The 54,288-nt window shown below is 71.4% G+C and carries 49 protein-coding genes and 6 pseudogenes; 31 read left to right on the top strand and 24 right to left on the bottom strand.

Annotated elements, in window-relative coordinates; translation table 11 throughout:
• Positions 1–169: 169 nt before the first annotated feature.
• Entirely contained in the window at positions 170–436 is a 267-nt protein-coding gene (locus ACZ7L1_RS34830) for a GlsB/YeaQ/YmgE family stress response membrane protein (protein WP_200419602.1), read from the bottom strand.
• 281 nt (positions 437–717) lie between these two features.
• Between ACZ7L1_RS34830 and ACZ7L1_RS34825 the strand changes: the two genes are divergently transcribed.
• A complete protein-coding gene (locus tag ACZ7L1_RS34825; protein WP_471443105.1) occupies positions 718–2,178 on the top strand; it encodes a hydrolase in 1,461 nt (486 codons plus the stop codon).
• A 77-nt stretch (positions 2,179–2,255) separates the two neighbouring features.
• Here ACZ7L1_RS34825 and ACZ7L1_RS34820 read toward each other — a convergent pair whose 3' ends face one another.
• The 4 genes from ACZ7L1_RS34820 to ACZ7L1_RS34805 all read right to left on the bottom strand — a co-directional run bounded on the left by ACZ7L1_RS34820 (position 2,256) and on the right by ACZ7L1_RS34805 (position 7,268).
• Complete coding sequence (locus ACZ7L1_RS34820; protein WP_471443103.1) at positions 2,256–2,789, bottom strand: ATP-binding protein; 534 nt, start codon at positions 2,787–2,789, stop codon at positions 2,256–2,258.
• Between the two features lie 5 nt (positions 2,790–2,794).
• Positions 2,795–4,015 carry an aminoglycoside phosphotransferase family protein gene (locus ACZ7L1_RS34815; protein WP_471443101.1) on the bottom strand — a complete coding sequence of 407 codons (1,221 nt, stop codon included), beginning with the start codon at positions 4,013–4,015 and terminating at the stop codon, positions 2,795–2,797.
• A gap of 279 nt (positions 4,016–4,294) precedes the next feature.
• Positions 4,295–5,680, bottom strand: a complete 1,386-nt coding sequence (locus ACZ7L1_RS34810) for a cryptochrome/photolyase family protein (protein ID WP_471443099.1) — start codon at positions 5,678–5,680, stop codon at positions 4,295–4,297.
• Positions 5,681–5,738: 58 nt separating this feature from the next.
• The gene (locus ACZ7L1_RS34805) at positions 5,739–7,268 is read right to left on the bottom strand and encodes an SDR family oxidoreductase (protein WP_471443097.1); all 1,530 of its coding nucleotides are present in this window, start codon (positions 7,266–7,268) and stop codon (positions 5,739–5,741) included.
• Between the two features lie 157 nt (positions 7,269–7,425).
• Between ACZ7L1_RS34805 and ACZ7L1_RS34800 the strand changes: the two genes are divergently transcribed.
• The 5 genes and pseudogenes from ACZ7L1_RS34800 to ACZ7L1_RS34780 form a co-directional block, all read left to right on the top strand.
• Positions 7,426–7,614, top strand: a complete 189-nt coding sequence (locus ACZ7L1_RS34800; protein WP_471443096.1) for a hypothetical protein — start codon at positions 7,426–7,428, stop codon at positions 7,612–7,614.
• A 418-nt stretch (positions 7,615–8,032) separates the two neighbouring features.
• Positions 8,033–8,116, top strand: coding sequence for a putative leader peptide (locus ACZ7L1_RS34795; protein WP_471443111.1), 84 nt, complete (start codon positions 8,033–8,035; stop codon positions 8,114–8,116).
• Positions 8,117–8,337: 221 nt separating this feature from the next.
• Entirely contained in the window at positions 8,338–8,892 is a 555-nt protein-coding gene (gene ssuE, locus ACZ7L1_RS34790; RefSeq protein ID WP_471443109.1) for an NADPH-dependent FMN reductase, read from the top strand.
• Positions 8,889–9,056: a hypothetical protein gene (locus ACZ7L1_RS34785; RefSeq protein ID WP_471443094.1), complete on the top strand. Its 168-nt coding sequence runs from the start codon at positions 8,889–8,891 to the stop codon at positions 9,054–9,056. The genes ssuE and ACZ7L1_RS34785 overlap by 4 nt, the downstream gene beginning before the upstream one ends.
• A gap of 50 nt (positions 9,057–9,106) precedes the next feature.
• A pseudogene (locus ACZ7L1_RS34780) lies at positions 9,107–9,433 on the top strand (LLM class flavin-dependent oxidoreductase); the annotation flags it as partial.
• Here the strand turns inward: ACZ7L1_RS34780 and ACZ7L1_RS34775 are convergent.
• A complete protein-coding gene (locus ACZ7L1_RS34775) occupies positions 9,410–10,468 on the bottom strand; it encodes an acyl-CoA dehydrogenase family protein (RefSeq protein WP_471443092.1) in 1,059 nt (352 codons plus the stop codon). The pseudogene ACZ7L1_RS34780 and the gene ACZ7L1_RS34775 overlap by 24 nt on opposite strands.
• A 192-nt stretch (positions 10,469–10,660) precedes the next feature.
• On the opposite strand from ACZ7L1_RS34775, the gene ACZ7L1_RS34770 reads away from it, so the two are divergent.
• The 3 genes from ACZ7L1_RS34770 to ACZ7L1_RS34760 all read left to right on the top strand — a co-directional run bounded on the left by ACZ7L1_RS34770 (position 10,661) and on the right by ACZ7L1_RS34760 (position 13,239).
• Entirely contained in the window at positions 10,661–12,025 is a 1,365-nt protein-coding gene (locus tag ACZ7L1_RS34770) for an RICIN domain-containing protein (RefSeq protein WP_471443090.1), read from the top strand.
• 42 nt (positions 12,026–12,067) lie between these two features.
• Positions 12,068–12,979, top strand: a complete 912-nt coding sequence (locus tag ACZ7L1_RS34765) for an oxidoreductase (RefSeq protein ID WP_471443089.1) — start codon at positions 12,068–12,070, stop codon at positions 12,977–12,979.
• An 83-nt stretch (positions 12,980–13,062) separates the two neighbouring features.
• Positions 13,063–13,239 (top strand): hypothetical protein, encoded by a 177-nt coding sequence (locus tag ACZ7L1_RS34760; protein ID WP_471443087.1) that lies wholly within the window; start codon positions 13,063–13,065, stop codon positions 13,237–13,239.
• Between the two features lie 90 nt (positions 13,240–13,329).
• Here the strand turns inward: ACZ7L1_RS34760 and ACZ7L1_RS34755 are convergent, their stop codons facing one another.
• On the bottom strand, positions 13,330–14,007 hold the full coding sequence (locus ACZ7L1_RS34755; RefSeq protein WP_471443085.1) for a phosphatase PAP2 family protein: 678 nt from the start codon (positions 14,005–14,007) through the stop codon (positions 13,330–13,332).
• A 176-nt stretch (positions 14,008–14,183) separates the two neighbouring features.
• Between ACZ7L1_RS34755 and ACZ7L1_RS34750 the strand changes: the two genes are divergently transcribed.
• The 4 genes from ACZ7L1_RS34750 (at position 14,184) to ACZ7L1_RS34735 (ending at position 17,127) form a co-directional block, all read left to right on the top strand.
• Positions 14,184–14,555: a BlaI/MecI/CopY family transcriptional regulator gene (locus ACZ7L1_RS34750; RefSeq protein WP_200419619.1), complete on the top strand. Its 372-nt coding sequence runs from the start codon at positions 14,184–14,186 to the stop codon at positions 14,553–14,555.
• A 41-nt stretch (positions 14,556–14,596) separates the two neighbouring features.
• On the top strand, positions 14,597–15,484 hold the full coding sequence (locus ACZ7L1_RS34745; RefSeq protein ID WP_471443107.1) for a M48 family metalloprotease: 888 nt from the start codon (positions 14,597–14,599) through the stop codon (positions 15,482–15,484).
• 130 nt (positions 15,485–15,614) lie between these two features.
• Positions 15,615–16,007: a VOC family protein gene (locus ACZ7L1_RS34740; RefSeq protein ID WP_263233918.1), complete on the top strand. Its 393-nt coding sequence runs from the start codon at positions 15,615–15,617 to the stop codon at positions 16,005–16,007.
• Positions 16,008–16,056: 49 nt separating this feature from the next.
• Positions 16,057–17,127 (top strand): adenosine deaminase, encoded by a 1,071-nt coding sequence (locus tag ACZ7L1_RS34735; RefSeq protein ID WP_471443083.1) that lies wholly within the window; start codon positions 16,057–16,059, stop codon positions 17,125–17,127.
• On the opposite strand, the gene ACZ7L1_RS34730 is transcribed toward ACZ7L1_RS34735, so the two are convergent.
• Entirely contained in the window at positions 17,109–17,624 is a 516-nt protein-coding gene (locus ACZ7L1_RS34730) for a mycothiol transferase (RefSeq protein WP_471443081.1), read from the bottom strand. The two genes, ACZ7L1_RS34735 and ACZ7L1_RS34730, sit on opposite strands and share 19 nt — an antisense overlap.
• Positions 17,625–17,682: 58 nt before the next feature.
• Positions 17,683–18,582: a LysR family transcriptional regulator gene (locus ACZ7L1_RS34725; RefSeq protein ID WP_471443079.1), complete on the bottom strand. Its 900-nt coding sequence runs from the start codon at positions 18,580–18,582 to the stop codon at positions 17,683–17,685.
• 126 nt (positions 18,583–18,708) lie between these two features.
• On the opposite strand from ACZ7L1_RS34725, the gene mgrA reads away from it, so the two are divergent.
• Positions 18,709–19,698, top strand: coding sequence for an L-glyceraldehyde 3-phosphate reductase (mgrA, locus tag ACZ7L1_RS34720; RefSeq protein ID WP_471443077.1), 990 nt, complete (start codon positions 18,709–18,711; stop codon positions 19,696–19,698).
• Between the two features lie 235 nt (positions 19,699–19,933).
• Positions 19,934–22,465, top strand: coding sequence for an ATP-dependent Clp protease ATP-binding subunit (locus ACZ7L1_RS34715; RefSeq protein WP_471443076.1), 2,532 nt, complete (start codon positions 19,934–19,936; stop codon positions 22,463–22,465).
• Between the two features lie 6 nt (positions 22,466–22,471).
• Here the strand turns inward: ACZ7L1_RS34715 and ACZ7L1_RS34710 are convergent, their stop codons facing one another.
• Positions 22,472–22,858, bottom strand: a complete 387-nt coding sequence (locus ACZ7L1_RS34710; protein WP_471443074.1) for a nuclear transport factor 2 family protein — start codon at positions 22,856–22,858, stop codon at positions 22,472–22,474.
• A 293-nt stretch (positions 22,859–23,151) separates the two neighbouring features.
• Here ACZ7L1_RS34710 and ACZ7L1_RS34705 point away from each other — a divergent pair, with 293 nt between their 5' ends.
• Entirely contained in the window at positions 23,152–23,562 is a 411-nt protein-coding gene (locus ACZ7L1_RS34705) for a hypothetical protein (RefSeq protein ID WP_471443072.1), read from the top strand.
• A 20-nt stretch (positions 23,563–23,582) separates the two neighbouring features.
• Here ACZ7L1_RS34705 and ACZ7L1_RS34700 read toward each other — a convergent pair whose 3' ends face one another.
• A complete protein-coding gene (locus ACZ7L1_RS34700; protein WP_471443070.1) occupies positions 23,583–24,869 on the bottom strand; it encodes a streptophobe family protein in 1,287 nt (428 codons plus the stop codon).
• 424 nt (positions 24,870–25,293) lie between these two features.
• Between ACZ7L1_RS34700 and ACZ7L1_RS34695 the strand changes: the two genes are divergently transcribed.
• Positions 25,294–25,725, top strand: coding sequence for a helix-turn-helix domain-containing protein (locus ACZ7L1_RS34695; RefSeq protein ID WP_471443068.1), 432 nt, complete (start codon positions 25,294–25,296; stop codon positions 25,723–25,725).
• Between the two features lie 81 nt (positions 25,726–25,806).
• On the opposite strand, the gene ACZ7L1_RS34690 is transcribed toward ACZ7L1_RS34695, so the two are convergent.
• From ACZ7L1_RS34690 to ACZ7L1_RS34680, 3 genes and pseudogenes are all read right to left on the bottom strand, one after another.
• A complete protein-coding gene (locus ACZ7L1_RS34690; protein ID WP_471443066.1) occupies positions 25,807–26,409 on the bottom strand; it encodes a ClpP family protease in 603 nt (200 codons plus the stop codon).
• 1 nt (position 26,410) lies between these two features.
• Positions 26,411–27,049: a ClpP family protease gene (locus ACZ7L1_RS34685; RefSeq protein WP_471443064.1), complete on the bottom strand. Its 639-nt coding sequence runs from the start codon at positions 27,047–27,049 to the stop codon at positions 26,411–26,413.
• A 236-nt stretch (positions 27,050–27,285) separates the two neighbouring features.
• Positions 27,286–27,537: pseudogene (locus tag ACZ7L1_RS34680) on the bottom strand (epoxide hydrolase N-terminal domain-containing protein); the annotation flags it as partial.
• A gap of 121 nt (positions 27,538–27,658) precedes the next feature.
• Here ACZ7L1_RS34680 and ACZ7L1_RS34675 point away from each other — a divergent pair.
• Complete coding sequence (locus tag ACZ7L1_RS34675; protein ID WP_471443062.1) at positions 27,659–28,141, top strand: VOC family protein; 483 nt, start codon at positions 27,659–27,661, stop codon at positions 28,139–28,141.
• Positions 28,142–28,233: 92 nt separating this feature from the next.
• Complete coding sequence (locus ACZ7L1_RS34670) at positions 28,234–28,764, top strand: SRPBCC family protein (RefSeq protein ID WP_471443059.1); 531 nt, start codon at positions 28,234–28,236, stop codon at positions 28,762–28,764.
• Positions 28,765–28,768: 4 nt separating this feature from the next.
• On the opposite strand, the gene ACZ7L1_RS34665 is transcribed toward ACZ7L1_RS34670, so the two are convergent.
• From ACZ7L1_RS34665 to ACZ7L1_RS34650, 4 genes are all read right to left on the bottom strand, one after another.
• Complete coding sequence (locus ACZ7L1_RS34665) at positions 28,769–31,585, bottom strand: NHLP bacteriocin export ABC transporter permease/ATPase subunit (RefSeq protein ID WP_471443057.1); 2,817 nt, start codon at positions 31,583–31,585, stop codon at positions 28,769–28,771.
• Positions 31,586–31,587: 2 nt separating this feature from the next.
• The gene (locus ACZ7L1_RS34660) at positions 31,588–33,822 is read right to left on the bottom strand and encodes an NHLP family bacteriocin export ABC transporter peptidase/permease/ATPase subunit (protein ID WP_471443055.1); all 2,235 of its coding nucleotides are present in this window, start codon (positions 33,820–33,822) and stop codon (positions 31,588–31,590) included.
• Complete coding sequence (locus tag ACZ7L1_RS34655; RefSeq protein WP_471443053.1) at positions 33,819–34,625, bottom strand: hypothetical protein; 807 nt, start codon at positions 34,623–34,625, stop codon at positions 33,819–33,821. The genes ACZ7L1_RS34660 and ACZ7L1_RS34655 overlap by 4 nt, the downstream gene beginning before the upstream one ends.
• A 92-nt stretch (positions 34,626–34,717) precedes the next feature.
• The gene (locus ACZ7L1_RS34650) at positions 34,718–34,933 is read right to left on the bottom strand and encodes a type A2 lantipeptide (protein WP_200419637.1); all 216 of its coding nucleotides are present in this window, start codon (positions 34,931–34,933) and stop codon (positions 34,718–34,720) included.
• 662 nt (positions 34,934–35,595) lie between these two features.
• Here ACZ7L1_RS34650 and ACZ7L1_RS34645 point away from each other — a divergent pair.
• The 6 genes from ACZ7L1_RS34645 to ACZ7L1_RS34620 all read left to right on the top strand — a co-directional run bounded on the left by ACZ7L1_RS34645 (position 35,596) and on the right by ACZ7L1_RS34620 (position 45,313).
• Positions 35,596–37,050 carry a S1 family peptidase gene (locus ACZ7L1_RS34645; RefSeq protein ID WP_471443051.1) on the top strand — a complete coding sequence of 485 codons (1,455 nt, stop codon included), beginning with the start codon at positions 35,596–35,598 and terminating at the stop codon, positions 37,048–37,050.
• 267 nt (positions 37,051–37,317) lie between these two features.
• Positions 37,318–39,741 (top strand): SpoIIE family protein phosphatase, encoded by a 2,424-nt coding sequence (locus tag ACZ7L1_RS34640; RefSeq protein ID WP_471443049.1) that lies wholly within the window; start codon positions 37,318–37,320, stop codon positions 39,739–39,741.
• A gap of 21 nt (positions 39,742–39,762) precedes the next feature.
• Complete coding sequence (locus ACZ7L1_RS34635) at positions 39,763–40,284, top strand: metallophosphoesterase family protein (protein ID WP_471443046.1); 522 nt, start codon at positions 39,763–39,765, stop codon at positions 40,282–40,284.
• Positions 40,285–40,309: 25 nt separating this feature from the next.
• The gene (locus ACZ7L1_RS34630) at positions 40,310–41,224 is read left to right on the top strand and encodes an aminoglycoside phosphotransferase family protein (RefSeq protein WP_471443045.1); all 915 of its coding nucleotides are present in this window, start codon (positions 40,310–40,312) and stop codon (positions 41,222–41,224) included.
• Positions 41,225–41,361: 137 nt separating this feature from the next.
• Positions 41,362–43,374, top strand: coding sequence for a GTP-binding protein (locus tag ACZ7L1_RS34625; protein WP_471443043.1), 2,013 nt, complete (start codon positions 41,362–41,364; stop codon positions 43,372–43,374).
• A gap of 70 nt (positions 43,375–43,444) precedes the next feature.
• Positions 43,445–45,313, top strand: coding sequence for a cellulase family glycosylhydrolase (locus ACZ7L1_RS34620; protein ID WP_471443041.1), 1,869 nt, complete (start codon positions 43,445–43,447; stop codon positions 45,311–45,313).
• On the opposite strand, the gene ACZ7L1_RS34615 is transcribed toward ACZ7L1_RS34620, so the two are convergent.
• Positions 45,306–46,559: a YncE family protein gene (locus ACZ7L1_RS34615; RefSeq protein ID WP_471443039.1), complete on the bottom strand. Its 1,254-nt coding sequence runs from the start codon at positions 46,557–46,559 to the stop codon at positions 45,306–45,308. The two genes, ACZ7L1_RS34620 and ACZ7L1_RS34615, sit on opposite strands and share 8 nt — an antisense overlap.
• A gap of 109 nt (positions 46,560–46,668) precedes the next feature.
• On the opposite strand from ACZ7L1_RS34615, the pseudogene ACZ7L1_RS34610 reads away from it, so the two are divergent.
• Positions 46,669–46,923 (top strand): annotated as a pseudogene (locus tag ACZ7L1_RS34610) (hypothetical protein); the annotation flags it as partial.
• A 5-nt stretch (positions 46,924–46,928) separates the two neighbouring features.
• Here ACZ7L1_RS34610 and ACZ7L1_RS34605 read toward each other — a convergent pair.
• The 4 genes and pseudogenes from ACZ7L1_RS34605 to ACZ7L1_RS34590 all read right to left on the bottom strand — a co-directional run.
• Positions 46,929–47,051: pseudogene (locus ACZ7L1_RS34605) on the bottom strand (epoxide hydrolase); the annotation flags it as partial.
• A 246-nt stretch (positions 47,052–47,297) separates the two neighbouring features.
• Positions 47,298–47,591, bottom strand: a complete 294-nt coding sequence (locus ACZ7L1_RS34600; protein WP_471443038.1) for a DUF1330 domain-containing protein — start codon at positions 47,589–47,591, stop codon at positions 47,298–47,300.
• 33 nt (positions 47,592–47,624) lie between these two features.
• Entirely contained in the window at positions 47,625–49,058 is a 1,434-nt protein-coding gene (locus tag ACZ7L1_RS34595) for an MFS transporter (protein WP_471443036.1), read from the bottom strand.
• Entirely contained in the window at positions 49,055–49,417 is a 363-nt protein-coding gene (locus tag ACZ7L1_RS34590) for a MarR family winged helix-turn-helix transcriptional regulator (RefSeq protein ID WP_014173936.1), read from the bottom strand. Before ACZ7L1_RS34590 ends, ACZ7L1_RS34595 begins: the two co-directional genes overlap by 4 nt.
• 229 nt (positions 49,418–49,646) lie before the next feature.
• Between ACZ7L1_RS34590 and ACZ7L1_RS34585 the strand changes: the two are divergent.
• A pseudogene (locus ACZ7L1_RS34585) lies at positions 49,647–49,829 on the top strand (TetR/AcrR family transcriptional regulator); the annotation flags it as partial.
• 53 nt (positions 49,830–49,882) lie between these two features.
• On the opposite strand, the gene ACZ7L1_RS34580 reads toward ACZ7L1_RS34585, so the two are convergent.
• A complete protein-coding gene (locus tag ACZ7L1_RS34580; protein ID WP_471443034.1) occupies positions 49,883–50,248 on the bottom strand; it encodes a nuclear transport factor 2 family protein in 366 nt (121 codons plus the stop codon).
• A 183-nt stretch (positions 50,249–50,431) separates the two neighbouring features.
• Here ACZ7L1_RS34580 and ACZ7L1_RS34575 point away from each other — a divergent pair, with 183 nt between their 5' ends.
• From ACZ7L1_RS34575 to ACZ7L1_RS34560, 4 genes and pseudogenes are all read left to right on the top strand, one after another.
• Positions 50,432–50,725 (top strand): hypothetical protein, encoded by a 294-nt coding sequence (locus ACZ7L1_RS34575; protein ID WP_471443032.1) that lies wholly within the window; start codon positions 50,432–50,434, stop codon positions 50,723–50,725.
• Positions 50,726–50,847: 122 nt separating this feature from the next.
• Positions 50,848–52,305: an aldehyde dehydrogenase family protein gene (locus ACZ7L1_RS34570; RefSeq protein ID WP_471443031.1), complete on the top strand. Its 1,458-nt coding sequence runs from the start codon at positions 50,848–50,850 to the stop codon at positions 52,303–52,305.
• A gap of 181 nt (positions 52,306–52,486) precedes the next feature.
• Positions 52,487–53,701, top strand: a complete 1,215-nt coding sequence (locus ACZ7L1_RS34565) for a cytochrome P450 (protein ID WP_471443029.1) — start codon at positions 52,487–52,489, stop codon at positions 53,699–53,701.
• A 29-nt stretch (positions 53,702–53,730) separates the two neighbouring features.
• A pseudogene (locus ACZ7L1_RS34560) lies at positions 53,731–54,045 on the top strand (MarR family winged helix-turn-helix transcriptional regulator); the annotation flags it as partial.
• Between the last annotated feature and the right edge of the window lie 243 nt (positions 54,046–54,288).

Genomic DNA, 54,288 nt, shown 5'->3' with positions numbered 1-54,288 from the left:
CTGAACTGCTGGACCGGCACCTGCACCACCTGCCACCAACCCCTGCCCAGCAGAGCCACGCCAAGATCAAGAAAGACCTAACGGAGTCCTACTAGATACGGCTCGCCGCCCGGGGTGCGTACCCCGGGAGGCGAGCCGTTCGGCGATGGATCGTTCAGCGGTGGATCGTTCAGCGATGAGCTGTCTTCGCCCGGTCCAGCGCCGCGATGCCGAGTGCCGCCAGAGCGATCTGGATGAGCCACTCGATCCAGTCCACTCCCTTGGTGTCGGCCACGCCGACCGCGGCGGCGATCCCGGCGCCGATGAAGGCTGCCACGATGCCGACGACGATCGTCCACAGGATGCCGATGTGCTGGCGCCCGGGGACGACGAGCCGCCCCAGGACGCCGATGATGAGCCCGATGACGATGGCACTGATGATGCCCGAGATCTCCATCTCCGCCCCTCTTTGTGAAGCGTCTGTCGTACGACATGTGCCCGCTCTGCGTGGCAACACTCCTTCTCGCTTCAATCGCGGGTCAATGGAGAGTCAATCCTCTGCCTGTCAGGAGGGTGTTCTCATGGCCGGGCCCCGTCCTGCCATGTACCGTTCAACAGTCCGTCGCACGCGTGGCGTATGAAGGAACTCTACGCGCGCAGACCCGCAGCGGAATCTCTACGCGCGCAGACTGGCACCCGCACCGCTCCTCTCCCCAACTCCCCATGGAGGTTCGCCGGATGCTCGGACTCACCAGGCCCCGCCCCAGACTCGCCACGGTCCTCACCGTGTGCGGCCTGCTCGCCACGGGGACCGCCGTCCAGGCCACCACGGCCGCGACCGAGGCCCACGCGGCCACCCCGCACCGCGTCCTGTTCGACAACGCGCACGCGGAGACGGCCGGCAACGCCGACTGGATCATCTCCACCAGCCAGCCCGACCCGCTCGGCCAGGACTCCACGCCCTCCGCCGAGACGGACTGGACCGGAGCCCTCTCCTCCTGGGGCGTCGCCCTCCAGAAGACCGGCAATTACAGCCTCAAGACCCTGCCGTCGGGCTCCGGTCTCAGTTACGGCGGCTCCTCCTCGCTGGACCTGAAGAACTTCGACACCCTCGTCCTGCCCGAACCGAACACCCTCTTCACCACCGCCGAGAAGACGGCGATCATGAACTTCGTCAAGAACGGCGGCGGACTGTTCATGATCTCCGACCACACCGGAGCCGACCGCAACAACGACGGCTACGACGCGGTCGAGATCCTCAACGACCTGATGACCAACAACAGCGTCGACTCCACCGACCCGTTCGGCTTCTCCATCGACTCGCTGAACATCACCTCCGGCTACCCGGGCGCGATCAGCGACAGCACCGACCCGGTGCTGCACGGCTCCTTCGGCACCGTCACCAAGAGCCTCATCGCCAACGGCACCACCGCCACCCTCAAGCCCTCCGACAACTCCTCCGTCAAGGGCCTGCTCTACCGCACCGGCTACTCGGGCAACACCGGCGCCTTCTTCCTGACGTCCGCCTTCGGCAGCGGTCGTGTCGCCTTCTGGGGCGACAGCTCACCCATCGACGACGGCACCGGCCAGTCCGGCAACACGCTGTACGACGGCTGGAACGACTCCGGTGCCACCAACGCGGCCCTGGCCCTGAACGCCACCGAATGGCTCTCCGGAGCGAGCGGCAGCAGCGGCGGCGGAACCGGCGGCGGAGGCTCGACCTCCTGCACCGCCGCCCAGCTCCTCGGCAACAACGGCTTCGAGTCCGGCAGCACCACCTGGGCCACCAGCAGCGGCGTCATCACCAACTCCAGCAGCGAGTCGCCTCGTACGGGCTCGTACTACGCCTGGCTGGACGGCTACGGCTCCGCGCACACCGACACCCTCTCCCAGACGGTGACCGTCCCGTCCGCCTGCACCTCCGCCACCCTGAGCTTCTACCTGCACATCGACACGGCGGAGACCACCACCAGTACGGCGTACGACACGCTCAAGGTCCAGCTCCTGAACAGTTCCGGCACGGTCCTGAGCACCCTGGCGACGTACTCCAACCTCAACGCCGCCGGCGGCTACACCCAGCGCAGCTTCAACCTGGCGAGCTATGCCGGACAGACCGTCACCCTGAAGTTCACCGGTACCGAGGGCTCCAGCCTGCAGACGTCGTTCGTCCTCGACGACACGGCGCTCGACGTGAGTTGAACTGCACGGGGGTGGGTCTCTCCCGAGAGCCCACCCCCTTGTGGTGCGGCGGGGCACCGCTGACCGTCCGGAGTTGGTCAGGAGGTGGCGGACCTGCGCTCGAACACCACGTCCCGGGCCGTGCCGAGCGCCGTCGCCAGCGCGCCGAGCAGCACCGCGTCCCCGCCCAGCCCGCTCGGGGCGATCTCCGGGCGCAGCGCGCTGGTGCGCAGCTCCTGCTCCAGCTCCGACCCCAGTTCACGGCCCTTCAGCCGGAGGGCGATCGTGTCGTCGGCCGCGGTCAGCAGCACACGGACGAGCCGGGCCCGCGGGCCCGTCGCCCGCCGGAGGATGCCCGCGGACTCGTCGAGCACGCTGACCGTGTTCGTGTGGACGAGCCGCCGATGTCCGAGCGAGGCGTAGTTCCGCCACACGGCGGTGAGGTTGCGTTCGGTGATCTCGGCGCGGTGGGGATCACCCTCCGGTGCCGGGTGCACCTGTCCCATGAAGTCGCCGTCGATCACCGCGCGTGCGACGTCGGCGGCCCGCAGCCCTGCCGAGACCTCCCAGACCACCGTCGTCTTGCCGACACCGGCGCGTCCACCGATGAGCAGCGCTTTCGCGTGATCCATCGCCCTCACTCCCCGGCTGCCGCGAGGAACGGGCTCGGGTGTCGCACGGTGTGCACCGCCCTGCGGATCTCCGCCACCGGATCACCCTCGTGGTAGGGCCGCTCCGAGGCCTCGATGCCGTCGAGGAACTCCTGATAACGGATGGCGTACACGAGGTGGGCGAGCGGCTCGGCGAGACGGAGGGCGCGGGACGGGGCGCTTCCCGAGGCGTGCGCCGCCCAGGCGGCGGCCCACTCCCGGGCCGCCGCAGGCCGGGCCGCCTCGGGGAGAAAGTCGATGGCGCGCAGGCCGTCCACCACCGGGTTGCCCCAATAGGCGTCCGCGAAGTCCACAACGACCGGACGGCCGCCGTCACTGCGCCAGTTGCCCGGATGGAAGTCGCCGTGCACCACCGTGTCGGGCAGTCCGCAGTCCTCCAGCTGCCGCCAGCGGGCCGCCAAGTCCCGCACGGCCTGCCTCTCCCCACCGTCAAGCTCCGCCCCGACCGGACCGTCGAGCAGCGCCTGCCCCCGGGCCGCGAGTACCGGGGTGCGCCAGTCCCGCAGCGCGGCGGGGCGGCTGAGCGCGAGCGCGGCCTGGGCCGCCACGAACCGTTGCATCGCCGCCGTCGCCGTATCGGCGGACGCCCCCCAGCAGTCCTTGCCGGGCACATGCTCCATCAGCATCCGCCGCTCGCCCCGGCCGACGACCGTCGGCGCCAGCCCCGCGTCCACCCGCGCGAACGCATCGGCGACGGCCGCCTCGTCGGCGGCGAAGCGCGGCGTCGCCTTGAGCCAGACGGGCCCGGACGCGGTGGGCAGCCGGAACAACCCCGCCAGATTCCAGGTCCGCCGCTGCTCGACGCGGCCGGTGACGGGGCGTCCCGCCGCCCGGAGCGTACGGTGGCCCCAGTCGAGCAGTTCCCGCAGGCCGTCCACATGCGCCCACGGCATTCGGAATGCCGCGTCCCTCGCCAACAGGCCCTTCGGAGCGGCGCGTTGACCGAGCAGCCCGGGCGCCGGGCGCTCCCACGCCGCCACGTGGTAGGTCGCGTGGCCGTCCCGTCCGCCTTCACCGCCGTCCACCGTCAGCAGCCGCAGCACCATCACCGGCACCCGGAGCAACTCCTCCAGCCGCCCGACGACCTGCTCGACCTCCGACCACCAGGGAACGTCCACGGGAAACGGTCCCGTGACCCCGAGGACGTCCTCGCCGGACGTCACCCACGCACTGACGGTTCGACCCATGGCGCCAGTGTGCGGCTCGCGAGGGGACCCGGGCGAACGGTTATTCCGCCGGGCCGTGAGGCCGGTCCGCGGCTGCGGACCGGCCGACGTGTTCCCGTTTCGGACGAGGTGGGCTCTTCGCCGCCGCGGCCGCGCAGAGGACACCCAGCACCACGGCGAGTGCGCCGATGATGACGCTGCCGACCACGACTGGGGTGGCCGGGCTGGTGCCGACGATCCACGGCGAGATGATCACCACATGCCCATCGCACACAGGTGCCCATCGCACACATGGGCCGCTCAGGCCGTACAGCCCAGTCCGCGGGCCCGTCTGAAGCGGGCCAGACCGTCGGACAGGTCGACGATCGGATCCGGGTAGGCGCCGCACGCGGCCCGTTCCCGGCCCCGCAGGCGCCATGGCTCATGCACCGCCGGCCCGTGGAGCCCGCCGAGTTCGGGGACCCAGCGGCGCACGTACGCGCCGTCAGGGTCGTGCCGCCTGGCCTGGAGGAGGGGGTTCAGGACCCGGTTGGGCCGGGTGTCGGTGCCCGTTCCGGCCATCCACTGCCAGTTCAGCTGGTTGCTGGCGACGTCGCCGTCGACCAGCAGCCGCAGGAAGTGGCGCGCTCCCACGCGCCAGTCCACGTACAGGGTCTTGGTGAGGAAGCTGGCGGCCAGCAGCCGGGCCCGGCCCGACATCCACCCCTCGTGCCGCAGCTGCCGCATCGCCGCGTCGATCGCCGGATAGCCGGTACGGCCCTCCCGCCACGCCTCGACGTCAGCGCGCGCAGCGCGCTCGGAACGCCAGCGGTCTCCTCGCGTGCGGTAGTCGGCTGTGGCCGCGTCCGGCCGCGCGGCGAGCACCTGACGGTGGAAGTCGCGCCACGCCAGCTGTCGTACGAAGGCATCGGCGCCCGGGCCGCCCGCCTGCCGCACCCGGTGGACGACCTCGACGGGGGAGAGGGTGCCGAAGTGCAGATGTGGTGACAGACGGGAGGTGGCGTTGCCCGCCAGGTCGTCCTGCCGGTCCCCGTAAGCGGCGAGGCCGCCGCGCAGCCATGCCGTGAGCCGCTTCCTGCCCTCCGTCTCGCCACCGGCGGGCAGCCCTTCCGAGACCGCCGCACGACCTTCGTGTACGGGCAGTTCCTCCGATGCGGCGGTGTCCGGCACCCGCACGGCACGCGGCGCGCCCGAGGTGTCGCGCAGCCGCTGCCCGGCCCACCGCCGGAAGTACGGGGTGAAGACGGCGAAGTGGTCGGAGGCGGCCGGGGCCACCGTTCCCGGCGGCACGACCGTGTTGACGGTGTCGTGCACCCACAGTCGGCACCCCTGGGCCGCCAGCTCCCGGCGCAGCCGCGCCTCGCGTCGCTGCGCGTAGGCGCTGACGTCCGCCGCCAGATGAACCTCGGCCGCGTCCGTCTCGGTGACCACCCGGCACACCTCCTCGACCACGTCCCCGGACCGGACGACGAGACGCCCGCCCCGGGCACGCAGCCCCGCGTCGAGGTCGTGCAGGCAGTCGGTGAGGAACGCCAGTCGGTTGGGAACGGCGAATCCGGCGGCTGCCACTCCCCGGTCGCGCACGAAGAGCGGCACCACCTGTCCGGGGCGGGTCAGGGCGGTCCGCAGCGGCGGGTGGTCGTGCAGACGCAGGTCGGAGGTGAACAGGACGACCGAGACGTGCATGACGTGAACTCCGGGGGAGAGGGGGCCGGCCGCGGTCCGCTCCCCGTCGGCGCGGGCATCACGGGGAGGGCCGGGGCTCGGCCCGACCGGTGCGCGGCGCCCTGGCGGCGGCCCGCGCGATGTTGCGCGCCATGCCTCCGAACACGAGGGTGTGGAAGGGGGAGACCGCCCACCAGTAGGCGTGACCGAGCAGCCCGTGCGGATGGAACAGGGCCCGCTGGCGATACCGGGTCCCCCCGTTCTCGTCCTGTTCGGCGTACAGCTCCAGCCAGGCGAGGCCCGGCAGCCGCATCTCGGCCCGCAGGCGCAGCAGATGCCCGGGTTCGATCTCCTCCACCCGCCAGAAGTCCAGCGAGTCCCCGACCCGCAACCGCTGCGCGTCGCGTCGTCCTCGGCGCAGCCCGACGCCTCCGACCAGCCGGTCGAGCCAGCCCCGTGCCGCCCAGGCCAGAGGGAAGGAATACCAACCGTTCTCGCCGCCGATGCCCTCGACGACGCGCCACAGGGCCTCGCGCGAGGCATCGACGACGAGTTCGCGCCGGTCCGTGTAAAGGCTGCCGCCCGCCCAGTCGGGATCGGTCGGCAGCGGGTCGCTCGGCGCCCCGGGAGGCGAGGCGGACGACCAGCGGGTGGTGACCTGGGCGTCGCGCACGCGCCGCAGGGCCAGCCGGACCGCCTCGTCGAAACCGATCGGACCTGACGCGGGGGCGGGAACGTATCGCTCGATGTCGCGGTCGCGGCAGACGACCTCATGGCGCAGCGACTCGGTGAGCGGCCGTGCGATCGACGGGGGAACGGGAGTCACCAGGCCGATCCACAGACTCGAAAGACGCGGGGTGAGGACCGGGACGGAGACGATGCGCCGGCGCGGAAGGCCCGCGACAGCCGAGTATCTGAGCATCATGTCCCGGTACGTCAGCACCTCCGGCCCTCCGATGTCGAAGGCGCGGCTGACGTCGTGCGGCATCGTCGCGCTGCCGACCAGGAACCGCAGCACGTCCCGCACCGCGATCGGCTGGATCCGGGTGCCGACCCAGCGCGGGGTGACCATGACGGGCAGGCGCTCGGTGAGATAGCGCAGCATCTCGAAGGAGGCCGACCCCGAGCCGATGATGACGGCGGCCCGCAGTACCGTGGTCGGAACGCCGGAGCCCAGCAGGATGCGGCCGACCTCGGCGCGCGACCGCAGGTGCGGGGACAGCTCGCGCTCGGGCACGTCCGCCGGGGTGAGACCGCCCAGATAGACGATGCGCCGCACACCCGCGGCACGGGCCTGCTCCCCGAAGACCCGCGCGGCCGTGCGGTCCGTCTCCTCGAAGCCGCGGCCCGTGCCCAGTGCGTGCACCAGGTAGTACGCGATGTCCATGCCGCGCAGCGCGTCGGCGACGGACCGGGCCCGCGTGACGTCTCCGGCCACCACCTCGACCTCGGCCGCCCACGGGTGGCCGCCCACCTTCTCCGGGGAACGGGCCAGGCAGCGCACCTGGTACCCCGCGGCCAGCAGTTCCGGGACGAGCCGGCCGCCGATGTATCCCGTGGCGCCGGTCACCAGGCAGCGCAGCCCCGGCCCGGCACGGCCTCCGTTCATCGGCCTCGCTCCCTCGCGTCGAAGTCGTCTCAGCGATCACTTCCACAGAACGAGTGCTTCCGGACGTGGCGAAGGGATGTTTTCCGCGAGTGATACATATCGGTGTCCCTACCGGGCAGGCGATATGCAGGAAGTTGTCGGTTCGAGTCGATGATCGATGCTGGAGGTGTCGACCCCCATGGGCGCGAAGGTGCTGGAGCGGTTTCCTGCTGGAGCCCCGCGCGGATCGTGGCCGGCGGAGGAGTACGCGGCGGAGCGCCGTGCCGACGGTGAGCCCGCCAAAGTGGTCATGGACCTGAAGTCGGACGCGTTCCTCGTGGTGGTCCCGGCCCGCGACGACGACTGAGAGGGCGGCGGTGTGAGCGTGCCGACGCCCACCGCCCGGCCACCGCCCCCTGGAACCGGCGGCGTGGACCGACTCCGGTCGCCCCGCCCGAGATGCCGTCCCCGGCGGCAACCCGCCACCCGTGCGGGCTCGCACTGAAACCCGCCAAACGTGCGGACCTCCACTGGCGCCCGGCAAGTCAGCCGCCGCGCCGCCGAGTATAGGTGAAGGTCGGCCAACGGGGCGTGTCCCGACGCACGGCCGGCGAGGCCGCGACACATTCCCGTTCCCTTCGGGCGCCTTCGCGCGGGGTGTGGACCGCCGCAGAAGTCGTGCAACGGTTCCCCCGTCACAACGTCGTGAAATTCAATGGTCCGCGATGCGAGAACGGTCGGGATTTCCTTGACTGCCCCATCCGGCGGCTGCCACGATCGACGACATGGACATGCGACTGGACCTCACGCGGCGACGCCACGTCGACCTCGCGCGCGTCTCCAGCGCCTCCTGTTGCCCCACGACGTGATCCCCGTTCCTGCCGGATCCGCCGTCATCTCCTTTTCCCGCACCGCCCCTGTCACGACACGACGGGTGTGCCGGGTGCCTTCCTGACACCGGCTCAATTCAGGGCTTTTTCCGCGGCGGTGGATCCGGTGTTCCCGCGCATTTCCGCGAACCATCCGCAACATGAGTTCCCGCATGTCCGCAGCACCGGGCAGGCACCCCTCCCTCCCGAAAGAGAACCCCATGGCCACCGTCCTGTCCGTCTCCGGCAGTCCCTCCGCCGCCTCCCGCACCAACCGGCTGCTGCGCCATCTGGACCAGCGGCTGACCGCGCAGGGCCACGAGGTGATCCCCCTCGACATCCGTACCGTGCCGGCCGAGGCCCTGCTCGGTGCCGACTTCCGTCACCCCGCCATCGTCGAGGCGACCGAGCTGTTCGCCCGCGCCGACGGAGTCGTCGTCGGCACGCCCGTCTACAAGGCCTCCTACTCCGGTGTCCTCAAGGCGTTGCTCGACCTGCTCCCGCAGTACGCGCTCACCGGCAAGACCGTGCTCCCGCTGGCCACCGGCGGTTCCACCGCCCACGTGCTGGCCATTGACTACGCGCTGCGTCCGGTCCTCAACTCCATGGGGGCGGCCCATATAGTGCAGGGCTGGTTCACCCTCGACAAGGACATCACCGTGCACGAGGACGGCTCCCTGGCGATCGCGCCGGCCGCCACCGAGGCGCTCCTGCAGGTGGTCGACCAGTTCTCGGCGGCCCTCGGCAGCAGCCCTGTCCTGGCAGCGGCGGGGTGACCACCGCCCGTCTGATCGCCGACGACGCCGAGGCCCTCGCCGCCACCCTGGCCGGCGAGTTCCGGACCGGGGCACATCCACACCCGGCCGGAGCCCGGCTCGACGGCTCGTACGGCCTCTGCGGCGAGAAGCGCTGCCTGACCGGTGCCCTGTTCGCCGACTGATCCCGGTACCGGCCGGTGCCGGAACATCCGCACATCGGCCGGACGTGCGGAAGTCCGAAGGGCAGCGGCGGATGCTCGCGCTGCACGGCGGAAGCAGGGACGGCCTGGAGATCCACCCCAACCTGTGGGCCGGGATCGGACTGGTGCGCGGCGGCGCCGGCACGGCGCTGGTGGGCAGCCACCAGGAGGTCACCGAACGGATCAAGGAGTACGCGGCGCTGGGCATCGAGGAGTTCGTGCTGTCCGGGTATCCGCATCTGGAGGAGGCGTACTGGTTCGGGGAGGGGGTCCTGCCGAGGCTGGCGGCGGAAGGGCTGTGGCGGCATCCGTTCAGGGCGCGGGACGCCCTTACGTCACAGGTCCCCTTCGCGAGCTGAACCCAGGGCCGCCAGGTGGTCGAGGTGTGCCCGGCGCGACTCCGCCGTCTGGCCCTGCACCAGCAGGAACATCCCCTCGCGGGCGAGCCGTTGGGCCGTGCTCGTCAGCATCATCGCGCGGCCCCCGCCGGCCACCACCGCCGCCGTGGTGGCCGCGCGCAGCACCTCGTACGCCTGCGTCCTGAGGGCCAGCCGCTCCTGAAGGCGTTCGTGCGGGGCCGCCTGGTCGGCCAGGGCGTAGGCCCGGCCCCTCACCTCGCCGAGGCGGGCCCGCAGGGGCACTGCGGTGTCGTCGTCCAGCAGACCGAGGGCCGCCTCAGCCACACCGAACACCGCCGGTGAGGTGTTCACCGTCTTCGGTCGGTCGGCGGCCGCCCACCGCTCGTACGGGGTCCGCAGCGCCGCCGCATCCTCCGGCAGCCACAGCCCGTCCAGTTCCAGCGAGACCGTGCGCGCCGCGGTGAGCGCCGCCAGCCGCAGCGGCGCCGACGCCCGCAGCCCCGGCTGGTCGGCCGCCTCGGTGAAGGCGAACAGCGCCTCGCCCGCGTCGGTCACCCCGGCGAGTAGCATCACGTCGTTCAGGCCCCACCCGGTGTACCAGGGCACGGTCCCGTCGAACCGCCACCCGCCCCGCTCCCGCCTGACCCGCACCGGGACGCGCGGATACGACCGCAGATGGGCGTACGCCACTCCCGACAGCAGCTCCCCGCGCGCCAGCGGGCCGAGCAGCCGCTCCCGCACGGGCAGTTCGCTCTGCGCCAGCGTCAGCACCGGTGTGTGGTGCTGGGTCTGCACGAACCACGTCGAGCAGCACGCCCCCGCCAGGATCTCGGCGGTCTCCCGGGCCACCGCGGCGGGCGCGCCCGAGCCGCCGTACTCCACCGGGGCGCTCACCCCGAGCAACCCCGACCGCTTGACGGCCTCGATGTGGCTCAGGGGCACGCCCTCCTGGTCGACACGCTCCGCCCGCGGTGCCAGGACGTCGGCGGCGAGTTGTCGGGCACGGGCGACGAGAGGGTGCGTCGTGGTGGTCATGAGGAGGATTGTCCGATGCGCGCGAGCCGGGTTCGCGTAGGACGCCCGCCGGCGCCGCCGAGTCACGCGGCACAGGTCCTCGGATTTCACCGGGTGGACGTCTCCCCTCCTGACGTCGGGCCACCTGTCGTGGTGTCATGCACCTGACTATCTGACCGCCTGACCACCCGACCTCGACCGAAGGGTCACCTCATGCGAACCCCCCACGCGCTGCTCGCGGCGGCCACCGTGCTGGCCGCCGCGACCGTGGTCTCTCCGTCCCACGCGGCCGCCGCGCTTCCCGCCACCGGCGCCTACTACGTCCAGAGCGTCACGACCGGGCTCAACGCGGCCGACCACGGGGGAGCCGTCGAACAGCACAACCCCAAGGGCAACGAGGACCACCAGCAGTGGAACCTCAGAGCGAGCGGGTCCTCGTACGTCCTGGAAGGCGCCGACACCGCGGGAAGCTGCCTCGGCCGGTCGGGCGACCAGGCCCGCACCGTCGCCTGCGCGAGCGCCGACGCGGCCTGGGAGATCACACAGGCCGGAGGCGATCAGTACACACTCAAGGCACCCGGAACCGACCGCTATCTGACCGTGGCCGCCAAGGCCTCCGGTGCCAACTACCCCGCCCAGCTCGCCATCGGCTCCGCGAGCGACCTCGCCTCCTGGTACCTCACCCCGGTCACCTCACCCACCAGCCCGATGCCGTCCGCCGACCAGCGCACCCTCGACCAGGTCACCTTCCTCACCGCGCACAACGCCTACGCCAACGGCGTCGACGGCGGCTTCGCCCCGCCCTTCGTCAACCTCGTACCCAACCAGGCGCGCGGGATCAACCAGCAACTCGCCGACGGCGTCCGCGGCTTCATGCTGGACATCCACCAGACCCCCGACGGCGCGATCCTGTGCCACAACAGCTGCACCCTGGTCAGCAGTCCGGTCGCCCTGTGGGTGGACGTCCAGCGGATCGTGGACTTCCTCAAGGCCCACCCCGATCAGGTCATCACCGTCTTCCTCGAGGACTACGTCGACCCGGGCGTCCTGCGCGGTGAACTGGCGCGGGTGAGCGGCCTGTCCGACGTGCTCTACCGGCCCGACCGGACCGGAGTGAAGCAGAACGGCTGGCCGAAGATGGCCGATCTGATCGCCGCCGACCACCGACTGCTGATCTTCACCGACCACAGCCGCTCCACCGACGAGGCAGCCGGGCTGAGCCGTGACAGCTTCGGCGTGATGTACCAGAAGGACTGGACCGTCGAGAACTACTGGTCCATGGGCTCGGGCATCGGCTCCTCCGACTGGTCCTGCTACAGCCGCTGGTACGACGCGAACACGAACATTCCGCTGACCCGCACCGAATCCGGCTTCCGCCCGCTGTTCGTCATGAACCACTTCCGTGACGCGACGATCACATCCACGGCGCGCACGGACAACACCAAACTCACCGACCGCGCCCAGCGGTTCTGCCAGCCGGCGGCCCGCAAGAAGCCCAACTACCTGGCCGTGGACCGCTACGACCTCGGCGACCCGGCCTCCGCCGTCAGCACCCTGAACACGTACACGTATCCCTGAAGGGCGTGCGCCGGAGCCCGAGGGTATGTGCATGATCCCCCCATGACCTCACAGACCATCACCGCGGATGTCGCGGGCACCTGGAAACTCGGCGACCTGCCCGTCCACCGCATCGGCTTCGGCGCGATGCGCCTGACGGGCAGCGCCGCCTTCCACCTCGGGACACCGAGCGACCGCGAGCAGTCGATCGCCGTGCTGCGCAAGGCGATCGAACTCGGTGTCAACCACATCGACACGGCCGCCTTCTATTTCTCGTCGCTGCGCTCCGCGAACGAGATCATCAACAGCGCGCTGGCGCCGTATGCGGACGACCTGGTCATCGCCACGAAGGTCGGCCCGTTCCGCGACTACTCGGGGGAATGGGGCACATGGGCCCGCCCGGACCAACTGCGCAGCCATGTCGAGGAGAACCTGCGCCAGCTCGGCCGCGACCACCTGGACATGGTCTACCTGCGCAGGTCGCAGCAGCGGTGGGACTCGATCGCCGAGCACTTCGGGGCTCTCGCCGAGCTGCGTGAGGCGGGCCTGATCCGCCATCTGGGCATCTCCGGCGTCGAACCCCGCCACCTGGCGGAGGCGCGGGCGATCGCACCGGTGGTCAGCGTTCAGAACAAGTACGGGCTGCACGAGTTCGATCCGGACACGGACGAACTGCTGCGGATCTGCGGCGAACAGGGCATCGCCTTCGTCCCGTTCTTCGCCATCGCGGGCAAGGGCGCCGAGCGTGGCCCGTCCGGTGACCAGGTGGACGAGGTCGACGCGGTCGCGCGGGCCCACGGCGCCACACCCGCCCAGGTCCGCCTGGCGTGGACGCTCCAGCAGGGTCCGCACGTCCTGGCCATCCCGGGCACGGGCAACCCCGACCACCTGGTGGAGAACGTGGCGGCGGGCGCGCTGCGCCTGACCGCTGAGGAGATGGCCCGTCTCGACGCGCTGCACCGAGCGGGAGAGTGAACGTCGGGGCCGGACCGTTGCCGTTCGTCGAGCGGGAGCGGGGCCCTGGTGACAAGTGGGCGACGGCACCGCATCCTGTGCTCATGTCAGAGCATCAGCACTCTTTCGACGGGAAGAACCGGGACCTGACCATCGCAGACCTCAAGGAGTTCGTCGAGATCGCCGGCAAGTGCGGCGCAGCCGACAAGCGCACGGTGTACGTGGAGACTTCGGGCCGCAAGATCCGGAGGATCTGGATCGACCTGTCGTCCCCCAACTGATCGGCGCACACCCCGCCCCGGCCATGCCGCCGGGGCACCGCGCCGGCGGCAGGAGCGGCCGGCGGTGGAGTGCCGTCGCGGTCCACCGTCTCAGGACGCCGAGGACGGCACCGGCTCCGTGGCGTCGGCGAAGGTCCGCGGAGCCAGCCGGGCGGCGGCGTACGTGCACAGGCTCAGCCAGCACAGGGCGAGCAGCCAGCCACCCAGGACGTCGGAGAACCAGTGCACCCCCAGATACACACGGGTCAGGCCGACCGAGGCACCCCAGGTGAGCACGACGGCCACGAAGCCTGCTCTGCCGCGCGGGACACGGACGAGGATCGCGAGCGCCAGCAGCCCGGCGGTGAGCGCGGCCGTCGTCGTGTGGCCCGAGGGGAACGACCAGCCCGAGGCGTGCGTGACCCAGTCCATGCGCTCCGGGCGCGGACGAGCGGCCAGTGACATCACCCCGTACCGCACGGTCTGGCCCGCGGCCAGACAGACGACACAGGCGGCGGCGAGAACGCCGCGGCGCGCCGTGCGGCCCATCACGACACCTGCCACGGCGGCCAGGAGGTAAGGAGCGAATCCGGTTCCCGTGTACGTCACCGCGCGCGCCACGGCGACCGCGACGGGCGGACGGTGGGCGAGCGACCAGTGCAGCAGCTCCGCGTCGCCGAACAGTGGGGCGCCGCCGCGCCCCGTCACGGTCAGCGTCAGCAGCACGAACGCCACCAGGGCGCCGAGCGCCGCGGAACCGGCGAGGTCGGCCGTGTCCGCCCGCCTCACGACCGCGGCCCGGGTGCGGGGGCCGGGTGCGGCGGCGGGGTACGCGGTACGGCGCCCATGGGAGTGAGCCCCTTTCATAATGGACGTGCGGATCCGGCCCGGCCGGACCCGCGAAGACTACACTCCTGTAGACGGTCTACAGGAATGTAGACGAAAAACGGGGTGAGGAAGGTTCCATGGCCGAAGCGAAGGACGAGCGCCGCCCGGCGGGCGAGCTGGAAGCGAGCGTCATGGCCGCCCTGTGGGCCGCGGACGCCCCCCGGACCCCGGGCCAGGTGCAGCAGAGCCTCGGCGCCGGACTCGCTCGTACGACGGTCACGACGATCCTGTCCCGGCTGCACGAGAAGGGCATCGTCGACCGCCGCCGCCAGGGCCGCGGCTACGCCTACTTCCCCGTCCAGGACGCCCACGGGCTCACCGCCCGGCGCATGCACACCGAACTGGACCGGGACAGCGACCGGCACACCGTGCTGGCCCGCTTCGTCGCCCAGCTCAGCGAAGACGACGAGCGCGTCCTGCGGGACCTGCTGGAATCCGGTGAGCAGTGACCTTCCTGCTGCTGCTCCTGCCGCTCGCACTGCCGTTCGTGATGCCCCCGCTGGCGCGGCGCGCCCTGGAACGGCTCGCGCCCCAGGCCGCGCTGTGGGTGGTGACCTGCTGCACGGTCGTCCTCGCGTGCTGCTCCCTGACCGCGCTGGGCGCCTTTGTGCTCACCGGGCTGCTGCAACTGCCGCTCTTCGCCGCGCTCGGTGATCTGGTTCGCCCGCTGCGCGCCGGATCGGACCTGTTCGTCGTGCCGGCGGCGGCGTTCTCGGTCGGTGGGCTCGCCGTGTGCCTGTGGACCCTGTGCCGTACCGTGCTGCGGCAGGCCCGGGCGTTCCGCGCCGCCACCAGTGAGGCGGACCGCCGCACCACCGCGGGCGACCTGTGCGTGATCGACTCCCCGCGCCCGGACGCGTACGCGCTGCCCGGGCGGCCGCACCGGATCGTCGTCACCACCGGGATGCTGCGCAGCCTGAGCCCCGGCGAGCGCGAGGCGCTCTTCGCCCATGAGCGGGCCCACAACGCGGCCGGGCACCACTACTTCCTCGCGGTCGCCGAACTGGCCGCGCTCTGTCACCCCGGGCTGCGGTCCGTGGCGCCGGTCATCCGACTCGCGGTCGAGCGCGCCGCCGACGAGGCCGCCGCCGTGGTCGTCGGCGACCGGCGGCTGACCGCCCGGGCCATCGGCCGCGCCGCCCTCGCCACTCGTACCGCCCCCGACGAACGGCCTGCCTTCGCGCCCGCCGCGACCGCCGGGCCCGTGCCCCAACGGGTCGCCGCCCTCCTGGCCGCCCCGCGCACCCCGCACCGGGCCGCCCGCTGGTTCGCCGCACTCCTCGTCGCCTGCGCCGCCGTGTCCGCCTGTGCCTCGGCGACCGGCGTCATGGGCTTCCACCACGAGGTCGAGGTCGCCCAGGGCGAAGCGGCGCACTGAAACCGCACCGCCACTGAGTGGCACCTGGGGTGGCGCAGCCCACACCGGCGCGCTCGACGGTATGCCGTACCCTACGTGTTACGTATAACGCCCTGTGCTCCCGCGCCGCACGCCGCACCCGGAAGGCCCCATGAGACGCATCGCCCTGGTCACCCTCGTCGTCGACGACTACGACACCGCGATCCGCTTCTACACCGACGCCCTGGGGTTCCGGCTCGTGGCCGACGAGCCACGGGGCGACGGGTCCCGATGGGTCGTGGTCGAGCCCGGAGCCGACGGCCACGGCACGGGGCTGCTGCTCGCCCGGGCCAAGGACGAGGCACAGCGCGGCCGGGTCGGTGACCAGACCGGCGGGCGCGTGGGCTTCTTCCTGCACACCGACGACTTCGCCCGCGACCACGCCCGGATGACCGCCGCCGGCGTCACCTTCCTGGAGGAGCCGCGGCACGAGCCGTACGGCACGGTCGCCGTCTTCCAGGACCTGTACGGCAACCGCTGGGACCTGCTCCAGCCCGCCGAGTAGTCCCCCTGGCCAATCCGCTGAAGAACAACCCGTCGAGGAACCACCGCACATGACCGCCCCGCGCATCGACACCGACACCCTCCGCCGCCTGCCCAAGGCCGTCCTGCACGACCACCTCGACGGCGGCCTGCGTCCCGCGACCGTCGTCGAGCTCGCGCGGGAGGTCGGCCACACCCTGCCCACCACCGACCCCGGCGAGCTCGCCGCCTGGTACTACGACGCCGCCAACTCCGGCGACCTGGTGCGCTACATAGCCACCTTCGAGCACACCCTCGCCGTGATGCAGAACCGCGAGGGCCTGCTGCGCACGGCCGAGGAGTACGTCCTCGACCTCGCCGGGGACGGCGTCGTCTACGGCGAGGTGCGCTACGCCCCCGAGCTGATGGTCAGGGGCGGGCTGACCCTGAACGAGGTCGTCGAGACCGTCCAGGAGGGGCTCGCGGCCGGCATGGCGAAGGCGGCGGCCGCCGGTACCCCGGTGCGCGTCGGCACGCTGCTGTGCGGCATGCGCATGTTCGACCGGACCCGTGAGATCGCCGACCTGGCCGTCGCCTACCGGGACGCCGGTGTCATCGGCTTCGACATCGCAGGCGCCGAGGACGGCTTCCCGCCCGCCGACCACCTGGCCGCCTTCGAGCACCTGCGCCGCGAGAGCGTCCCCTTCACCATCCACGCGGGCGAGGCGCACGGCCTGCCCAGCATCCACCAGGCCCTGCAGGTCTGCGGCGCCCAGCGCATCGGCCACGGCGTCCGCATCACCGAGGACATCGTGGACGGAAAGCTCGGCCGCCTGGCCGGCTGGGTGCGCGACCGCCGGGTCGCCCTGGAGATGTGCCCGACCTCCAACCTTCAGACCGGCGCCGCCACCTCGATCGCCGAGCACCCCATCACCGCCCTGAAGGACCTCGGTTTCCGGGTCACCCTCAACACCGACAACCGTCTGGTCTCCGGCACGACGATGACCCGGGAGATGTCCCTGCTGGTCGAGGAGGCGGGCTGGACCCTCGAGGACCTGCGCACCGTCACGGTGAACGCGGTCAAGAGCGCGTTCATCCCGTTCGACGAGCGCAGCGCCCTCATCCGGGACGTGGTCCTGCCCGGTTACGAGGCCGCGCTCTGAAGCAGTCCCCGTACGTAGGCGGCCTGTCCGGCGTGCTGCAGATCGTCGGACAGGACGCTCACCAGCCGTACCCCGAGACTGACCGGGGGATCCCAGCGTTCGTCCACGACGCGCTCGAGGTCCTTGGCGGCCAGCCCCCGCAGGGCCTGAAGGGTCTGCTCGTGTACGGCGTCGTAGTACCCGGTCAGCAGGTCACCGGTGTCGACCCGGACCTTGGCGACCTTCGCGGGGCTGTGCCCGTACCCGGTGTCGTGGCGCGGCAGATCGAGGCCGAAACGCTTCTCCCAGCCCTGTGACAGCCACACCTGGTCGAGGCCGAAGGCATCGGCGACATGGTCGTCCTGGACGCGGGTCAGATGCCAGACGAGCCAGGCGACGGAGTTGGTGTCGGCGGCGGGCCGGGCGTTGAGGTCGTCCGGACCCAGGCCGTCGACGGCGGCGTGGACTTCTTCCTGGATGCGGCCGTAACCGTCGATGAGGATGTCCTTGGCATGCATGGCTCCACCATCGCGCATCACCGCCCGTCATGCGTCCGGAGCCGGGCCCGCGTCCCCGTCACGGCGGTGGTGACGCCGGGCCCTCGACGTCGAGCAGGGTGATCAGCGCCCGGGCCGCCGGCCCGGTGGCCCGCTCGGGTGGCAGCAGGGCGACGGTCTCGTACTCCGGCCCGGCCGCGGTCTTGAGGGGGAGCGCGCTCAGCGACGGACGCTTGTGCCGGAAGTGCCGGGGTACGACCGCGATGCCCAGGTTCTCGTCGACCAGGTCGAGGAGGCTGTGCACGTCGTTGACCTCCAGCGCCACCGTGCGCCGCACACCCGCCGCGGAGAACGCCGCGTCGGTGGTGCGGCGCGGCCCCCAGTCCGGGTGGAAGTCCACGAAGACCTCCCCGCGCAGGTCCTCCGGCGTGAGCACCGCTCCGCGCGACGCCAGGCGGTGGTCCGGATGACACAGCACCGTCATCGACTCGCTGGTCAGCGACACGGACCGCAGCTGGTCGGTGTCCGCCTGCGTGCGGTAGGCGAAGGCCAGGTCCAGCCGTCCGGCGGCGACCTCCTCGGCCAGCGCGCCCGAACCCGCCTGCCGCAGCCGGATCTCCACATCCGGGTGACGCCGCCGGAACGCCGCGAGCAGCCCGGCCACATGCACTCCCGGGATGCACTGCTCGGTGCCGAGCGCCAGCGTGCCGCGCAGGACGCCCTGCACCGCGGCCACCGCCTCGTGCGCAGCCCGGACCTGTGCCAGGATCCGCTCCGCCTCGCCGAGCAGGGCGCGCCCGGCCTCCGTCAGGGTCACCCGGCGGGTGGTGCGCACGAACAGCGGGGCCCGCAGTTCCCGCTCCAGCGCCCGGATCGACGCCGACAGGCCCGACTGGGACACCATGAGGCGTTCCGCCGCCCGGGTGAAGTGCTGGTCCTCGGCGACCGCGACGAAGTGCTGGAGGTGGCGCAGTTCCATGATTGAGAAGCGTATCCGCTGAATTCCATCGGATTCTTCTGTTGGACCACTGCCCGCAGGCAGGGCGAGAGTGGTGAGCGGTTCCCCGGAACCGCTCACCCGTGCGCCAACCCCTCTGGAGTCGCGTTGTACACCGCCCATTCCGACCGCTACGAGGCCATGCCCTACCGCCGCACCGGACGCAGCGGCCTGCAGCTGCCCGCGCTGTCGCTCGGCCTGTGGCACAACTTCGGCCCGGACCGCCCGGTGGCCACCCAACGCGCCATCCTGCGCCGCGCCTTCGACCTCGGTGTCACGCACTTCGACCTGGCCAACAACTACGGGCCGCCGCCCGGCGCCGCCGAGTCCGCCCTCGGCGAGGCGCTGAAGGCGGACTTCGCGCCGTACCGCGACGAGCTGGTCATCTCCACCAAGGCCGGGTATCTGATGTGGCCCGGGCCGTACGGCGAGTGGGGCTCGCGCAAGTACCTGCTGTCGTCGCTCGACCAGAGTCTGAAGCGGATGGGCCTGGACTACGTCGACATCTTCTACTCGCACCGCCCGGACCCCGACACTCCGCTGGAGGAGACGATGGGCGCCCTGCACTCGGCGGTCCAGCAGGGCAAGGCGCTCTACGTCGGCGTCTCGAACTACTCCCCGGAGCAGACCCGTGAGGCCGCCCGCATCCTCGGCGAGCTGGGCACTCCGCTGCTGATCCACCAGCCGCGCTACTCGATGCTGGACCGCCGTCCCGAGGACGGGCTGCTGGACACCCTGGACGAACTCCAGGTCGGTTCCATCGCCTACTCGCCGCTGGAGCAGGGCCTGCTCACCGCCCGCTACCTCGACGGCATCCCGGAGGACTCGCGCGCGGCGAGCGACAGCCCGTTCCTCGGCTCCGACGCGGTCACCGAGGAGCTGGTGGGCAGGCTGCGCGCCCTCGACGACATCGCCAAGTCCCGCGGCCAGTCCCTGGCCCAGATGGCCCTGGCCTGGGTGCTGCGCGGCGGCCGGGTCACGTCCGCACTGGTCGGCGCGAGCAGCCCGCAGCAGTTGGAGGACAGTGTCGCGGCGATCGGCAACCTGGACTTCGACGCGGAGGAGCTGGCACGGATCGACGCGATCGTCCAGCGGTGAGGTGACCCTGCGGTGCCCGGCGGCAGACGTCCCGCTGTCGCCGGGCACCGCCCCTCGGTCTCATCGCCCGCCGAGCGTCGGCGCCGAGTACCCCCACAGCCCGTTCCCCAATCGCCCCCGGTGCCGCGGCAGCCCTGCGGTTGAGGGGCCGTTCCACGTGTTCAAGACTGGGCAGGTACGGGCATTCGACTACGGCGGGCGACGCGGCCGTGTCGGCCGCGGACGGGTGGTCATCGTGACGATCTCACCCTTCGGGTCAGGCGACCCGTTCTCCGAACTCTTCAACCGCTTCTTCGGCATGAGTCCGGCGACCTCACCGCCGGCCGTCCAACGCGTCCCCATCGGACGACTCCTCAGCGACTCCGCGCAGGAGATGCTCGCCACCGCCGGCACCCGGGCGGCCGAGGACGGGTCCGATCTCGACACCGTCCACCTGCTGTGGGCCGCGACCCAGGTGCCGGCCGCACGCCAGGTGCTGGAGCAGGCGGGCGCGGATCCCGGCAAGCTCGCCGACGACCTGCGGGACTCCCTGCCCTCCGGGACCGGTACCGGTGAGCCCGCGCTGACCCCGGCGGCCAAACGCGCCCTGCTCGCAGCACACGCCCGCTCCCAGGCGGCCGGCGCCTCCTACATCGGCCCGGAGCACATCCTCGCCGCGCTCCTGGACGATCCGCGCTCCCCGCTGGCCCGGACCCTGAGGGCCGAGGGAGCCACCCCGGGCGCGCTCGGCGGCTCGCCCCGGCAGGGACGGGAGACGGGCGGGCATCCCGACACACCGACGCTCGACGAGTACGGGCGCGACCTGACCGACGAGGCGCGCGCCGGACGCCTAGACCCGGTGGTCGGCCGGGCGGCCGAGATCGAGCAGACCATCGAGGTCCTCTCCCGCCGCACGAAGAACAACCCGGTGCTGATCGGCGACCCGGGCGTCGGCAAGACCGCGATCGTCGAAGGGCTGGCCCAGCGCATCGTCGCCGGGGAGGTCCCCAAGGCGCTGAAGGACCGCCGGGTGGTCGCCCTCGACCTCGCCGGACTCGTCGCCGGGTCCCAGTACCGGGGCCAGTTCGAGGAGCGGCTGAAGAAGGTCATCGACGAGGTCACCGGGGCCGACAAGAGCGTCGTTCTCTTCATCGACGAACTGCACACGGTCGTCGGCGCCGGCGGTACCGGCGAGGGCTCCATGGACGCGGGAAACATTCTCAAGCCCGCCCTCGCCCGCGGCGACCTCAGCGTGGTCGGCGCCACCACCATCGACGAGTACCGCAAGCGCATCGAGAAGGACGCCGCGCTGGAGCGCCGCTTCCAGCCCGTCATGGTGCCCGAACCCACCGTCGAGGAGACGGTCGAGATCCTGCGCGGACTGCGCGACGCCTACGAGGCGCATCACCAGGTGCGCTACACCGACGAGGCGCTGGACGCCGCGGCCGCCCTCTCCGACCGCTACATCAGCGACCGCTTCCTGCCCGACAAGGCCATCGACCTCATGGACCAGGCCGGAGCCCGGGTGGGTCTGCGCAGTGTGGGGGACTCCGCGGAGGCCGCGGACCTCGAGGACCGGCTCACCCGGCTGCGCCGGGAGAAGGACGAGGCCGTCAGCACCGAGGACTTCGAGCGCGCGAGCCAACTCAAGGGTGAGATAACGAATTTGGAGGGCCGACTGGCCTCGGTCGGCGAGGGTGGAGCACCCACGCCCAGCGTCACCCCCGACGACATCGCCGAAGTCCTCTCCGCCCGCACCGGTATTCCGGTCTCCCAGCTCACCGAGACCGAACGCGACCGGCTGATGAAGCTGGAGGAGGTCCTGCACGAGCGGGTCGTCGGCCAGGACGACGCGGTCACCGCCGTGGCCCAGGCCGTGCGCCGCGGCCGGGCCGGCATGGGCGACCCGAACCGGCCCACCGGCAGCTTCCTCTTCCTCGGCCCCACCGGCGTCGGCAAGACGGAACTCGCCAAGGCGCTCGCGGAACTGCTCTTCGGCGACCCGGACCGCATGATCCGCTTCGACATGAGCGAGTTCCAGGAGAAGCACACCGTCTCCCGGCTCATCGGCTCCCCGCCCGGCTACGTCGGCTACGAGGAGGCCGGCCAACTGACCGAGGCGGTGCGCCGCAAGCCGTACAGCGTCGTGCTGTTCGACGAGGTGGAGAAGGCCCACCGCGACGTGTTCAACCTGCTGCTGCAGGTCCTGGACGACGGACGGCTCACCGACGCGCAGGGGCGCACGGTCGACTTCCGTAACACCGTCGTCATCATGACCAGCAACATCGCCTCCAAGCACATCCTCGACCACCACGGCGACATCGACGAGATCAGGGACGACCTGACGGCGGAACTCCACGCGCACTTCCGTCCGGAGTTCCTCAACCGGATCGACGAGGTCATCGTCTTCCACGCCCTGGGCCGCCGGGACCTGGTGCGGATCGTCGACCTGCTCCTGGAGGGCAGCCGACGCCGGCTGCACGCCCAGCAGATCGGCCTGGAGGTCACCGAGACGGCCAAGGAGTGGCTGGCGAACCGCGGCTACCAGCCGGAGTACGGGGCCCGGCCGCTGCGCCGCACCATCCAGACGGAACTCGACAACCGGCTGTCGAACATGCTGCTCGACGGCACGCTCAACGCGGGCGACACGGTCGTGGTCGACGTCGCGGACGGTGAACTGAGCCTGAGCCTCAGGGCGAAGGAGACGCCACCGTCACAGGGAGCGGCGGGCGCCGGCAAGGAGGACACCGAGGAGGAGCCTCCGAGCTGGCCCGGACCCATCTCCTAGGCCCTCCTAGGCCGCGCCTGCGGGCACGCGGTCCAGGAACCCGTGCACGGTGCGGATGCGCCCCTCGTCGTCGAGGGTGATCACGTCGGAGCCGGCGACCGGTGCCGATCCGTCCGCGTCGCTCACCAACTCCCAGGAGAACCGGGCGAGGTCGTGGTGCCCGTCGACCGCGCCCATGAGCCGGAAGGAGAACCCCGGGAACTGCGCGTGCGCTCCCGTGATCACGGCCGCGATCTGCTCGTGGCCGCTGACGTCGGCCAGGGGGTCGGTGTAGGTTCCGTCCGCGGTCCAGGCGGCGGCGATGGCCTTCGCCAGCGCCTGGGCGTCCCGGGTGTTCCACGCCTCGAAGTAGCGGGCGACGGCGGACTCGTAGCGGTTGGTCTCTGCGGACATGGCGATCAGCCTCCGGTGAGGTCATATGCGCTGGTCGGAAGCCGGACCCCGGGGTGTGGTGCCTGCCGGGGTCCGACACCGCAACCATGCCCGGACACGCCTGGGGGCGTCGATTACCTCCCGGGTAAGCGGAGCACGCCGGGCGAAGACGGCTCGTTTCGGCCAGAAAGCAACGGTGAATATGCCAGGAGACTGGCTGAAATCACATGGTGACAGAGTGTCAGGAGTGTCGATACTCGAAGGAGCGGACGAACCGGGTCACGATAGAAAGCGCTACCGCACGGGGGGCGATCGTGCACGACGAGTTCCTGTGCCATGTCACGGCATACGGCATCTGCGGAGGGCAACGGGTCGGCGTCCCCCTCGGCACCTACCGCGCCCCGACCCTGGCCCTCGCCCTGTGGTGGATGCGCGACCGTGCCTCCTGGATCGCCGAACGGCTCGACCCGGACCCCGACAGCCCGCTCTTCCCGCCGAACTCCATCGCCCCCGTCGCCGACACGGTCCCGGACGTGCCGGCCGTCCTGCGCGCCTGGTGCAAGGACGTCGGGCAGCAGGAGAGGGTGGCCGAGGAGCTGGCGGCCGGACGGCTGGTCCGGGTCGCCGTCAGTGACGACACCACCGAGTACGAACTGCTCGCCGAGTCCGTGGACGCGCTGCGGATGCAACGGTTCGTGCCCGCGCTGTCCACCCCGGTGGCCTGACCGAGGGCCGGGGCCCGGTGTCACGGAACCTCGCCCCGTCGGCGCACCCGCTGGGCGAGCAGCCCGCCCGCGAACCCGGTCGCAAGTCCCCACACCATGGCGAGGCCCAGCGCCGTCCCCGGCCCGGGTCTCAGGAACAGCACGCCGGACAGCCCGCCGCCGAGGTCGCCGACCCCGATGAGCGACAGGCCGTAGTGCGCCGAGACCCGGCACAGCAGGCAGACGGCGAGAACCGCCGCCATCAGTGCGACCGCCATGTGCACGGCGTGCCGCCATGGCCGCATCCACGCCGGTGAGCGAGCCGCCAGCACGAACCCGGCGGCGATCAGCAGCACGGCGTCCACGGCCACGAGCCACCACACCCGACCGTCGTACCGTGCGAGCGTACGAAGGTTCAGCGTCGAGAGGGCCGGAGTCCGCAGCACCTCGTCGAGCAGATGCGGCACGGGCAGCCCGAACGGCCCGTCCACCCGGCCGTGCCAGGTGGCGCCCATGCCGAGGGTGAGCACCGGCCACACCAGATTGGGCAGGCCCAGCACGATCAGCGCGAACGTCTCGGCGGGGTGCCCCCGGGTCGCCGCCACCACCAGCGCGACGACGGCGCCCAGGGCGACGCAGGCGAGCAGCAGGGCCACCATGGCGTAGGCGGCCGGCCGCACCGACTCCTGCAAGGGCAGCAGCCGGACCGGCAGCGGCGCACCTCGTGACACCAGTAGGGCGAGGACGAGCACGCCCGCCAGCCAGAGCAGACCGAACAACAGGGTCGGCCACAAGTCCGTGGCGAAGCCGATCCTCGGGGAGATCCCGAACAGGCTGCCGATGTCGCCGATCGTTCCGGTGCCGAGCGGGACCGCGAAGGTCTGGCGGGCCACCAGGGCGAGGCCGACGAGCGCCACCAGCCACAGCACGGCGATCCGCCCGGCCCAGCCCGCCAGTTCACGCCCGCCGACGACGGCCCGCTGCCGCAGCGGGCGCAGGAATCCCGTGGCGAGCACCAGCCCCCCGGCCAGCGTCACCGACAGCGGCATCACCGTCAGCCCCCCGCGTGTGCCGGCCAGCACGCCGGCGTCGCCCGCCAGCCTCACACTGCCGCCGGCCGCGACGACGACCACGGCCGCGACCACGCGGGGGAACCCGCCCTCCGGGATGTCGTTGCCGCCGGCCGCCCACAGCCCGAGCGCGGCGAGCGCGCCCATGACGATCAGCCCGGCCAGCACGGTGACGCCGGCCCGCACCCAGCCGTGCGGTGCGAGTGCCGGGCCGCCGGTGCGGGCGGCGGCCCGACCGGGCGGGCTCGTGACGCTCACACAGCCACGCTAGTGCTGTGGCCGGAAAGGTTCACCGGCTCGCGGCTGAGGCCATGATCTTCGAGGCTCGCGCCAAAGTGGCTCCGTAAAGCCGTCCGGCACGGCACCTCGCCGCGTTGTCGCATCGCCCGAGTACATCCGGTACGCGGGCGACGCTCCGGCTTGCGATGCACCGCACCGGACGCCGCGAGCTTTCCGGCAGACCTTTCCGGCCACAGCACTAGGCAGCCCCACGGCGCCTCGCACGGCCGCGCCACTTCCTCCGCGAGTGCATCGATTTCCTCGCGGGCGCATTGACGGCCACATCGGTCGATGGCCGGGCCGCGGCACCCGTCAACTGCCGCCACCAGCCCGGCCGCACGGCTTCACCGAGGGCAGAAAGCCGCTCCCTTCCCGTGGCGCCCCGGATCCCTAGGCTGAAGGGGTGAACACTCATGCGCCGAACGAAGCCCGCGTCATCCCCCTGCGCCCGCAGACCGCGCCGCCCGGCTCCGGTGGGGCGACCCGCACCACCCAGCGACCGACGGGGGCCCCGCAGCCACCCGCGCCCAAGGAGCCCTTGTGGCGCGACCTCGTCGGTGATGTGCTGCGGCGCGAGCGGCTCGCCCAGGAGCGCACGTTGAAGGACGTCGCGGAGGCGGCCCGGATCTCGATGCCGTACCTGTCAGAACTGGAACGCGGCCGCAAGGAGGCCTCCTCCGAGGTTCTCGCGGCCGCCGCCCAGGCCTTGGGACTCGGCCTCGCCGACCTGCTCTCGCTCGCCCAGGACGAGCTGGCCCGGTACGCCCGGAGCCGGGTGGGCCGAGGCCGCAGGTCGCCGACGGCGCAGTACGACGGCCTCTGCCTCGCCGCCTGACCGAACCGAGGGCCGGCACGGCGGGGGCGCGCCCTGCCGCACCGGCCGTCGGGCCGGCCTCCGGCCCCGGTCGCTCCGGCCTCAGACGAACGCGAGCCGTCGGCTCAGCACCTCGTCGGCGAGTCCGTAGGCGACGGCCTCCTCGGCGGTGAACACCTTGTCCCGGTCCATGTCCGCGCGCAGCGTCGCCACGTCGTGGTGGGTGTGACGGGACAGGACCTGCTCCACCTGGGAGCGAATGCGGACCATTTCCTTGGCCGCGAGGCTGAGGTCGGAGACCGTGCCCTGCCGTCCGCCGCTGGCCGGCTGGCCGAGCAGCACCCGCGCGTGCTGGAGCACGAACCGCCGCCCGGGATCTCCGCCCGCCAGCAGCACCGCCGCCGTGGAGGCCGCCTGGCCGACGCAGAAGGTGGAGATCGGGGATTGCACGAACGTCATCGTGTCGTAGATCGCCATCAGGGAAGTGAACGATCCTCCGGGCGAGTTGAGGTAGATCGAGATCTCGTGCTCGGGATTCGACGACTCCAGGTGCAGCAGTTGCGCGATGACCACATTGGCGACCCCGTCGTCGATCTCGGTGCCGAGGAAGATGATCCGCTCGTTGAGCAGCCGGCTGAAGACGTCGTAGGACCGCTCACCCTGCGCGGTCCGCTCGATGACGTACGGAACCGTGTACGACCCCATGTCACAACCCCATCCGCCGGCGCGACGCGGCCGGGCGGACGTCGGCGAGCGACTCCACCACCCGGTCCACCATCCCGTACTCCCTGGCCTGCTCGGCCGTGAACCAGCGGTCCCGGTCGCCGTCCCGAGCGATCGTCTCCTCGCTCTGCCCGGTGTGCTCGGCGGTGATCCGCTCGATGGCCTCCTTGGTGAACTGAAGGTTCTCCGCCTGGATCTCGATGTCCGCGGCGGTGCCGCCGATGCCCGCCGACGGCTGGTGCATCATGATCCGTGCGTTCGGCAGCGCGAACCGCTTCCCCCGCGTCCCCACGGTGAGCAGGAACTGCCCCATGCTCGCCGCGAACCCCATCACCAGCGTCGAGACGTCGTTCGGGATGAGCCGCATCGTGTCGTAGATCGCGAGCCCCGCGGTGACCGATCCGCCGGGGCTGTTGATGTACAGGCTGATGTCGGTACGCGGATCCTCCGCCGACAGCAGGAGCAGCTGCGCGCACACCCGGTTGGCCGACACCTCGTCGACCTGAGTGCCGAGGAAGACGATCCGCTGGGCGAGCAGCTGCGCGGCGAGGTGGTCGTCGAACCGGCTGGGCGGGGTGTCGCCCTCCTCCGCCCGCGGTGAGAGCGTGGTGAGTGGAGTCATCGGGTCTCCTTGTCGATGGCGTGGATGCCGTCGACTCCACTCTTGACCTCCGGAGATCCCCGGATGCGGTTTCTCTGCCCGCCGCAGATTCGCCACGGGCAGAGGCCACGGCTCAGCCCTGCTCGCGCAGCTGCCGGAAGAACGCCCGTACGTCCTCCACCAGCAGGTCCGGCTCCTCCATGGCCGCGAAGTGCCCGCCCCGGTCGTACTCCGTCCAGCGCACGAGGTTCTCCGTACGCTCCGCCGATCTCCGTCGTGAACTGCGTCCACGCGTTCAGCCGCGCCTCGGCGGCCCGCCAGTCGTAGTCGTGGCGCCAGTACCGCACGAGCTCCTTCAGATGGTCGCGGGGCACTCCGTACGCCCACCCCACACCGGGCAGCTCGTCGGGCCAGCGGGTGCGGTCGAGCCGGTCATGGAGATCGTCGAGGTCGCTCTGGGGGATCGCGAGACGGAAGGGCCGGATGCTCTCGTCGGGGGAGGACGTCATGCGGCGATGCCAGTGACGGGCACAGAGACCGCCACACGGATTAATCCGCGGTCCGGCCGATGAGTTCCGGGGCGAGGATCGGTCTGCACAGGTGACCGCTTCCGCACTCCAGGAGGTACACATGGCCACCGAGGGATTCACCACCTGTCTCTGGTTCGACGGCCAGGCCGAGGACGCCGCGCACTACTACGTGTCGATCTTCAAGAACTCCAGCATCGGGCAGGTCGGCCGCTACACCGAGGCCGGCCCCGGACCCGCCGGTTCCGTGATCGCCGTCGACTTCACGGCCAACGGCCACAAGTTCGTCGCGCTGAACGGCGGACCCCAGTTCAGGTTCAACGAGGCGATCTCCTTCCAGATCTACTGCGAGAACCAGGAGGAGATCGACTACTACTGGACCAAGCTCACCGAGGGCGGCGGTCAGCCGGGCCCCTGCGGCTGGCTCAAGGACAGGTACGGCGTGTCCTGGCAGGTCATCCCCGACGGGCTCCTCGACATGGTCGGTGACCCGGACCAGGAGAAGGCGGCCCGCACCACGCGCGCGATGCTGTCGATGGGCAAGCTCGACATCGCCGCCCTGGAGAAGGCGTACGCGGGCGAGTAGCGACCGCGGGGCGACGGCGGCCCTCCCGTGACAGGGTGAGCCGGCCGCCGCGATCGTTGCGGCGCGCCCACAACCGGAAGGACTGATTCGCCATGGCCGCCGACCTCACCTGTACCTACCTCACCCTCGACGACGGCCGCCCCGCCGTCCGCTTCAGCCGGGTCCACGACCACCCGATCGACCGTGTCTGGCGGTTCGTCACCGATCCGGACGAACTCGCCGCATGGTTCCCCTCCCGCGCCGAGTTCGACCTGCGCCCCGGCGGGACCGTCCGATTCAGCGGGGACCCGAACATGCCCGAGTCCACCGGCACCGTCCTCGCCGTCGACGCGCCCCGGCACCTCTCCTTCGCGTGGGGTGATGACGAACTCCGCTTCGACCTGGAGGAACCTGGCGACGGACGCACCCGGTTCACCCTGACCAACGTCCTGGGCGAGCGGAACGCCGCCGCCCGCAACGGCGCCGGCTGGGAGGTCTGCCTGGCCGCCCTGGACGCGAAGTCCCGCGGTGGGCGCTCCGAGAGGCCGCATTCCGGGCCCACCGCGCCCTGGAAGGAGTACTACGAGGCCTACGTGGAGGCCGGGGTCCCCTCGGGCGCGCCCATCCCCGGCGCCGACGCCTGACCCCTCACGCCATCTGCCGCCGCACCAGCTCGTGCAGCCGGCCGGTCGTGTCGGCGAGGAGCAGGGCCGGCGGGCCCTGCTGGGCGATCCTGCCGTCCTCCATCACGATGACACGGTCCGCGTCCAGCACCGTGGACAGGCGGTGGGCGATGACGATCCGGGTGGCGTTCAGGGCGCGGGTGGACTCGATGACCTTGCGCTGCGTCTCGTTGTCCAGCGCGCTCGTCGCCTCGTCGAAGAACAGGATGCGCGGCCGGCGGATCAGCGCCTGAGCGATCATGAGCCGCTGCCGCTGGCCGCCCGAGATCGCGCCGCTGCCCTGGACGATGGTGTGCAGCCCCATCGGCATCCGCTGGATGTCCTCGGCGAGGCCCGCCATCTCGGCCGCCGCCATCGCCTCCTCGGGGGTGTACGGCTCGGTGCCGCAGATGACGTCCAGGATGGACCCGTTCATCGGCTGCGCGTGCTGGAGCACCACCCCGCACTGGCGGCGCACCGCCGACTGGTCGAGCGCCGAGAGGTCCTGACCGTCGTAGAGCACACTGCCGGACACCGGCTTGTCGAAGCCGATCAGCAGACGCAGCAGCGTCGACTTGCCGCAGCCGCTCGGGCCAACGATCGCCACGAACTCGCCCGGTTTCACCTCGAAGGAGACGTCGTCGAGGACCAGGGGACCGTCGTCGGCGTACCGGAAGGAGAGCCTGCGCGCCTCGATCGCCCCGGAGAGGACCCCCGGCCGGGTGCTCGCCGTGCGCACCTCGGGTGTCGCGTCCAGCACCGGCCTGATCTCCTCGAACAGCGGCAGCGCGGCCACCGCCGACACGAACGCGCCGGTCAGCTGGGTGACCGAGGTGAGCAGCATGGTCATCGAGGTGTTGAAGGTGAGGAAGTCGGCGGCCGACAACGCACCCTTCGCGGGCCCCGCCAGCAGCATGAACAGCAGCAGGGAGCACAGCGGCAGATACACCGCGCCCAGCACCGTGGTGAGGTTCTTGATCCGGCCCACCTTCTGCTGCAGTTCGCGGCTGCGCGCGAACTCCCGCGCCCAGGCGGCGTAGGCGTAGTTCTCGGCCGCCGCCACCCGCAGCTTGGGCAGGCCGCGCAGGGTCTGGAACGCCTGGTTGTTCAGCTTGTTGCTGAGCTGCACCAGCCGCCGCTGCCAGCGCACCTGCCACAGCCCGAGCCCGAGGAAGACGGCGGCTATGACGACGAGCATGCCGATGGCGGCCATGGCCATGGGCACGCTGTACCACAGCAGCAGCCCCAGGTTCATCGCGCCGACCGTCACCGACTGGGCCACCGTGGGACCGACTCCGGCGAGGAGCCGCCGGATCGCACTGACCCCCATCGCGGCGCTCGCCAGCTCGCCCGTGGAGCGCTCGGCGAAGAACTTCGTCGGCAGTCTCAGCAGCCGGTCCCAGACCGCGGGCTGGAGGGTCGCCTCGATCCGCCCCTCGAGGCGCAGGATGGTCAGGTTCTCCAGCAGCATGAAGGCGGCCGCCACCACACCGGTGACCATGAGGGCGAGGCAGACCTGGACGATCAGCCCTTCCTGCGCCTTCGGCACGTACTCGCCGAGTACCTTGCCGGTGGCGATCGGCACCAGCGCGCCGATCGCGACGGTCACCAGTCCACCGATCAGCAGGTTGACAAGATCGCCGCTCATGCCGCGCATGCTGAACCGCAGCAGTCTGAGCGGACTGAGGCGCTGGTCGGGCAGGGGGCGGTAGAACATCACGGCCCGCGGCGCGAACTCCGCCGCGTTCGCCTTCTCGATCGGTGTCTCGCGCCCCGACGACGGGTGCACGGCGACATACCCGCCGCGCCGCCACAGCAGCGCCACCGGCGCGCCCGACAGGGCCCGGTGACCGACCAGCGGGCCGACGTTCTCGTGCCACCAGCGCCCGTCGAGCCGTACCGCCCGGGTGCGGACACGGGAGGCGACGGCGATACGTTCCACCGGGTCCAGGCGGTCACTCTCGGCGCCGCTCCCCATCGGTTCGGCGAGGATGATGCCGGCCGCGCGGGCCACCAGTTTGCACGCCGCGTAGGTGGCGTCGGCGTCGGCGGCCGTGGTGCGCCGATCGGAGGACTTCCCGATGGACGCCAGCAGCGTCCGGTCGGCCTGGGCACGGACCGCCTCGCCCGCCTTGATACCGGCCGCGGTACGGGTCTCGTGGGTGCGCTCCAGCTGCTCGATCCACCGGTCCAGGGTGGCGAGGAGGCGGTACTGCTGGTCCACCATGCCCTGCCAGACGGCAGGGTCCATCAGCAGGTCGGCAGCGGCCTCCGCCCCGTACAGGGAGCCGTACTGGACGCTGCCCGGCGGCACCTGCATCCAGAAGACGTCCTCGTCGGTGATGTCGGCGGCCCGCTCGGTGGCCATCGGCGCCTGGAACAGGATCGACAGGCTCCGGCCGACACCCAGAGCGAGGGCGTACTCCAGGGGACTCGTCGTCGGCGGCAGGTACTGCGGGTTGCCGTACTCGTCGTACGACCAGGTCTGGGTGTCGGCCTGCTGGTACAGCTCACGCAGCTGGATACGGCGCACCACGCAGTCGCGCACCGGCCGGGCGACCAGGGTGTGCTGGGGTCCCGCGACCGGGCCGAGCAGCAGGGAGCCCGGCTCCAGACGGCCCAGGTGGTGCCAGTGGCCCTGTACCGCCGCGTCGACGGCGAACAGGTCCAGCGCGCCGGACGCCACGAGCCACAGCACCTGCGGCCCCTCCAGGTCGAGCCGGCTCAGGCCCGAGCCGTCGATGGGGGCGCCCATCGCGCCCAGAGCGCCCAGGACGACGTCGCCCTCGTGCACCGCCGTCATCCTCACCGCTCCCTGACCAGCTCGGCGTACGCCCCGCCGGCCGCCACCAGGGCGTCGTGCCGCCCGCGTTCCACGATCGTGCCGTGCTGGAGCACCACGATCTCGTCACTGTCGCGCACCGTGCTCAGCCGGTGCGCGATCACCACGCAGGCGCAGCCGCGCTTGCGCAGGTTGTCGATCACGGTCTGCTCGGTCTCCGCGTCCAGCGCACTGGTGACCTCGTCGAGCACCAGGATGCTGGGGTCGCGCACCAACGCCCGTGCGATCTCCAGGCGTTGGCGCTGCCCGCCGGAGAAGTTCCGCCCGTCCTGCTCCACCCGGCTGTGGATACCGCCCGGGCGGCGCATCACCACGTCGTACAGAGCTGCGTCCCGCAGGGCGGCGACCACCGCGTCGTCCGGGATAGACGGGTCCCACAGGGCCACGTTGTCGCGGACCGTGCCCTCGAAGAGGAAGATCTCCTGGTCGACGAAGGAGACCGAGGCGGCGAGCGCGCCGCGCGGAATGTCCTCCAGACGCTGCCCGTCGATACGGATCTCGCCCTCCCAGGGCGCGTACAGGCCGGCGATCAGCCGGGACACCGTGGACTTCCCGCTGCCCGAGCCGCCGACCAGCGCCACCTGCTGGCCCGGGCCGACGGTCAGGCTGAAGCCGCTCAGCAGCGGCTTGTCGAGCGGGCTGTAGCCGAAGGTGATGTTCTCCAGCTCCACATGGCCCTGCAGCCGGCGCGTCGACGCGCCGCCGCCCAAGCGGCCGTAGAGCGGGTCGGCCTGGAAGCTCTCCACGTCCTTCAGACGGGCCACGTCCGCGGCGAAGTCCTGGATGCGGCCCGCGACCCCGTTCAGGCGCGTCAGCGGCGCGGTGAACCGGGTCACCAGGGCCTGGAAGGCGACCAGCAGACCCACCGAGATATGCCCCTCCACCGCCCGCAGGCCGCCGATCCACAGGATCAGCGCACTGTTGAGCGTGGCGAGCGTCGGCGCGACCACACCGAGCCAGGCGCTCGGCACACCGAGCCGTTGCTGCTCCTCCAGGGTCGTGGCGTGCTGGCCCGCCCACTTGCGGAAGTAGCCGTCCTCACCGCCGGTCGCCTTCATCGTCTCGATCAGCTGCAGACCCGTGTAGGCGGTGTTGGTCAGCCGCGCCGTGTCCGCGCGCAGCTTCGCCGTGCGGGTCGCCCGCAGCCGGACGACGACCCGCATCGCCACCACGTTCAGCAGCGCCACCCCGATGCCGACGAACGTCAGCTGCGGGTCGTAGGTGTACAGCAGCACCGCGTACAGCACCACGACGATCGCGTCGACGCCCGCCGCCGCGAGGTCGCGGGCCAGGGTCTCGGCGACCGCGTCGTTGGACTGCAGCCGCTGCACCAGGTCGGCGGGGCTGCGCTGGGCGAAGAACGTCACCGGAAGCCGCAGCAGATGCCGCAGGAAACGGGCGCTGGAGAGCGTGGAGGAGATGATCCGGCCGCGCAGCAGGTTCGCCTGCTGCAACCAGGTGAGCGCCACCGTCAGCAGCACACAGGCCGCCATCGACGTGAACAGCACGCCGAGCAGCGAAGTCTGCCCACCGATCAGGAACATGTCGATGTACGTGCGGCTCAGCGCGGGCAGTGCGGCGCCGACCACCACCAGGAGCAGGCTCGCCAGGACCGCGGCGGGCAGGGCGCCCGCCGTGCCGCGCAGCCGGGCCGGCATCGCGCCCAGGACGCCCGGCCTGCGGCCGCCCCGGGTGAAGCCCTCGCCGGGCTCCATCACCAGGACGACCCCGGTGAAGCTGGTGTCGAAGTCCTCCATCGGCACGAAACGGCGGCCCTTGCCCGGGTCGTTGACGTACACGCCCCGGCGGCCGAAACGGCGCCCCATGCCGTCGTAGACGACATAGTGGTTGAACTCCCAGAACAGGATCGCGGGCGCTTTCACCTCGGCGAGCGCGGCCGTGTCCATCTGCATGCCCTTGGCCGTCAGACCGTAACTGCGTGCCGCCTTGAGGAGGTTGCTGGCGCGTGAGCCGTCCCGGGAGACACCGCAGGCGATGCGCAGCTCCTCCAGCGGGACGTGCCGGCCGTAGTGGCCGAGCACCATCGCCAGGGAGGCGGCGCCGCACTCGACGGCCTCCATCTGCAACACGGTTGGGGTGCGGACCGTCTTGCGCCGGGACTTGGGCACGGTGCGCTTCGGCGGCGCGGCGCGGCGCCTGCCCCGTACCGGAGGCAGGGTCTCCTTGGGAGCGGTCACGGCAGGAGCCAATCGACGGGACGCTGATCGGCCATGCGGATGGAACCCGTGGCCAGGGTCATGGAGGAGAGGGGGAACGGCGGGCCGTCCGCCGACGACCACTTGTAGCCGCTCTTCGTGCCGGACGACGTGTCGAGCCGTACCAGCACGGCCACCGGGCGGCCCTTCTTGGTGAACTGCTCGCCCAGCTGCTCGTCCCCGAGGAACGCGGCGATCTGCTGGGCCGACTGGGCCGTGCGGTCGACGGACCTCACATGACCGCGCAGCACGCCGTACTGCTGGGCCGGCACCGACTGGACGGTGAGGTCGACGGCGGCGTTCGCGGGAATCGACGCGGCGTTCTCGGCGGGCACGTACACCGTCGCGTACAGCGGGTCGGAGGCGTGCTCCACCTTCTCCACCGCGGCGACGTTCGCCCCGGTGCGGATGATCTGGCCGATCGTGGCGGCGAGTTCGGTGATACGGCCCGCGGCGACCGTGCGGACCACCGACTCGCCCTGCTCCGTACGGACCTTGATCACGGGCGCGTTCGCGGGCAGCCGCTCGCCCTGCTCGGCGAGGACCGCGGTGACCTGTCCGGCCACCGGGCTCTGCAGGAGGTAACTGCCCTCCGCGTGCGTGAGGATGGCGGGCGCGCTGACCGTGGAGGCCACCGAGCCGGTGACGGCCCACACCGACGCGGCGGCCATGGCAACCACCGTCACGGTCAGGACCAGCCAACCCTGGGGGCGGGCGAAGCGCACCGGGAGATCGAGCTCCTCGGGCGACTGCAGCTTGGCGAGGGCCTGCTGGCGGAACTGCACGGAACTTCCCTCACCTACTCCAGAAGATTCACGGCATCCGAGAGTCCCGGAACCGGGGAGCGGTTCCGGGACTCAGCGGTACAGCGGTGCGGTCAGAGACCGGCGACCAGGTTCGTGACCGGGGCGGTGTTCAGGCCGGTGACACCCTCGACGGTGCCGACGGCCGTGCCGACCAGGCCGGAAACCGGGGCGATGCCGTCCACCAGGCCGGTCGCGGTGCCCACGGCGTTGATCTGCAGGCCACCGGACACGGCGTCGAGCTCGGCGTCCGAGATCTCGGCGGTCTCAACCTGGGGGGTGGAGTTCATGATGGAACTTCCCTTCATATGGATATTCACAAGGGGGAGCGGCCCCTTCTGGGGACAGACGGTCGGCCGCCGTCCGCGAGCGCCGGGCACCCGTTGCCGGGACCCCTGGGGTGGCCCCCGCGGTGCAACGGATCAAAGCACGGCGGCGCGCGGCGATTCCAATCAACCACCGCTCTCACCTGGGCAATTGACCTTCCGAAGCGCCGATCCGTGCAGGCGTGCGCACGTCTTGGTGCCGACTTCTTCACATGCCGCACGGCATCGTCGCGCACGGCCTCTTGCCACCCCGACAAGGAATGGGACAGTCCGGGTTCAATGGCGCGGCGCCCGGTGTGCGCCTGTGCAGATCCGTCGTGCATGGTGACCCGCTTGCGCATTCGATGTGCAGATTCCCTGAAGCCAGGATTCGGCCGGGCCTGACGAACCCAGGGTTACTGACTGGTAGCGCATTGTGTCCACTACCCCTTGGCGAGCTGGTTCTTCCGCCCGACCGGGCTCGACAGGTGCCTTTGCCACCTATTTCACGCTTTCGCATACGCCAACTCGGCCAGCGGCAAAGTCCGTTGAACGCCCCACCGGACGCGCGCGTATCAACTGGCATCCAGGCGCCCCAGTCAGCTGCCGGACGGCGGCAACGGACCCCGTCCCCAGGAGGTCGAGAGTTGAGTCACAAACGCATACCCAAGCGCAAGGCCGCGATCGCGGTTGGAAGCGTGGCGGCGCTCGGAGCTGCGGCCCTTCTGCTGCCCAACGCCAACGCGTCCCAGACGGACTCGGCGTCGGGCGACACGCCGAAGACGTTCAAGTCGGCCGATGTCTCGCTCGTCGCCAAGCAACTCGCGTCGCAGTTGGGTGATGCCTTCGCGGGCTCCTACTACAACGCCGAAAAACAGCAGGTCGTCGTCAACGTGGTCGGCAACGACAACAAGGTCGTCGACACCGTGAGAAAGGCGGGCGCGGTCCCCAACCAGGTGCACAACAGCACCGCCACGCTCCAGGACGCCGCCAAGACGCTGCGGACCAAGGCGACGATCCCCGGCACCGCGTGGTCCGTCGACCCGAGGACCAACGAGATCCGGGTCACCGCGGACAGTACGGTCACCGGCTCCAGGTGGAACACGCTCCAGTCGACGGTGAAGAGCCTCGGCTCGGGCGTGGCCACCGTCAAGAAGTCGTCGGGCACCTTCAAGACCTTCGTGTCGGGGGGCGACGCCATCTTCGCGCAGGCGAACGGCGGCGGCGTCCGCTGCTCCCTCGGCTTCAACGTCACCGCCGGCGACGGAAGCCCGGCCTTCCTGACGGCCGGTCACTGCGGAGTCGCGGCGAAGCAGTGGTCCGACTCCCAGAACGGCCGGCCGATCGCCACCGTCGACCAGGCCACCTTCCCGGGCAACGGCGACTTCTCCCTCGTCAAGTACGACGACCCGAACACCCAGGCCCCGAGCGAGGTCAACGTCGGCAACGGCCAGACGGTCCAGATCACCCAGGCCGCGGACGCGGTGGTGGGCCAGCAGGTCTTCCGGATGGGCAGCACCACCGGGCTGCACGACGGAACCGTCACCGGGCTCGACGCCACCGTCAACTTCCAGAGCGAGACCAACCCGGGCGGCGTCGACACCGTCACCGGGCTCATCCAGACGAACGTCTGCGCCGAGGCGGGTGACAGCGGAGGCTCGCTGTTCACCCAGGACGGCAGCGCGATCGGCCTGACCTCGGGCGGCAGCGGCGACTGCACCACCGGCGGCGAGACCTTCTTCCAGCCGGTGACCACGGCGCTGCAGGCGACCGGCGCGACGCTCGGTGCCGGTGGCGCAGGCGGCCAGAACGGTGCCGGTGCGGGTGCGGGCGACCAGTCGGCGAGCCCGGGTGGTCAGCAGGGTGCCGGCGACCAGAGCGGTGCTGGTGCTGGTGCTGGTACCGGTGCCGGTGACCAGAGCGGTGCTGGTGCCGGTGACCAGAGCGGCGCCGGTGCCGGTGCCGGTGACCAGAGCGGCGCCGGTCAGCAGTCGGCGAGCCCTGGTGACCGGTCGGGTGGGGCCGCCGACCAGTCCGGCAACGCCGGCGACCAGTCGGGCAGCGGCGTGGGCGACGGCTCCGGACTGGTGTCGAGCCACTGACCGGGAAGCAACAGCGGTTCCCCCGGTCAGTGGAACGGTCCGGCCCTCCGGCGGGAGGGCCGGACCGCTCCGTTTCCTGGACTGCCCTCAGGGCTGCCCGCGCGCTCAGTCTGCGGCCCGTCACTGTCCGCAGCGGGCGCGCCGACCACCGCGTCCGCTCCACCGCGCATCCGCGAGCCGTCGGTCCGTGCGCTCACAGGGGCTGCGCGAGCGTCCGGGACGCGCTGTAATGGCAGGGTGGGCAGTGAGGGCACTGCGGGACGCAGAATGAGAACGCTGCGCGCGGAACTTGCCCTCAAGACGCTCGCGGCGGACCTCGACCCGCGCGAGCGCCTACGACGCGTGCTCGAACAAGTGCTCGTCTTCACCGGGGCCACCCTCGCCGTCGTCTACAGCCCCGAAGAGGGCGGCGACCAGCTGACCCTCACCGAGTCGGCCGGCGTTCCGCGGGCGCTGTACGGGCTGCGTGACACCTACTCCGCCTCCGGCACGGGCCCCGCCGCCGAGGTGCACCGTTCCGGGCAGGCGCAGTGGCTCACCCCCGAGGACATCGGCCGCTGCGCCGACGCGCGCCGGATGCCCACCCAGGATTTCTCGCTGGCCGTCCTGCCGCTGCGCGGGGGCGGATGCCTGGCCGTCGTCAGCGACGGCCCGGACGGCTTCGACACCGACGACCGCGCGTGCCTGAAGCTCTTCGCCGAGGCCGTCACCTGCCCGCCTCCGGGCGCGGTCGAGACCGGTGGGCTGCCCGGCAGCTCCTTCACGCTCGACATGGACAGCGGCCGGGTGCAGGTCGACGACGAGATGCTGGGGCTGTTCGGCATCGACACAGGCGAGTTCGACGGCCGTGTCGAGACCCTGCTCGCCCGGACCGTTCCGGAGGACCTGCCCTCCGTGATGTCCGTCGTCGAGGCCGACCACATGTCCATCGGCGACCGCGAACTGGAGTTCCGCATCCTCCAGCCCTCCGGCGAGCCAAGGTGGCTGCGGCTGCGGGGACGCCTGCAGCCCGCCGGTGAGGGGCACGCGGTCCGGCTCGTCGGCACGGTCACCGACGCGTCCCAACTGCGCCCAGGCGTCAGCGACGTCACCCGCATCCAGCGGCTCGCCGCCGCCCTCGCCACCGCTGGCACCGTCCGCGACGTCAGCAGGGCCGTGGTCGCCGCCCTGCGGGGCCCTCTGCGGGCGGACCGTATCGCCCTCGCCGAGCTGGAGTCCGACCGCCTCGTCGTCACCGTCCTGGACCCGCCAGAACCGGAGGCCTGGCCTGAGCTGTGGCGCACCGAGTGGCGCTCGGAGTGGCCGGACGCGCCCGTCCGCGCCATGCCGACCCTCGCCACCGCCCTCAGGGAAGGCCGCGCCGCTATCTGGCCCGCCGGCACCCCACTGGAACCCGCGCTCGCCGAGGTCGGCCCCGGCGGTCTCGCCGTGCTGCCGCTGCCCGCCGGCGGGCGCATGGCCGGCGCCTGCCTCGTCGGCTGGGACAGCCCGCACGACTTCGGCCCCGACGAACGCGCCCTGCTCACCGCCGTCGCCGGTCTTACCGGACAGGCGCTCATGCGAGCCCACGCCTTCGACGCCGAGCACGAGCTGATCGGCATGCTCCAGCGCGCCCTCCTGCCGCGTCGCCTGCCCGCGCTGCCCGGAGCCGTCGCCGTCGCCCGCTACCTGCCCACCACCGCCGGTCTGGAGCTCGGTGGCGACTGGTACGACGTGATCCCGCTGCCCGACAACCACGTCGCCCTCGTCATCGGCGACGTCCAGGGCCACAGCGCCGGCGCGGCCACCCTGATGGGCCAGATGCGCACCGCGCTGCGCGCCTACGCGGCCGAGGGCCACCCCCCGGACGTCGTCGTCTCGCACGCCAACCGGCTCCTCGTGGACATGGAGTCCGACCTCTTCGCGACCTGCTGCTACGTCGACGTCGACATGGAGCAGGGCACCGCCTGGTACGTCCGCGCCGGGCACCTCCCGCCCCTGCTGCGCCATCCGGACGGCAGCACCGAGATCACCGAATCGGAGGGCGGACCGCCCCTCGGGGTCGTCACCCAGGCCGACTACCCGATGAGCCCGATCAGGCTGCAGCCCGGCACGGTCGTAGCCCTCACCACGGACGGCCTGGTCGAGTCCGCCGACGTCGACATCGAGGACGGCCTCGCGCGGATCGCCGGCGAGCTTTCCGCCGCCGACCCCGCGCACCTGGGGCTCGTCGCGGACGCCCTGCTCGCCGAGGCCAACCGCAGCGACGACGTGGCGCTGCTCCTCGTGCGCTACGACGGCATGGCGATGCTCCCGCTGCGCGAGAGCTGGACGGTGTGGCGCGTTCCCGAAGCGGTCCGGCACGCCCGCCGCTTCACCCGGCGCACCCTGCGCTCCTGGGGCGTGCCGGAGGAGACCGACACGGTGCTCCTCGTCGTCTCCGAACTCGTCACCAACGCCCTCGTCCACACCGACGGCCAGGTCCGGCTCGACCTCACCCTGTCCAACCACCGGCTGCGCGTCGCGGTCGCCGACTCCTCTCCGCGCACGCCCGTCAAGCCGACCAGCATCGGCTGGGAGGCGACGGGCGGCCGTGGCATCCTGCTCGTCGAGGCCATGTCCGACACCTGGGGGACACTCCCGGTCAGCGGCGGCAAGCAGGTGTGGGCGGACGTCGTCCTGGAGCACTCGCCGGCCGACGCGCAGGCCTGACCTGGATGACACCCTGGTGTCGTGCGTCTGCTCATGATGTCCGACACCCACCTCCCCAAGCGTGCGAAGGCACTGCCCGCGCCGCTGCTCGCCGAACTCGCGCGCGCCGACGTCGTGATCCACGCCGGCGACTGGGTGGACGTCGCCACGCTCGACCTGCTGCAGAGTGGGTCCGCCCGGCTGATCGGCGTGTACGGCAACAACGACGGCCCCGCCCTGCGCGCCCGGCTGCCCGAAGTGGCCCGCGCCGACCTCGACGGCCTGCGCCTCGGCGTCGTCCACGAGACGGGACCCGCCCAGGGCCGGGAACGCCGCTGCGCCGACCGGTACCCGGACCTCGACGTGCTGGTGTTCGGCCACAGCCACATCCCCTGGGACACCACCACGGACACCGGCCTGCGCCTCCTCAACCCCGGCTCCCCGACCGACCGCCGCCGCCAGCCGCACTGCACGTACATGACGGCCACCGCGACCGGCGGCGAACTGACGGACGTCCGGCTGCACCGGCTGCCCCCGCGCACCGGAAAATCAGTGGACTCCTGACGACCCGTTTGGGTGAGATGGGCCGGTGCTGATCGATGCCGACCTCGTACACCGTCTGCTGGCGGCCCAGTTCCCGCGGTGGGCCCGCCTTCCGATCACCCCGGTCCCGGCCTCAGGCATGGACAACGCGACGTTCCGCCTCGGTGAGGAGCTGTCCGTGCGCCTCCCGCGCTACCCGCACTGGGCGGGTCAGGTCGAGCGGGAGCAGACCTGGCTGCCCCGGCTCGCGCCCCGTCTGCCGCTGCCCGTCAGCGAACCCGTCGCCAAGGGAGAACCGGGCGAGGGCTACCCCTACCCGTGGTCCGTCTACCGCTGGCTGGACGGCGAGACGGCCACCCCCGAAGGCCTCGCCGACCCCCGCCGCACCGCGCTCGAACTGGCCGCGTTCCTGACCGCGCTCCAGGCGATCGATCCCACAGGCGGTCCCGCTCCCCAGCAGAGCAACGCCTTCCGGGGCGTGCCGATGGGCGACGAGCGGGACTCGCTCGCCTCCGAGGCACGGGTACGGCCCAAGATCGAGGCGCTCAAACGGTCCGGCCTGATCGACGCCGACGCGGTGACGGAGGTCTGGGAGGCGGCCCTCGCCGCACCCGCCTGGCACCGGCCGCCCGTCTGGATCCACGGCGACCTCGCCGTCGGCAACCTCCTCGCCGTGGACGGCCGGCTGAGCGCGGTCATCGACTTCGGCACCCTCGCCGTCGGTGACCCGGCGGTCGACCTGCTCGCCGCCTGGAAGTTCCTGCCGGAGGAGGTGCGCGGCGACTTCCGGGAGGCGCTGGGCGTCGACGACGCCACCTGGGCCCGTGGCCGGGGCTGGGCCCTCGCGGGCTCGCTGCCGGTGCCGGACGACCCGTACTTCCGGCAGGACCCGGTCAGGGTGCGCAGCGCCCTGCACCATCTGGAGCAGCTCATCGCCGACCACAGGAGTGAGCGCGCCTGAAAATCCGTTGCTGTCACCGTCGGGGTCCTGCTGGACTGCACGGGACAGAGCCGTCGAAACCTGAGGAGCCCCCATGCGCACAGCGTTCATGTCCACCCAGCAAGGAACCAGCACCCTCCCTAAGGACATGACGCTCTGTGCCCACGCTGAACCTGGGAATCCTCGCGCACGTAGACGCGGGTAAGACAAGCCTCACCGAGCGGCTGCTGCACGCCGCCGGAGTGATCGACGAGATCGGCAGTGTCGACGACGGCAGCACCCAGACCGACACCCTCGCGCTGGAGCGGCAGCGCGGCATCACCATCAAGTCCGCCGTCGTCTCCTTCACGCTCGACGACGTCACCGTCAACCTGATCGACACCCCCGGCCACCCCGACTTCATCGCCGAGGTCGAGCGGGTGTTGGGCGTGCTCGACGGCGCGGTGCTGGTCGTCTCCGCGGTGGAGGGCGTCCAGGCCCAGACCCGCGTCCTGATGCGCACCCTGCGACGGCTGCGGATCCCGACCCTCGTCTTCGTCAACAAGATCGACCGCGGCGGCGCGCACGACGGCCGGACCCTCACCGCTCTCGCCGAGCGCCTCACCCCGTCGGTGGTCCCGATGGGACGGCCGTACGGACTCGGCACACGCGACGCGCACGTGGTGCCGTACGACACCCACGACACCGCGTTCACCACACGGCTGCTCGACGTCCTCGCCGAGCACGACGAGGAGCTGCTGGCCGCGTACGTCGAGGACGCGGTGTCCTACGAGCGGCTGCGCCGTGCCCTCGTCGAGCAGACCCGGGGCGCCCTGGTCCACCCCGTGTTCTTCGGCTCGGCGATCACGGGAGCGGGTGTGCGCGAGCTGATCGGCGGTCTCACGGAACTCCTGCCGGCCGCCGAGGGTGACACCGAGGGGCCTGCCTCAGGCACCGTCTTCAAGGTCGAGCGGGGACCGGCGGGGGAGAAGATCGCGTACGCGCGCGTGTTCTCCGGGACCCTGCGGACCCGCGACCGGCTGGTGTTCCGTGACGGAAGAGAGGGCAAGGTCACCGCGATCAGTGTCTTCGACCGGGGCGGAGCGGACCGCGAGGCATCGGTGACGGCGGGCCGCATCGGCAAGTTGTGGGGCCTGACCGACGTCCGTATCGGCGACACCTTCGGCGAGGCGCCGCGCGCCGAGCAGCCGGGGCACCACTTCTCCCCGCCCACCCTGGAGACCGTGGTCGTCCCCGCCCGCCCGCGTGACAGGGGAGCGCTGCACCTCGCGCTCACCCAGCTCGCCGAACAGGACCCGCTCATCGCGCTGCGGCAGGACGAGCTCCGCCAGGAGATCTCCGTGTCCCTGTACGGCGAGGTCCAGAAGGAGGTCATCCAGGCGACCCTGGCCGAGGAGTACGGACTTGCCGTCACCTTCCGCGAGACGACGCCGCTGTGTGTCGAACGGCCCGTCGGCACGGGCTCGGCGGTCGAGTTCAACAAGAAGGACGCCAACCCCTTTCTGGCCACCGTGGGCCTGCGCATCGACCCCGCCCCGGTCGGGTCGGGCGTCATGTTCCGTCTGGAGGTGGAGCTCGGTTCGATGCCGTACGCCTTCTTCAAGGCCGTGGAGGACACGGTGAACGAGACCTTGACGCAGGGCCTGCACGGCTGGCAGGTGACCGACTGCACGGTCACCATGACGCACTCCGGCTACTCCCCGCGGCAGAGCCACGCCCACCAGGGCTTCGACAAGAGCATGTCGAGCACGGGCGCGGACTTCCGGGGCCTGACCCCGCTGGTCGTGATGACCGCGCTCAGTCGGGCGGGCACCCGGGTCCACGAGCCGATGCACCGTTTCCGGATCGAGGCCCCGGCGGACACGCTCGGCGCGCTGCTGCCGGTTCTCACCCGGTTGCGCGCGGTCCCGGGGACCACCTCACTGCGCGGGCGTACCTGTGTTCTCGAGGGCCGGGTACCGGCTGCCCAGGTGCACGAGTTGGAGCAGACGCTGCCGGGGCTGACCCGCGGCGAGGGCGAGCTGGAGTCCGCGTTCGACCACTACGCCCCGGTGACCGGTGGCGCGGTACCGACCCGCCCGCGCAGCGACCACAACCCGCTGGACCGGGAGGAGTACCTGCTGCGGGTGATGCGGAGGGTGCCGGGGCGAGCGACGGGGGTGCCGTCCTGAGACGCGACGAACGCACCGGAGGGTGCACGGGTGTTGACATAGGCCGTAAATCGCCCCGAGTGTAATGTGCATGGCAAAGTTACGTGTGCGTCTGTGCGGCGTTCTCGTGGCTCTCACCGGCCTCCTGGCGGCCCCGGACGCCCGGCCCGCGGCCGCCGACTCCCTTCCCGACTCCCTCTGGTTCGACGCCCAGGCGTCCGCCACCCTCACCGTCCAGGGCGGCCGCCTCACCGACGGCCTCGGCCGTGAGGTCGTGCTGCGCGGCTACAACGTCTCCGGCGAGACCAAGCTGGAGGAGAACAGCGGACTGCCGTTCGCCTCCGTCGCCGACGCCCGGAAGTCGGCGACCGCCCTGCGCACCCTCGGCGGCGGCAACACTGTCCGCTTCCTCCTCTCATGGGCCCACGCCGAGCCGGTGCGCGGCCAGGTCGACACGGCCTACCTCGCCGCCGTCACCGACCAGATGCGCGCGTTCCTCGACGCCGGTATCCGCGTCTACCCCGACTTCCATCAGGACCTCTACTCCCGTTACCTCTTCAACCAGGGCAGCTGGTACACCGGCGACGGCGCCCCCAAATGGGCGGTGGACGCCGGGAACCACCCCGCCGAGTCCTGCGGGATCTGTCTGTTCTGGGGTCAGAACATCACTCAGAATCAGGCGGTGACGAAGGCGTCGTACGACTTCTGGCACAACGCGTACGGGGTGCAGGACGCCTTCCTCGCCACGGCGCAGAAGACGATGGCGTACATCCAGCAGCACCTGGCCGAGGACGAGTTCGCGCGAGTCGTCGGCTTCGACCCGTTCAACGAGCCCCATGCGGGCGCCTACGACAGCGGGCAGACCAGCCGCACCTGGGAACGGGACGTGCTCTGGCCGTTCTACGCCAGGTTCCGTGCGCGGATGGACGCGGCAGGCTGGCAGGACAAGCCCGCCTTCGTGGAGCCCAACCTCTTCTGGAACGCCAACATCTCCACCCAGAAGCAGGAGGGCGGGCTCCTCGACGCCGGCGCGATCGGCCCCCGCTACGTCTTCAACACCCACTTCTACGACCAGAAGGCCATCTCCGGCGTCCTCATGTGGGGCAAGGCGGGTGACGGGCAGTACGCGACGGACTTCGGCACGGTGCGCGATCGGGCCGGCGCCCTGGGCACGGCCGCGGTCGTCAGCGAGTTCGGCCACCCGCTGTCCGGCTCCGTCGCCGACAAGGCGCCGACCGTGCTGAAGGCGATGTACCAGGCGCTCGACTCCCGTGTGAAGGGGGAGAGTTGGTGGTCGGACCCGGTGGACTCCGGCCCGGTGCTCTCCGGCACGCAGTGGCAGTGGGACCTCTACAACGGCCGCCACCACGAGCTGATGAACGGCAACCCCGACAAGGTCCTCACCTCCGGCGACGCCTGGAACGACGAGGACCTCTCCGCCGTCGCCCTCGACGACTCGGGCACCCCCGTGCTGCGCCAGGACGCCCGGCTGCTGGACCGGCTCTACCCGAGCGCGACCGCCGGCACGACGGTGGCCTTCGCCTACGAGGACCGCTCCCGGGACGGCTCGACGACGCTGACCTGGAACCCGGTGCCGGGCTCGCTGCCCAGCGTGGCGCGACTGGTGGGCTCGGGGCAGTACGGCCTGCTGGTGTGGCGCGCGAACGGATCGGCGGCGCCCACGGAACTGCACCTGCCGGCCTCCTTCCCGGCCGCGTCCACCACCGTGGTGTCCGACCTCGGCACCGCGGCGGGGCTGCCCGTCTACACCACGTCCACCCCGGTCGCCGTGGCGAACGAGGTGGGCGGCACGGGCAGCAAACGGCTCCTGCTGACCGCCTCCGACCCGGGCGCCGTGCACTACGCGCTGGTCACGAACGGGGCCACGGCTCCGTCCGCGTCCCTGCTGAGCGCGGCGCGGACGGAGCTCGCGGCGTGGGCGGCGAAGGAGTTCAGCTAGCGGACGGGCCGCTCCAGTCCGCGGGGACGTGCGCGAGGCGCACCCGCTGCGGATGGTCGCCGACCGGGACCGAGACCACCCTCTGGCCCGTCGCGAAGTCGATCGCGGTGACCTGGTCGGCGCCGCTCTCCGAGATGATGCAGTCCTTGCCGTCACCGCTCACCGTGGCCCAGTAGGGCTTGGAGGCGGTGACGAGCGGGCCCTCCTGGAGGGTGGCGCGGTCCACCACGGTCGCGTAGTCGTCCATCGTGCCCGCGACGCACAGCTTGGTGCCCGCCGGGTTCATCGAAATGCCGTGGTGGCGTGAGTCGTTGACCCACGTCGTGCGGTCCTCGCTGGTCGCCGGGTTCTTCGGCAGGGTCTTCACCCGGGTGATCTTGTCGGTGGCCAGGTCGTACTCCAGGAATCCGTTGAAGAAGGACACCTGGAAGTAGAGCTTGGACTCGTCGGGGGTGAAGACGGCGGGCCGGACCGCGTCGGAGAAGTCCTTGAGCCCGATCGCGTCAAGCCGGTCGCGCATGTCGATGATCTTCACCTGTTTGAAGGTGGCGGCGTCCACGACCGTGATGTGGCGGTCGCCCTTCGTCCAGTCCAGGGACGGGTCGTCGAGCGAGGTGTTGACGTCGCCGATCGCCATGTTCCAGATGTACTTGCCGTCCTTGGTGAAGATGTTCTCGTGCGGCTTGTCACCGGTGGCGAACTCGCCCAGTTCCTTGCCGGTGTCGATGTCCAGCACCTGCACCTTGTTCGCGGTGGAGGCGGAGACGGCGACCCGTGTGCCGTCGGGGGAGACCGCCATGTGGTCGGCTCGGTAACCGGCCACGGGGAAACGCCAGTTGATCTTCCCGGTGGCGAGATCGATGGAGACGACGTCCGCGAAGCTCGGCCGGGAGACGACCATCGACCTGCCGTCCGGCGTGGAGTACATGTCGTCCACGAACTGGTCGTGGCCCTCGCCCACGCTGTTGCGGATGGCCATGAAGTAGATCCACTTGATGGGATCGGCGTTGATCTCCTTCAACCGCGCCTCCTTGTCGGGGATCACGTTGACGCGGCCGATCCGCGCGAAGTCGCCGCTGGACCTGATGACGTCGGCGGTGCCGTCCCAGTTGTTGCCCACGAACATCACCTCGCGCAGCGCGGCGGCGGAGGAGTCCTGCGCGGCGGCGGCCGTCGCGGTGCCGCCCGTGGTCAGGGCGAGAGCGGCGGCGAGGGAGAAGAGGTGCCGGGATCTGAGAACAGGCATGGTGGGGTCCCTGTCTTGGAATGGGAGACTGAACACGCTTGAGTTCAAAGTGACTTACTGGAAAGTAAGGACGGGCCGACCCTCTTCACAAGACTCCGCGCACGACAAAATGGGGCGACAGGCGAACGGCTCATCGAACGGCGAGGGGACGCGGGCGGCGGGCAGGCTCAAGCAGCCGACGGGCCGGTACGGCGGCAGGACGGCCGAGGAGCGGCAGGCCGAGCGGCGCCGGCGGTTCCTGGACGCGGGACTCCAGCTGTTCGGCGCCGACTTCAGCATGTTGAGTCCCCCTGCCTCTGTAGCGGGTGGGACGGGGCAAGGATCGGCAGCGGCCTGCTGCAGCGAGCCACAGTTCCATGAGGAAGGCGTTCAGCGGAAACGGCGGAAGAACTGCCGGAGGTCGCCGACGAGGAGATCTGGCACGTCGAGCGCGGCGAAGTGGCCGCCGCGATCGAAGGTCGACCAGAGGACGATGTTGTTCGAGCGCTCGGCGGGATCGAGGAGTTGGGACGGCTGGCGGACCGGCTCGGCCGGGCCCGTCGTGCCTCCACCCGGTAGCTGAGCGGTCCTACCGCGCTGCGACTGCCTCAGCGTGACTCATCTCCGCTGTACTCATGAGGTCCCTTCACCGCAGCCACCCCACGGGAGCGCGATCGCCCAAACAGGTCCTGGCTGGCGCTGGCGCCTGCGGTGGGCAAAAACTCACTGAGCTTCAGTGAAGATCCGACTGGACCTCGGTCAGTCGATGCCTTCGACGATGCGGAAGTCGCGCTCGACGCCGTCGGAGAGGGCGACCAGCGCCTCCTGGTAGGCCGCACTCTCGTGCGCCGCGACGGCCTGCTCGAAGCTGTCGAACTCGATCAGGACGGTGCGCTCGGCGATTCCGGCGTCATGCGCCACGACCCGACCGCCACGGACGAGGACCCGACCGCCCCCGGCCTCGACGGCCAGGCGGGCCAGCTTGTTGTAAGCAGCCAGCTTCTCAGGATCTGAAATGGTGCGGTAGACGCTGACCCAGTAGCCCTTGGGCATGGAACCTCCAGTGTTGGGATGAGTGCATCTGACTTACGGGTTGGTCTCGGACGAGCGTCGGCGGGCGAGAGCGAGGCTTGTCAGCGTCGTGAGCGCCATGGCGCCGATGCCGACCAGCGCCGCGGTGGTGTAGGCGCTGTCGTCGGGGAAGAGGTGGCCGGGGCCGGTGCCCGCGGCGAGGATCAGGCCGCCGATGGCGCTGCCCAGGGAGTACCCGACGCTGCGGACGACGTAGTTGAAGCTCATGGCGCTCGACGTCTCGCTCTTGGGGGTGACGGCCAGGATGACGCCGGGCATCGCGGCCGAGAAGCCGCCGACGCCGAAGCCGAGCACGCCCATCGCCGCGAACAGTTCGGCCAGGTCCGACCGGGCCGCCGCGAACAGGGCGAACCCGCCGCCGACCACGACGGCGCTGCCGGCCAGGAGCAGGGGGTCGGCGATCCGCTTCCGGACCCGCGGCGTGAGCTTGCCGGAGACGAACCCCAGCACCGAGAACGGGACGAGGACCAGCCCGGCGACGAAGGTCGTCAGCCCGAAGCCGTAGCCGGCGCCGTGCGGCGTCTGCGCGTACCGGGTGATGAGCGTGAGCAGGAGGTACATGCCGATCCCGCCGACGAACATGGCGAGGTTCGCCCCGGCGACCGCCGGGTGCCGCACCGCCCGCACATCGACCAGGGGCGTCGTGCTGCGCAGCTCGATGACGGCCCAGACGCAGAGCAGCACCACCGCGACGACGGCGAGGCCCGCCACCACGGCGAGGTGCCGGCTCCACAGATTCCGTTCGCCGGCGAGGAACAGCACCAGGAGCAGCGCAGCGGCCAGGACGACCGCGCCTGCCACGTCCACGTGGGCCAAGCGGCCTTCGGGGGCTTCGGGCATGGAGCGCCACGCGGTCAGGAGGGCGGCGGCGGTGACGACCAGGCCGAGGCCGTAGGCGGCCCGTACCCCGCCGAGCTCGGCGAGCAGTGCGGCCAGCGGGTAGCCGACGCCGGCCCCGATGATCGAGACCACCGAGATCAGGGCGATCACGGCCGCGCTGCGCTCCTCGGGGAGGTGGTCCCGGGCCACGCCCATCATCAGCGCCGTCAGCCCGAGCCCGACGCCCTGGGCCGCCCTGCCGGCCAGCAGCCACGCGAACGGCAGCGGCAGCACGGTGAGCGCGCTGCCGGCGACGACGACCGCCAGCGTGGCGAGGATCGCGGCCCGCCGGTGCGGGCCGGCTCCGAGCCGGCCCAGGACCGGCGTGGCGACGGCGCCGCTGAGCAGCGCGACGGTCAGCGTCCACTGCGCGCTGCCGAGCGAGACGTGGAACGAGGTCGCCACGCTGGTGATGAGCGGCGTCCCGAGGCTGGCGACCGCCGCCACGACCAGAGCGATGAACATCAGGGCGGGGACCAGCAGCCTCGCCTCGGAACGCGCCACCGGGAACGCCTTCACCGCGACCCCGTCGACCGGCTGCCCGGTCACTGCTTCGGCCCTTCGCGGTCCTGGCTTTCGAGCTCTGCCAGATGCTTCAGCGCCGGAAGGGCCGCCACCAGCGCCTCGACCTCGTCGCCGGTGAGCTCGCCGATCAACCGCTCGAACGCGTGGACGCCCGCCTGGCGCCGCGTCCGGACATAGGAGGCGCCGGCCTCGGTCAGGCACACCAGCGTGACCCGCTTGTCGGACGCGTCGCCCCGCCGCTCGACCAGGCCGGACTCCTCCATCACCCGGACCAGGGCGGTCATCGCGGGCTGGGTGACGCCCTCGACCGCGGCCAGATCGGTGATGCGCCGCGGGCCGGTCCGGTCCAGGGTGGCCAGGGTGGCGGCGGACGTCAGGCTCATGTCCCGGGGCAGGCGTCTCGCGGCCCTGGTGGCCAGGCCGTAGAGGGCTGCACCGATGGCGGCGGACGTGCCAGGAGCGGTGTCTTGACGACTCACGCTCGAAGCATAGCATTTTTATATTCAGAATTTATGGAAATGGTCGACTGGCGCCGGTCCGCGAGCGGATCGGGCATGGCCTCGGAGGCGGCCTGCTTCTCCAGCACCTGCGCGTGCTGGCGTAGTTGGTCGGCGTGCTGAGGCGGCACCGCGCGACTACCGGCTCGCGGCCACCGCGTTCGTCGGCAGCGTCAACGGCCTGCTGCACGACTGGCGGGCCGGCTGGGTGGAGGCGACCCTGGACGAGATCGTGGACGAACTGGTCCGCCAACTCCTGGCCATCCTGCGTCCGCCGGGCTGGCTGCCGGCAGCCTGAGCAGGGCCTCGTCGCGCTCCGCCGCCGCGCAGCCACAGGCGGCCGTGATCCGCCTACTCGTCCCAGGCCTGGACGAGAACCTGCTCGGCGATCCTGCCGTTCCTCAGCGAGGCCATCGAGCTGGCCAGCACCCGTACGCCGTCCGGGTACTCGCAGGACTCGGTGAACGCGACGTGTTCGCCCTGGACGACGCACTGGTCCAGGTGATGGGTCATGTCACGGCTGTAGACGTCGCTGAACATCTGGCTGATCTGGTCCCGGCCGTGCAGGACCTTGGGGTGGCTGGGCTGGGTGTTGCGGTCGACGACGCGTATCTCCGCGTCGTCCGCGTACAGCGACAGCAGAGCCGTCGTGTCTTCTCCTTCGATGCCCCGGCGCAGAGCCTCCGTGTCGAAGCCGGCGCTTGCCGCGGTGCCCATGGTGACCTCCTTCGACCTCCTTGGAAGGCCGCGGCCCGGCGAGCGGCGGGCCGCTTGAGGGCCTCTGCTTCGAGCCTCCCCCCGGCGCGCGGCACCGGCAAACGCGCCGGGGTCGGTGCGCCTCTCGGGTGAGCGGCGCCAGGGGCCCGTGACCGCGCGCCGCTGGGCGACGTTGCTGAAGGCATGATCTCAACACGACGCATCGTCGCCGCGGTCGGTCTCGCCGTCGGCGTAGCCGGTCTCGGCACGCCGCCGGCCACCGCGGCGGCCGCAGGCACCCCGGACGCCGGCAGGCTCAACCCGGTCACCGTGCTCGACTCACTGGCCCGCAGCGGGGTCCCCGCGGAGCACCGGAACGAGATCCCGCGGCTGTCCGGCCAACTGGCGGGCCTGAACCACCTGCACGAGGCCAACCAGCTCCACCAGGCCACCGATCTGGCCGCACCCGTCACGGGGCTGCTCCCGGCCGTCCAGTAGCGCGGCGACGGCGCAGGGCCCCCGGTCGTCGACGGCCGGGGGCCTTGACATTCCCCGAGGTCCGCCGGAGCATCCCGGTGATCAGTGAATTCGATTTCACTAGGCGAACAAAGGAAGTCGTCGTGCCCGTCTCCCGCGAACTGCTCATCGGCGGCAAGGACGTGCCCGCCGCGTCCGGCCGCACCACGGACGACGTCAACCCCTACACCGGTGATGTGTTCGCCACGGTGGCGGCCGCCGGGCCGGAGGACGTCCGACGCGCGGTGGACGCGGCGGACGCGGCATTCCCCGCCTGGGCGGCCCTGGCCCCCTTCGCCCGTCGCGCGATCTTCCTCAAGGCGGCCGACCTGCTGGACGCCCGTGGCGAACAGGTGGCCGAGATCATGGCGCACGAGGCGGGCGGCACCCGGCCCTGGGCCTACTTCAACGTGGCCCTCGCGGCGAACATCCTGCGCGAGGCGGCAGCCGCGATCACCGCTCCACGCGGTGAGGTCCTCAGCGCCCAGGAGGCGGGCGCGCTCGGACTCGCGGTGCGCGAACCGCTCGGCGTGGTGGCCGCGTTCGCCCCGTGGAACGCGCCGGTCATCCTCGGCGTACGGGCCGTCGCGGCGCCCCTGGCCGCGGGCAACACGGTGGTCGTCAAGCCCAGCGAGGACGCGCCGATCGCCTGCGGGCTGCTGGTCTCGGACGTGCTGCGCGAGGCCGGACTGCCGGACGGCGTGCTGAACGTGGTCACCAACGCCCGCGAGGACGCGGCCGAGATCGCCGAGGCACTGATCGGTGACGAACGGGTGCGGGCCGTCAACTTCACCGGCTCGACGGGCGTGGGCCGGATCATCGGTGAACTGGCCGCACGCCACCTCAAGCCCGCCGTCCTGGAGTTGGGCGGCAAGAACGCGGTCATCGTGCTGGACGACGCCGACGTGGACTACGCCGTCGACGCGGTCACCTTCAGCGTGTTCATGAACGCCGGGCAGATCTGCATGTCCGGCGACCGGATCCTCGTCCACGAGTCCCTCGCCGAGGAGTTCACGGAGAAGTTCACCGCCAAGGCGGCCTCGCTGCGGGCAGGTGATCCGGCACATCCGCAGACCGTGGTCGGGCCGCTGGTCAGCCGGTCGGCCGCGCAGCGGGTGGCCGGCCTGGTGCGGGACGCGGTGGCCAAGGGGGCCAAGGTCCTCGTCGGAGGGGAGCCCGAGGGCGCGGTGCACCCGGCGACCGTCCTCACCGGTGTGGCGAAGGACGCGGAGCTGTACCACGCGGAGTCGTTCGGCCCGGTGTGCGTGCTGCAGACATTCGCCGACGACGACACCGCCGCCGACCTGGCCAACGACACCGAGAACGGGCTGACCTGCGGCATCATCACCGAGAACGCCACCCACGGGCTGGCCGTCGCCCGCCGGGTGCGCACCGGCATCGTGCACGTCAACGACCAGTCGGTGGCCGACGAACCGCACGCGCCCTTCGGCGGAGTGAAGGCCTCCGGTTACGGCCGCTTCGGCGGACGCTGGGGCATCGAGGCGTTCTCCAACACCCGCTGGGTCACCATCGCCACCCAGCACGCCCACTACCCCTTCTGACCCCGCTCACCGTCGCCCCTCCCGCCCCGGCCTGCCCTGCGCGCCGGGGGCAGGTCCACACCCTCGGGCGAACGGCTGAATCCCGGCCTTGATCTCCGCGGCTTTTGAGACAGTCGCTTGACTGAACCCCGGGGCCGGGATTGCCTGACGACGCGGGGGCCACCGGATCGGAGGAGGGGCCGTGACCGTTCCCCAGGAGCCGCTGAGCTACCCGCTGCCGAGCGACAGCGCGCTGGAGCCGCCGGCCGAATGGGCCGCACTGCGGCGTGAGTGCCCCGTCGCCCGGGTGACGCTGCCCAGCGGTGACGAGGCATCGCTGCTGACGCGCTACGAGGACGTCAAACAGGTCCTGTCCGACGAGCGGTTCACCCGCCGACTGGACGCCGACGACGCGGCCCGGATCACGTCCACCGAGTCGGGCGGCGTGTTCAGCAACGAGATGGCACTGGCGATCCCGCAGAGCGGCGAGGCACACCGGCGCTGGCGCCGGATGGTGACCAAGTGGTTCACCGCCAAGCGAATGGCCGCACTGCGTCCGGGCATCGAGGCGATGGCCGACCGGCTCGTCGACGCCATGGTCGAGCGCGGGCAGCCCTCGGACCTCAAGGCGAGCCTCGCCTTCCCGCTGCCGGTGTGGGTGATCTGCGAGCTGCTCGGCGTCCCCGACTCGGACCGGGACCGGTTCTCCTACTGGTCCGATGCCCTGCTCAACCTCACCCGCTACACCCAGGAGGAGGTCGACGAGGCGGAGGCCGAGTTCAACGCCTACATGAGCGAGCACCTCGCCGCCAAGCGCGCCGCGCCCGGGGACGACCTCCTCGGCGAACTGATCGTCGCCACCGGACCCGGCGGCTACCGGATGTCCGACCGGGAACTGGTCGCCACCGGCAGGGGCCTGCTGGTCGCCGGGCACGAGACCACCGCCAACATGATCGGGAAGATGGTGGCCATGCTGCTGTCCGACCGGAGTCGCTGGGAGCGACTGCTGGCGGACCGCTCGCTGGTGCGCTCCGCGGTGGAGGAGGCGCTGCGGTTCGACGCCAACGCCGGGATCGGCATGCCGCGCTACATCGACGAGGAGGTCGAGGTGGGCGGCGCCCTCCTGCCGCGCGGCACGACCGTCATGTGCAGCATGGCCGCCGCCAACCGGGACGAGACCGCCTTCGAGGACGCCGGTGAGATGGCACTCGACCGCAGCCCCAACCCGCATCTGGCCTTCGGCGTCGGCGCGCACTCCTGCCTGGGGCAGGCCCTGGCCCGCACCGAACTGCAGACCGTCCTCGACGTGCTGTTGCGTAGGCTTCCCGGTCTGGACCTCGCCGTTCCGGCCAAGGACCTGCGGCGGCTCGAGGGACTGGTCGTCGGAGGGTTGAGCGAGGTTCCCGTACGGTGGTGATCACGGCCAGCAGGGCGGTACGGGCAGGTATGTCCCCTTCGCAGCCCCCCTCCCTCCCCACCTCCCCGGAAGTGATCGAGATCGAGCGCGCGCTCAACCGCATCACCTATCTGAGCACGCGCGCCCGGCAGCACGACCGTCTGATGGCCCTGGCCGGTGTGCCCCTCGACCGCGCCGCAGTCGCGCTGCTGCGGCAGATCGCCGACTCCGAGCCACTGCGCCCGGGGGAGCTGGCCAACCGGCTGGGAGTCGAGGCCTCCCACGTGACCCGGCAGGTGCAGCACATGCAGAAGACCGGCTACGTCAGGCGGGTGCCCGACCCCGACGACCGCCGCGCCCAGCGCCCCTCGTCCTCCTGACCCGGCGCGTCAGCCGGCGGTGGCGAGGAACCGGGTCGCCGCCAGTTCGGCCTGGTGCTGTGGCCGGAAAGGTTCACCGGCTCCCGACGCTCGGCACGGCACCTCGCCGCATTGTCGCATCGCCCGAGTACATCCAGTACGCGGGCGACGCTCCGCCTTGCGATGCTCCCCCACTGCCTGAAGGGCGTGGGAGGTGCCCCCAGCACCGGACGCCGCGAGCTTTCCGGC

The organism is Streptomyces sp. NPDC107546, from assembly GCF_055639175.1.
The sequence above is the reverse complement of the archived record's forward strand: the minus strand, read 5'-3'. Positions and strand labels throughout refer to the sequence as shown.

Bases quoted from the DNA above. Each gene is read 5' to 3' on its own strand.
- ACZ7L1_RS34830 (WP_200419602.1), bottom strand. From the start codon at position 436: ATGGAGATCTCGGGCATCATCAGTGCCATCGTCATCGGGCTCATCATC.
- ACZ7L1_RS34825 (WP_471443105.1), top strand. From the start codon at position 718: ATGCTCGGACTCACCAGGCCCCGCCCCAGACTCGCCACGGTCCTCACC.
- ACZ7L1_RS34820 (WP_471443103.1), bottom strand. From the start codon at position 2,789: ATGGATCACGCGAAAGCGCTGCTCATCGGTGGACGCGCCGGTGTCGGC.
- ACZ7L1_RS34815 (WP_471443101.1), bottom strand. From the start codon at position 4,015: ATGGGTCGAACCGTCAGTGCGTGGGTGACGTCCGGCGAGGACGTCCTC.
- ACZ7L1_RS34810 (WP_471443099.1), bottom strand. From the start codon at position 5,680: ATGCACGTCTCGGTCGTCCTGTTCACCTCCGACCTGCGTCTGCACGAC.
- ACZ7L1_RS34805 (WP_471443097.1), bottom strand. From the start codon at position 7,268: ATGAACGGAGGCCGTGCCGGGCCGGGGCTGCGCTGCCTGGTGACCGGC.
- ACZ7L1_RS34800 (WP_471443096.1), top strand. From the start codon at position 7,426: ATGCTGGAGGTGTCGACCCCCATGGGCGCGAAGGTGCTGGAGCGGTTT.
- ACZ7L1_RS34795 (WP_471443111.1), top strand. From the start codon at position 8,033: ATGGACATGCGACTGGACCTCACGCGGCGACGCCACGTCGACCTCGCG.
- ssuE (WP_471443109.1), top strand. From the start codon at position 8,338: ATGGCCACCGTCCTGTCCGTCTCCGGCAGTCCCTCCGCCGCCTCCCGC.
- ACZ7L1_RS34775 (WP_471443092.1), bottom strand. From the start codon at position 10,468: ATGACCACCACGACGCACCCTCTCGTCGCCCGTGCCCGACAACTCGCC.
- ACZ7L1_RS34770 (WP_471443090.1), top strand. From the start codon at position 10,661: ATGCGAACCCCCCACGCGCTGCTCGCGGCGGCCACCGTGCTGGCCGCC.
- ACZ7L1_RS34765 (WP_471443089.1), top strand. From the start codon at position 12,068: ATGACCTCACAGACCATCACCGCGGATGTCGCGGGCACCTGGAAACTC.
- ACZ7L1_RS34760 (WP_471443087.1), top strand. From the start codon at position 13,063: ATGTCAGAGCATCAGCACTCTTTCGACGGGAAGAACCGGGACCTGACC.
- ACZ7L1_RS34750 (WP_200419619.1), top strand. From the start codon at position 14,184: ATGGCCGAAGCGAAGGACGAGCGCCGCCCGGCGGGCGAGCTGGAAGCG.
- ACZ7L1_RS34745 (WP_471443107.1), top strand. From the start codon at position 14,597: ATGCCCCCGCTGGCGCGGCGCGCCCTGGAACGGCTCGCGCCCCAGGCC.
- ACZ7L1_RS34740 (WP_263233918.1), top strand. From the start codon at position 15,615: ATGAGACGCATCGCCCTGGTCACCCTCGTCGTCGACGACTACGACACC.
- ACZ7L1_RS34735 (WP_471443083.1), top strand. From the start codon at position 16,057: ATGACCGCCCCGCGCATCGACACCGACACCCTCCGCCGCCTGCCCAAG.
- ACZ7L1_RS34730 (WP_471443081.1), bottom strand. From the start codon at position 17,624: ATGCATGCCAAGGACATCCTCATCGACGGTTACGGCCGCATCCAGGAA.
- ACZ7L1_RS34725 (WP_471443079.1), bottom strand. From the start codon at position 18,582: ATGGAACTGCGCCACCTCCAGCACTTCGTCGCGGTCGCCGAGGACCAG.
- ACZ7L1_RS34710 (WP_471443074.1), bottom strand. From the start codon at position 22,858: ATGTCCGCAGAGACCAACCGCTACGAGTCCGCCGTCGCCCGCTACTTC.
- ACZ7L1_RS34690 (WP_471443066.1), bottom strand. From the start codon at position 26,409: ATGGGGTCGTACACGGTTCCGTACGTCATCGAGCGGACCGCGCAGGGT.
- ACZ7L1_RS34685 (WP_471443064.1), bottom strand. From the start codon at position 27,049: ATGACTCCACTCACCACGCTCTCACCGCGGGCGGAGGAGGGCGACACC.
- ACZ7L1_RS34675 (WP_471443062.1), top strand. From the start codon at position 27,659: ATGGCCACCGAGGGATTCACCACCTGTCTCTGGTTCGACGGCCAGGCC.
- ACZ7L1_RS34670 (WP_471443059.1), top strand. From the start codon at position 28,234: ATGGCCGCCGACCTCACCTGTACCTACCTCACCCTCGACGACGGCCGC.
- ACZ7L1_RS34665 (WP_471443057.1), bottom strand. From the start codon at position 31,585: ATGACGGCGGTGCACGAGGGCGACGTCGTCCTGGGCGCTCTGGGCGCG.
- ACZ7L1_RS34650 (WP_200419637.1), bottom strand. From the start codon at position 34,933: ATGAACTCCACCCCCCAGGTTGAGACCGCCGAGATCTCGGACGCCGAG.
- ACZ7L1_RS34640 (WP_471443049.1), top strand. From the start codon at position 37,318: ATGAGAACGCTGCGCGCGGAACTTGCCCTCAAGACGCTCGCGGCGGAC.
- ACZ7L1_RS34620 (WP_471443041.1), top strand. From the start codon at position 43,445: ATGGCAAAGTTACGTGTGCGTCTGTGCGGCGTTCTCGTGGCTCTCACC.
- ACZ7L1_RS34615 (WP_471443039.1), bottom strand. From the start codon at position 46,559: ATGCCTGTTCTCAGATCCCGGCACCTCTTCTCCCTCGCCGCCGCTCTC.
- ACZ7L1_RS34600 (WP_471443038.1), bottom strand. From the start codon at position 47,591: ATGCCCAAGGGCTACTGGGTCAGCGTCTACCGCACCATTTCAGATCCT.
- ACZ7L1_RS34590 (WP_014173936.1), bottom strand. From the start codon at position 49,417: ATGAGCCTGACGTCCGCCGCCACCCTGGCCACCCTGGACCGGACCGGC.
- ACZ7L1_RS34580 (WP_471443034.1), bottom strand. From the start codon at position 50,248: ATGGGCACCGCGGCAAGCGCCGGCTTCGACACGGAGGCTCTGCGCCGG.
- ACZ7L1_RS34575 (WP_471443032.1), top strand. From the start codon at position 50,432: ATGATCTCAACACGACGCATCGTCGCCGCGGTCGGTCTCGCCGTCGGC.